This window comes from Flavobacterium keumense (genome assembly GCF_029866485.1).
GTDB lineage: Bacteria > Bacteroidota > Bacteroidia > Flavobacteriales > Flavobacteriaceae > Flavobacterium > Flavobacterium keumense.
This window is the reverse complement of record NZ_CP092332.1, coordinates 173015-230685: the sequence shown is the minus strand read 5'-3', so window position 1 is coordinate 230685 and position 57671 is coordinate 173015. Positions and strand designations below refer to the sequence as shown.

Annotated in this window: 56 protein-coding genes and 1 tRNA gene (2 of these 57 running past the window's edge); 37 read left to right on the top strand and 20 right to left on the bottom strand. The window is 34.2% G+C overall.

All coding sequences use genetic code 11. From position 1 onward, the window contains the following. Both MG292_RS00990 and MG292_RS00985 read left to right on the top strand, forming a co-directional pair. Positions 1-225 carry the 3' portion of a twin-arginine translocase TatA/TatE family subunit gene (locus MG292_RS00990; protein ID WP_264534549.1) on the top strand. 177 nt of this gene lie to the left of the window's left edge, so the window shows 225 of its 402 coding nt (coding positions 178-402); its start codon lies beyond the left edge, outside the window; it ends in the stop codon at positions 223-225. After that, positions 225-791, top strand: coding sequence for a phosphatase PAP2 family protein (locus MG292_RS00985; RefSeq protein ID WP_264534550.1), 567 nt, complete (start codon positions 225-227; stop codon positions 789-791). Before MG292_RS00990 ends, MG292_RS00985 begins: the two co-directional genes overlap by 1 nt. On the opposite strand, the gene MG292_RS00980 is transcribed toward MG292_RS00985, so the two are convergent. Beyond that, complete coding sequence (locus MG292_RS00980; protein ID WP_264534551.1) at positions 768-1409, bottom strand: O-methyltransferase; 642 nt, start codon at positions 1407-1409, stop codon at positions 768-770. The genes MG292_RS00985 and MG292_RS00980 overlap by 24 nt on opposite strands. A gap of 106 nt (positions 1410-1515) precedes the next feature. Between MG292_RS00980 and rlmN the strand changes: the two genes are divergently transcribed. From rlmN to MG292_RS00960, 4 genes are all read left to right on the top strand, one after another. Continuing rightward, complete coding sequence (rlmN, locus tag MG292_RS00975) at positions 1516-2556, top strand: dual-specificity RNA methyltransferase RlmN (protein WP_264534552.1); 1041 nt, start codon at positions 1516-1518, stop codon at positions 2554-2556. 57 nt (positions 2557-2613) lie between these two features. Beyond that, the gene (locus tag MG292_RS00970; RefSeq protein WP_264534553.1) at positions 2614-3591 is read left to right on the top strand and encodes a polyprenyl synthetase family protein; all 978 of its coding nucleotides are present in this window, start codon (positions 2614-2616) and stop codon (positions 3589-3591) included. 138 nt (positions 3592-3729) lie between these two features. After that, a complete protein-coding gene (locus MG292_RS00965; RefSeq protein WP_264532457.1) occupies positions 3730-4506 on the top strand; it encodes a response regulator transcription factor in 777 nt (258 codons plus the stop codon). Positions 4507-4675: 169 nt separating this feature from the next. Beyond that, a complete protein-coding gene (locus MG292_RS00960) occupies positions 4676-4831 on the top strand; it encodes a hypothetical protein (protein ID WP_264532458.1) in 156 nt (51 codons plus the stop codon). A gap of 297 nt (positions 4832-5128) precedes the next feature. Here MG292_RS00960 and MG292_RS00955 read toward each other — a convergent pair whose 3' ends face one another. Both MG292_RS00955 and MG292_RS00950 read right to left on the bottom strand, forming a co-directional pair. Beyond that, entirely contained in the window at positions 5129-5485 is a 357-nt protein-coding gene (locus MG292_RS00955; protein ID WP_264532459.1) for a response regulator transcription factor, read from the bottom strand. Continuing rightward, a complete protein-coding gene (locus tag MG292_RS00950; RefSeq protein WP_264532460.1) occupies positions 5482-7845 on the bottom strand; it encodes a PAS domain-containing sensor histidine kinase in 2364 nt (787 codons plus the stop codon). The genes MG292_RS00955 and MG292_RS00950 overlap by 4 nt, the downstream gene beginning before the upstream one ends. 226 nt (positions 7846-8071) lie before the next feature. On the opposite strand from MG292_RS00950, the gene dnaG reads away from it, so the two are divergent. Further along, a complete protein-coding gene (gene dnaG / locus MG292_RS00945; RefSeq protein WP_264532461.1) occupies positions 8072-10048 on the top strand; it encodes a DNA primase in 1977 nt (658 codons plus the stop codon). A 59-nt stretch (positions 10049-10107) separates the two neighbouring features. On the opposite strand, the gene MG292_RS00940 is transcribed toward dnaG, so the two are convergent. Both MG292_RS00940 and nadE read right to left on the bottom strand, forming a co-directional pair. Next, the gene (locus MG292_RS00940; RefSeq protein WP_264532462.1) at positions 10108-10737 is read right to left on the bottom strand and encodes a response regulator transcription factor; all 630 of its coding nucleotides are present in this window, start codon (positions 10735-10737) and stop codon (positions 10108-10110) included. A gap of 93 nt (positions 10738-10830) precedes the next feature. After that, positions 10831-11637 carry an NAD(+) synthase gene (gene nadE, locus MG292_RS00935; RefSeq protein ID WP_264532463.1) on the bottom strand — a complete coding sequence of 269 codons (807 nt, stop codon included), beginning with the start codon at positions 11635-11637 and terminating at the stop codon, positions 10831-10833. Positions 11638-11803: 166 nt separating this feature from the next. On the opposite strand from nadE, the gene gldB reads away from it, so the two are divergent. Beyond that, positions 11804-12760, top strand: a complete 957-nt coding sequence (gene gldB, locus MG292_RS00930) for a gliding motility lipoprotein GldB (protein ID WP_264532464.1) — start codon at positions 11804-11806, stop codon at positions 12758-12760. Continuing rightward, positions 12760-13095: a gliding motility protein GldC gene (gldC, locus tag MG292_RS00925; RefSeq protein WP_264532465.1), complete on the top strand. Its 336-nt coding sequence runs from the start codon at positions 12760-12762 to the stop codon at positions 13093-13095. The genes gldB and gldC overlap by 1 nt, the downstream gene beginning before the upstream one ends. Before the next feature lie 61 nt (positions 13096-13156). On the opposite strand, the gene yihA is transcribed toward gldC, so the two are convergent. After that, complete coding sequence (gene yihA, locus MG292_RS00920) at positions 13157-13777, bottom strand: ribosome biogenesis GTP-binding protein YihA/YsxC (protein ID WP_264532466.1); 621 nt, start codon at positions 13775-13777, stop codon at positions 13157-13159. 15 nt (positions 13778-13792) lie between these two features. Beyond that, positions 13793-14566 carry an alpha/beta fold hydrolase gene (locus MG292_RS00915; protein ID WP_264532467.1) on the bottom strand — a complete coding sequence of 258 codons (774 nt, stop codon included), beginning with the start codon at positions 14564-14566 and terminating at the stop codon, positions 13793-13795. 306 nt (positions 14567-14872) lie between these two features. Here MG292_RS00915 and MG292_RS00910 point away from each other — a divergent pair, with 306 nt between their 5' ends. The 21 genes from MG292_RS00910 to MG292_RS00810 all read left to right on the top strand — a co-directional run bounded on the left by MG292_RS00910 (position 14873) and on the right by MG292_RS00810 (position 39107). Then, complete coding sequence (locus tag MG292_RS00910) at positions 14873-15346, top strand: division/cell wall cluster transcriptional repressor MraZ (protein ID WP_264532468.1); 474 nt, start codon at positions 14873-14875, stop codon at positions 15344-15346. After that, entirely contained in the window at positions 15321-16229 is a 909-nt protein-coding gene (gene rsmH, locus MG292_RS00905; RefSeq protein ID WP_264532469.1) for a 16S rRNA (cytosine(1402)-N(4))-methyltransferase RsmH, read from the top strand. The genes MG292_RS00910 and rsmH overlap by 26 nt, the downstream gene beginning before the upstream one ends. A 1-nt stretch (position 16230) precedes the next feature. Continuing rightward, positions 16231-16578 carry an FtsL-like putative cell division protein gene (locus MG292_RS00900; RefSeq protein WP_264532470.1) on the top strand — a complete coding sequence of 116 codons (348 nt, stop codon included), beginning with the start codon at positions 16231-16233 and terminating at the stop codon, positions 16576-16578. Next, positions 16569-18572: a penicillin-binding transpeptidase domain-containing protein gene (locus MG292_RS00895; RefSeq protein WP_264532471.1), complete on the top strand. Its 2004-nt coding sequence runs from the start codon at positions 16569-16571 to the stop codon at positions 18570-18572. Before MG292_RS00900 ends, MG292_RS00895 begins: the two co-directional genes overlap by 10 nt. Further along, positions 18569-20032 carry a UDP-N-acetylmuramoyl-L-alanyl-D-glutamate--2,6-diaminopimelate ligase gene (locus tag MG292_RS00890; RefSeq protein WP_264532472.1) on the top strand — a complete coding sequence of 488 codons (1464 nt, stop codon included), beginning with the start codon at positions 18569-18571 and terminating at the stop codon, positions 20030-20032. Before MG292_RS00895 ends, MG292_RS00890 begins: the two co-directional genes overlap by 4 nt. 6 nt (positions 20033-20038) lie before the next feature. Then, positions 20039-21268 carry a phospho-N-acetylmuramoyl-pentapeptide-transferase gene (gene mraY / locus MG292_RS00885; protein WP_264532473.1) on the top strand — a complete coding sequence of 410 codons (1230 nt, stop codon included), beginning with the start codon at positions 20039-20041 and terminating at the stop codon, positions 21266-21268. Further along, entirely contained in the window at positions 21269-22603 is a 1335-nt protein-coding gene (murD, locus tag MG292_RS00880; protein ID WP_264532474.1) for a UDP-N-acetylmuramoyl-L-alanine--D-glutamate ligase, read from the top strand. It begins immediately after the preceding gene. A 39-nt stretch (positions 22604-22642) separates the two neighbouring features. Beyond that, complete coding sequence (locus MG292_RS00875; RefSeq protein WP_264532475.1) at positions 22643-23935, top strand: FtsW/RodA/SpoVE family cell cycle protein; 1293 nt, start codon at positions 22643-22645, stop codon at positions 23933-23935. A 9-nt stretch (positions 23936-23944) separates the two neighbouring features. Then, entirely contained in the window at positions 23945-25033 is a 1089-nt protein-coding gene (gene murG / locus MG292_RS00870; protein ID WP_264532476.1) for an undecaprenyldiphospho-muramoylpentapeptide beta-N-acetylglucosaminyltransferase, read from the top strand. 69 nt (positions 25034-25102) lie between these two features. Next, complete coding sequence (gene murC / locus MG292_RS00865; RefSeq protein WP_264532477.1) at positions 25103-26452, top strand: UDP-N-acetylmuramate--L-alanine ligase; 1350 nt, start codon at positions 25103-25105, stop codon at positions 26450-26452. Continuing rightward, a complete protein-coding gene (locus MG292_RS00860) occupies positions 26439-27161 on the top strand; it encodes a cell division protein FtsQ/DivIB (RefSeq protein ID WP_264532478.1) in 723 nt (240 codons plus the stop codon). The genes murC and MG292_RS00860 overlap by 14 nt, the downstream gene beginning before the upstream one ends. 6 nt (positions 27162-27167) lie before the next feature. Next, complete coding sequence (gene ftsA, locus MG292_RS00855) at positions 27168-28550, top strand: cell division protein FtsA (RefSeq protein ID WP_264532479.1); 1383 nt, start codon at positions 27168-27170, stop codon at positions 28548-28550. Between the two features lie 55 nt (positions 28551-28605). After that, the gene (gene ftsZ / locus MG292_RS00850; protein WP_264532480.1) at positions 28606-30558 is read left to right on the top strand and encodes a cell division protein FtsZ; all 1953 of its coding nucleotides are present in this window, start codon (positions 28606-28608) and stop codon (positions 30556-30558) included. A gap of 290 nt (positions 30559-30848) precedes the next feature. Beyond that, positions 30849-31298, top strand: coding sequence for a GatB/YqeY domain-containing protein (locus MG292_RS00845; protein ID WP_264532481.1), 450 nt, complete (start codon positions 30849-30851; stop codon positions 31296-31298). A 98-nt stretch (positions 31299-31396) separates the two neighbouring features. After that, positions 31397-31470: transfer RNA gene (locus MG292_RS00840), tRNA-Arg, on the top strand. 190 nt (positions 31471-31660) lie between these two features. Then, positions 31661-32359 carry a hypothetical protein gene (locus MG292_RS00835; protein WP_264532482.1) on the top strand — a complete coding sequence of 233 codons (699 nt, stop codon included), beginning with the start codon at positions 31661-31663 and terminating at the stop codon, positions 32357-32359. Between the two features lie 378 nt (positions 32360-32737). After that, entirely contained in the window at positions 32738-34051 is a 1314-nt protein-coding gene (locus MG292_RS00830) for a TolC family protein (protein WP_264532483.1), read from the top strand. Between the two features lie 107 nt (positions 34052-34158). After that, entirely contained in the window at positions 34159-35244 is a 1086-nt protein-coding gene (locus MG292_RS00825) for an efflux RND transporter periplasmic adaptor subunit (RefSeq protein WP_264532484.1), read from the top strand. Between the two features lie 80 nt (positions 35245-35324). Beyond that, positions 35325-38516, top strand: coding sequence for an efflux RND transporter permease subunit (locus MG292_RS00820; protein ID WP_264532485.1), 3192 nt, complete (start codon positions 35325-35327; stop codon positions 38514-38516). Between the two features lie 82 nt (positions 38517-38598). Further along, the gene (locus tag MG292_RS00815) at positions 38599-38904 is read left to right on the top strand and encodes a hypothetical protein (RefSeq protein WP_264532486.1); all 306 of its coding nucleotides are present in this window, start codon (positions 38599-38601) and stop codon (positions 38902-38904) included. A 17-nt stretch (positions 38905-38921) separates the two neighbouring features. Further along, a complete protein-coding gene (locus MG292_RS00810; RefSeq protein WP_264532487.1) occupies positions 38922-39107 on the top strand; it encodes a YgaP family membrane protein in 186 nt (61 codons plus the stop codon). A gap of 49 nt (positions 39108-39156) precedes the next feature. Here the strand turns inward: MG292_RS00810 and MG292_RS00805 are convergent, their stop codons facing one another. The 4 genes from MG292_RS00805 to MG292_RS00790 form a co-directional block, all read right to left on the bottom strand. After that, positions 39157-39786, bottom strand: coding sequence for a Crp/Fnr family transcriptional regulator (locus MG292_RS00805; protein WP_264532488.1), 630 nt, complete (start codon positions 39784-39786; stop codon positions 39157-39159). A gap of 94 nt (positions 39787-39880) precedes the next feature. After that, positions 39881-40543: a ribulose-phosphate 3-epimerase gene (gene rpe, locus MG292_RS00800; protein WP_264532489.1), complete on the bottom strand. Its 663-nt coding sequence runs from the start codon at positions 40541-40543 to the stop codon at positions 39881-39883. A 50-nt stretch (positions 40544-40593) separates the two neighbouring features. After that, a complete protein-coding gene (locus MG292_RS00795) occupies positions 40594-41457 on the bottom strand; it encodes a sigma-70 family RNA polymerase sigma factor (RefSeq protein ID WP_007804760.1) in 864 nt (287 codons plus the stop codon). Positions 41458-41889: 432 nt separating this feature from the next. Next, positions 41890-42660, bottom strand: coding sequence for a hypothetical protein (locus MG292_RS00790; RefSeq protein ID WP_264532490.1), 771 nt, complete (start codon positions 42658-42660; stop codon positions 41890-41892). Between the two features lie 265 nt (positions 42661-42925). On the opposite strand from MG292_RS00790, the gene MG292_RS00785 reads away from it, so the two are divergent. Beyond that, a complete protein-coding gene (locus MG292_RS00785; protein ID WP_264532491.1) occupies positions 42926-43768 on the top strand; it encodes a tyrosine-type recombinase/integrase in 843 nt (280 codons plus the stop codon). A gap of 88 nt (positions 43769-43856) precedes the next feature. On the opposite strand, the gene MG292_RS00780 is transcribed toward MG292_RS00785, so the two are convergent. The 4 genes from MG292_RS00780 to MG292_RS00765 all read right to left on the bottom strand — a co-directional run bounded on the left by MG292_RS00780 (position 43857) and on the right by MG292_RS00765 (position 47956). Continuing rightward, the gene (locus MG292_RS00780; protein ID WP_264532492.1) at positions 43857-46001 is read right to left on the bottom strand and encodes a polyribonucleotide nucleotidyltransferase; all 2145 of its coding nucleotides are present in this window, start codon (positions 45999-46001) and stop codon (positions 43857-43859) included. A gap of 144 nt (positions 46002-46145) precedes the next feature. Continuing rightward, positions 46146-46415 carry a 30S ribosomal protein S15 gene (gene rpsO / locus MG292_RS00775; protein ID WP_264532493.1) on the bottom strand — a complete coding sequence of 90 codons (270 nt, stop codon included), beginning with the start codon at positions 46413-46415 and terminating at the stop codon, positions 46146-46148. A gap of 118 nt (positions 46416-46533) precedes the next feature. Then, complete coding sequence (locus MG292_RS00770; RefSeq protein ID WP_264532494.1) at positions 46534-47481, bottom strand: energy transducer TonB; 948 nt, start codon at positions 47479-47481, stop codon at positions 46534-46536. 19 nt (positions 47482-47500) lie between these two features. Continuing rightward, positions 47501-47956, bottom strand: coding sequence for a GAF domain-containing protein (locus tag MG292_RS00765; RefSeq protein WP_264532495.1), 456 nt, complete (start codon positions 47954-47956; stop codon positions 47501-47503). 83 nt (positions 47957-48039) lie between these two features. On the opposite strand from MG292_RS00765, the gene MG292_RS00760 reads away from it, so the two are divergent. The 6 genes from MG292_RS00760 (at position 48040) to MG292_RS00735 (ending at position 53980) form a co-directional block, all read left to right on the top strand. Continuing rightward, entirely contained in the window at positions 48040-48870 is an 831-nt protein-coding gene (locus tag MG292_RS00760) for an ATP cone domain-containing protein (protein WP_264532496.1), read from the top strand. 23 nt (positions 48871-48893) lie between these two features. Continuing rightward, positions 48894-50249 carry an MBL fold metallo-hydrolase gene (locus MG292_RS00755; RefSeq protein WP_264532497.1) on the top strand — a complete coding sequence of 452 codons (1356 nt, stop codon included), beginning with the start codon at positions 48894-48896 and terminating at the stop codon, positions 50247-50249. Between the two features lie 45 nt (positions 50250-50294). Next, entirely contained in the window at positions 50295-50699 is a 405-nt protein-coding gene (locus MG292_RS00750) for an HYC_CC_PP family protein (protein WP_264532498.1), read from the top strand. Between the two features lie 72 nt (positions 50700-50771). Further along, entirely contained in the window at positions 50772-52781 is a 2010-nt protein-coding gene (locus MG292_RS00745; protein ID WP_264532499.1) for a TonB-dependent receptor plug domain-containing protein, read from the top strand. Between the two features lie 69 nt (positions 52782-52850). Then, positions 52851-53192 carry a heavy-metal-associated domain-containing protein gene (locus tag MG292_RS00740; protein WP_264532500.1) on the top strand — a complete coding sequence of 114 codons (342 nt, stop codon included), beginning with the start codon at positions 52851-52853 and terminating at the stop codon, positions 53190-53192. Between the two features lie 110 nt (positions 53193-53302). Then, complete coding sequence (locus tag MG292_RS00735; protein ID WP_264532501.1) at positions 53303-53980, top strand: DedA family protein; 678 nt, start codon at positions 53303-53305, stop codon at positions 53978-53980. A 90-nt stretch (positions 53981-54070) separates the two neighbouring features. Here the strand turns inward: MG292_RS00735 and groL are convergent, their stop codons facing one another. From groL to MG292_RS00710, 5 genes are all read right to left on the bottom strand, one after another. Beyond that, positions 54071-55696, bottom strand: a complete 1626-nt coding sequence (gene groL / locus MG292_RS00730) for a chaperonin GroEL (protein ID WP_264532502.1) — start codon at positions 55694-55696, stop codon at positions 54071-54073. 41 nt (positions 55697-55737) lie between these two features. Further along, positions 55738-56013 (bottom strand): co-chaperone GroES, encoded by a 276-nt coding sequence (locus MG292_RS00725; RefSeq protein WP_229317362.1) that lies wholly within the window; start codon positions 56011-56013, stop codon positions 55738-55740. Between the two features lie 135 nt (positions 56014-56148). Next, entirely contained in the window at positions 56149-56469 is a 321-nt protein-coding gene (gene secG, locus MG292_RS00720; RefSeq protein ID WP_264532503.1) for a preprotein translocase subunit SecG, read from the bottom strand. After that, positions 56469-57302, bottom strand: a complete 834-nt coding sequence (locus MG292_RS00715) for a tetratricopeptide repeat protein (protein WP_264532504.1) — start codon at positions 57300-57302, stop codon at positions 56469-56471. Before MG292_RS00715 ends, secG begins: the two co-directional genes overlap by 1 nt. 91 nt (positions 57303-57393) lie before the next feature. Continuing rightward, positions 57394-57671 carry the 3' portion of an LptE family protein gene (locus tag MG292_RS00710; protein WP_264532505.1) on the bottom strand. 229 nt of this gene lie beyond the right edge of the window, so 278 of the gene's 507 nt are visible here — the last part of the coding sequence; its start codon lies beyond the right edge, outside the window; it ends in the stop codon at positions 57394-57396.

Here is a 57671-nt window from a genome sequence, read left to right as displayed (position 1 = left end):
GATAAGCAATCATTGGCAGATTTAACTGGAAATATTACTGCCGAAATCGATAAGGCAAAAGAAAACTTACTAGGAAACACAAGTACTTTGACTGATTTTTCCAATACAGTGACTTCTGAACTGACTCAAGTAAAACAAGGGCTTTCAGTTGAAGAAAATAAAACAGAAGTAGCAGCTGTAGCCAAAGAAGAAGAGGTGGAAGGGCCTATTAAACGCCAAATGTAATGCTTGAAAAAGTACTAGCTTTCGACACCCAATTATTCGTCTTTTTGAATGGTTTAGGTACGGCAACGTATGACGGATTTTGGTTATTCATCACGAAACAATCTAATTGGACGCCATTTTTTTTAATGCTATTGTTTTTGGTCTATAAAAAGTTAGGAACAAAACCAACACTAACCTTACTATTGTTTGTTGCGCTATTACTTTTGGTTTCTGATCAAACCTGTAATCTTTTCAAATATACTTTTCAGCGACTACGCCCGTGCAATAATCCAGAAATAAAGTCGGTGATACGAGTTGTAAAATCAAGCGATACCTTTAGTTTTTTTTCAGGTCATGCCGCTAATTCTATGGCAACGATGACTTTTCTATTCTTGCTTTTGAAAAAGTACTATCGTTATGCTTTTTTGTTATTCTTATTTCCTCTAATTTTTGCGTATAGCCGAATTTACTTGGGCTTGCATTATCCGTTGGATATTGTAACAGGTTATTTGTTTGGTGCTAGTTTTGGGTTTATAGCGTACAAATTGTATCAAAAATACGTTTTAAAGCACTCTCGAAACAGTTAATCCATCCCGAATAGGCAATAAAACCGTTTCTACTCGAGGGTCATTTTTTAGCAATTCATTGTATTCTAAAAGTACTTTGGTACTCACATCATTTTTTTGAAGCGGTTCCAATACTTTGCCACTCCACAACACATTATCTGATAAAATAATACCGCCTTTATTCATTTTGGGAACAATCATTTCAAAATAATGAATATAATTTTCCTTGTCGGCATCAATAAAAACCAAATCAAATTGCATATCAAGAGTAGGAATAATGTCAAGGGCTTCTCCTAAATGCTGCACAATTTGGTTGCCCCAAGGCGATTTATCAAAATGTTTGCGTTGAAAATCAACTAACTCTTCTTTGATGTCAATGGTATGCAATTGTCCGTTTTCTTGCATTCCCTCACACAAACACAAAGCGGAATAACCTGTGTAGGTACCTATTTCAAGAATATTTATAGGACGAATCAATTTAGACAACATACTCAAAACACGCCCTTGAAAATGACCGCTTAACATTCGTGGCAACAAAATTTTTTGGTAGGTTTCTTTGTTTAAAGCAGCTAAATGTTGTGGTTCTTTTTCAGAATGTTGTTCGATATAATCTTCGAGTTCTTGAGAAATGAAGTGCATTGTATAATTTTTTCAATTGGGGCAAAGTTATCAAATTATAAAATCACACACGAGCATTTATACGAATTGATGAAATAAATCAACAAATACTCCTTAAATTTGCGCCATGCAAATCGAGAAAAAAGACATACGAGCCTTATCCAAAGAACAACTGCGCGATTTTTTTGTTGCCAATGGAGACAAAGCCTTTCGCGGCAACCAAGTGTACGAATGGTTGTGGAGCAAAGGAGCGCATACTTTTGACGATATGACCAATGTGGCTAAACCCACTCGTCAAATGCTAGAAGAACACTTTGTGATTAATCATATCAAAGTTGATACGATGCAACGAAGTGAAGATGGAACGGTAAAAAATGCCGTTCGTTTGCACGATGGATTGATTGTAGAATCCGTTTTAATTCCTACCGAAACTAGAACTACCGCTTGTGTTTCCAGTCAGGTGGGTTGTAGTTTGGATTGTAATTTTTGTGCCACTGCTCGATTGAAGCGAATGCGCAATTTGGAACCCGGCGAAATCTATGATCAAGTGGTTGCTATTGATAGAGAAAGTCGTTTATATTACAATCACCCCTTATCCAATATTGTTTTTATGGGAATGGGGGAGCCTTTGATGAATTACAATAATGTCATCAAAGCGATTGATATGATTACTTCGCCAGAAGGGCTGGGAATGTCTCCTAAACGAATTATGGTTTCGACTTCGGGTATTCCCAAAATGATTAAAAAGTTAGCCGATGACGGAGTGAAATTCAAACTCGCGGTTTCATTACATTCGGCCATTGATGAAATTCGTTCTCGAATTATGCCTTTTAGCGAAAATTTCCCGCTGGCTGATTTGCGTGAAGCCTTAGAATATTGGTATCGAAAAACCAAGAGTAAGATTTCGTACGAATATGTAGTTTGGAAAGGAATCAACGATGATAAAGCGTCGGTGGATGCTTTGGTAAAATTCTGTAAATATGTGCCTTGCAAGGTGAATTTAATTGAATACAATCCCATTGATGATGGCGAATTTCAACAAGCATCAGAACAAGCTATTGTGGCTTATATTAAAGGATTAGAAGCTATTGGTGTTGTGGTTAAAGTGAGAAGAAGTCGCGGAAAAGACATTGATGCGGCTTGCGGTCAATTGGCTAACAAATCCTAAATACATTTAATCAATAATTGGCTTTGAAAAAATAATCATTTTGTATCTTTGGAGTCAATGAATATCACTTCTCAAATAAAACAACCGATTTTGACCGAAATGGAACTTTTTGAAAAAAAGTTCTACGAATCGATGTCGTCCAAAGTGGCGTTGTTGAACCGAATCACCTATTATATTGTCAATCGAAAAGGGAAACAAATGCGTCCGATGTTTGTATTCTTGACTGCCAAAATGGTTTCGGAAGGGAAAGTAAACGAGCGAACGTATCGCGGTGCTTGTGTGATTGAGTTGATACATACAGCAACTTTGGTTCATGATGATGTAGTGGATGATAGTAATCGTCGTCGCGGATTTTTCTCCTTGAATGCGCTTTGGAAAAATAAAATTGCTGTTTTAGTGGGCGATTATCTCCTTTCTAAAGGGTTGTTGCTTTCTATTGACAATGGCGATTTTGATTTACTTCGAATCATATCGGTTGCCGTTCGAGAAATGAGTGAGGGTGAACTACTTCAAATCGAAAAAGCCCGAAGACTAGATATTACTGAGGAAGTGTATTATGATATTATCCGTAAAAAAACAGCGACATTAATTGCGGCTTGTTGCGCTTTAGGAGCGCAATCAGTCATAGACGATGAAGTGCAAGTAAAGAATATGCATCGTTTTGGAGAATTGATAGGAATGGCATTCCAAATTAAAGACGACTTGTTTGATTATACGGATGACGCCATTGGAAAACCAACGGGGATTGATATCAAAGAGCAAAAAATGACGTTGCCTTTAATTCATGTTTTGAATACCTGTACGGCTAAAGAAAAAAGTTGGTTAATTAACTCTATAAAAAACCACAATAAAGACAAAAAGCGTGTCAAAGAAGTAATTACTTTTGTTAAAAACAATAATGGTTTGGCTTACGCCGAACAAAAGATGCTTCAATTTCAACAAGAAGCATTGCAGCTTCTGACTCACTATCCTGATTCTCCGTTCAAAGAGGCCTTAATTTTAATGGTTAATTATGTGATTAACAGAAAGATATAGTTTTTTATTGATTTTATTTATTTTTTTAGGTATAAAAAATTGCGTCATAATTTATAATTTATGACTATTAATTTTAAAAAATACTATAATTTTAAATAAAAATAGATAATTTAAAAATATTATAGTTAAATTTGTCACATGAAAATCCAAAAGAAAAAAATTGTTTTAATTGAAGATGATGTAGCTTTAGGGAACTCCATCCTAGAGTTATTGTTATTAAGCAATTTTGATGTCGTATGGTTTGAGGAAAGTAGGGTTGCATTGCATTATTTGACTCAAAATATTCCAGATTTAGTGATTAGTGATTTGATGATGCCTGATATGAATGGGGAAGAATTATATTTGAATATTCGAAAGAATAAAAAATTTAATGTAGTCCCATTTGTTATCATTACCGCTAATGTTGATGACGAAGTCAAATTACGACAATTGGAACATGGTGTAAATGATTACATTATGAAACCATTTAAGGTAAAAGAACTTATTTTTAAAGTCAATAATGTTCTTGAATTTAGGAGAAATATCGAGAAAAATTTTGGAAATGATCCTTTCTCTAAAGTTACTATTAAATTATCTGAAAAAGACTTTTTAACTTCCTTGAACGAATTGCTTTTGAAAGATATGAAAAGCAAACCCGATTTGGATGAACTATCTAGAAAATTATTTATAAGTAAATCAACCTTAGATAAACGAATTCGAAAGCTTACGGGTAAAAATATTAGTCAATATATAAGAGAGTTTAAGATTCAGTATGCAATGAAATTAATTAACTTGGGAGAAAGAAATATACAATTCTTAGTTGATCAGACAGGGTTTAGATCTTTTTCATATTTTTCTACAAGTTTTAAATTATATCTTAATATGACACCCCGAGATTACATTAAGTCAATTCAGGCTTCTAATTTTGAATTGTAATTCTTCAATTTAATTCTTTGTTTTTTTAATTGATTTTTGGTTACTGCTATTTTTATTTAAAATAGCAGTAAAAAAGACTCATTTGTAAGATCCAAACAGTACTTTAGTACTGTGTCTGCAATATTGCTTACCATAGTCAAGAGAAGTATAATGTAAATGTCCCCTTAACATGAAACTACGACCTTCTGAAGAAGCATGGGATAGATTAGATGAACTATTAAATCAAGAAGAAAATAACAGTGAAAAAATAGGTTTTAATAGACTTATAGTAGCTCTTGGGTTTATGGTGCTAATTTATTTTGGAGTACTTCTTCTAATCGATTAAAAAATGCCTTAGGGCATTTTTTTTGTGATTTTAATATGTAGAATTATTTCAACTTTTTCGATAGCAATGTAGAAATTAAATTATTAGTATTTTATTTTAATTTATCAATTAAATTAAAATAAAATAAAAAAACATGTATTATTTTTGACTCAAGATTTGGGATCTTTCTTACCGAGCAGCTTACTCAGAAAATTTATTGGGGGCAATGAATTTATGATTACAATTTAGTTAAAGTAGGCTGCTTTAGGTAAGAATCTAATTACTTCGATTCCTCTTAAATTCCATATTTTTTATATTTTATATGTATTCCTCAACTAATTTTCTTAGTTCATGGAATGCAAACGGTTTTTTTATGTAACCTTTCGCACCGTTCTTAAAACCTATTTGTTTGTCCTTTTCTTCAGTTTTAGCAGTCAAAAGTAGTACAGGTATATGAGAGAATGCAGAGTTGGAGTGGTTTTTCAGAAAACCATACCCATCTAATTTAGGCATCATTACATCACATAGTATTAAGTCTGGAATTTCAGATTTAACTTTTTCTAACCCCTCAACACCATCTTGGGCTTCAATAATGTTATACCCAATAAACGAGAACATTTCTACAATGGTTTCTCTCAATTTAACTTCATCATCAATAATTAATATTGTTTTCATGGTTGTTTGAAACTTGATTTAGATATAGGAAATTCAAGAGTAACGGTGGTTCCTTTACCTAACGTACTTTCAACTTGAATACTACCAGAATTTCTTTCTGTAAACGTTTTTACAATATAAAGACCTAATCCAGTTCCTTGAATTCCTTCTGTATTGCTGGCTCTGAAAAAAGTATTAAATAATTTTGGAACGTCTTTTTCAGGGATCCCAATACCTTTGTCAATAATTTGAATTTGAATTTTTTGAGTGTCTGATATAATGTTTAATTTAATATGATCCGTTCCTTCAGAATATTTAAAGGCATTGTTTAACAAATTAAAAAGAGAGTATTCCATTAAGTTTTTGTCTGCAAATACAGTAAAATCATCTCCTACAAAGGAAGTTAGTACTTTACGCCCTCCAAATTGATGCGAGTAGCTAGTTTCTATCACATCCATACAGATTTGTTTCAAATCAAAATAGATTGGATTGAAATTGGTTTTTCCTGCATCGTCTTTGGAAATGGTTAATACAGCATTCATTAACTCTACTATTCGATCAATTTCTTCTGTAATGGTGTTGATTCTTTTTTGTAATTGGGCTGAATGAACAAAATTATGGCCTTCAATATACATTTCTATAAGTTCGGCACTTGTCCTTATTGTAGTCATTGGTGTTCTAAATTCATGGGAAATAGTCGAAACTAGGTTAGTTCGTAATTCATTGAGCTCCCGTTCTTGTGCTAATGCTTTTTTCATTGCATATTGCACTTCTTTTTGTTGGGTTATATTTCTTGCACTTGTTTGAAAACTAACTGGTTTTCCATTTTCTTTTACAATCGTAGCTTTAATTTCGAACCAAACATAATCTCCCTTTTTATTTCTAAAACGCGCTTCTACATAGGCATTTTCGTCTTCAGATTCGCTGATGAAACTTGTAAAACTATGTTGAATTAATTCGAGGTCTTTTGGATGAACATATTGCATAGGGAATTGTCCTATTAGTTCTTCGGGAGTATATCCCATGAGTTTCATTATGGATGGGGAAATGTACTCAAACGTGGTATCTAAGTTGTGTAAACAAACAAGATCTACAGTATTATCTGCTAGAAGGCGATACATGTTTTTAGCTTCGTTGAGTTGGATAATTTTATTTCGATTATTTTCTTCAATTAATAATCGGTTTTGTTCTTCAACATTTTTTCTTTTTGTAATGTCTTGAATTGCACCAATCATTCGAACAGCCTTCCCTTTTTTATCACGTATGATAATTGCTTTGTCGCTTACATAAGCATAGGTTCCATCAGCTTTTAAATAGCGATATTCATCAGACCATTTTAATGAGTTACTATTTAGTATTTCTTCAAATTTTTTAGTATACGATTCTTTGTCATCAGGATGAATAAAATTCTCACAGCTTAAAGCTGAAATACGATTCTCTATAAATTCATGTCCAAAAAGAGCGGTATAGGTTTCTCCTACAAAAATTTCATTAGTTATTAAATCCCAGTCCCAAAGGGCATCGGATGTTGCTTGACTTGCATAGCTAAAGCGTTCGTTACTTATTTTTAATGCATCTTCAGCGTTTTTTTGTGCCGTAATATCAACACCAAAACCAACCATCATTTCAAACGTTCCATTTTCTTTAAAAACAGGAGCATATTTACGAGTATAAAAAGAAGTTTCTCCTGTATCCTTTTTTTTAATTTCGTCAATCCATTCGATGATGGTATTTAATTTGGCTGCTTTAGAAAATCGTTCTCTTCTTTCTTTTGCAAATTGTGTATCGCGTTGTGTATGCTTTGCATATTCGAAATCGTCTTTACCGATGATGTAGTTACGAAGATCTTCATTTTGAATAGCTGCAGGATTGACATATAAATACTTGTGATTGTTATCAAAAACAGCTATCTCAGTTGGTAGAAAATCTAAAATTTTTTTATAAAGATCTTTTTCTCTTAATTCAATTTTTTGACGTTCTAAAAGGTATAGATTTTGAATTTGACATAGTAGGTTCTCTATAGTTTTTAATTGAATATCTTCTAAAATTCTTGGTTTATAGTCCCAAAGACTTAAAGTTCCATTAATTGTATCTCCTTCAAAAATAATTGGGATTCCCATTGAAAAAGTAGTATCAGAGTTTACTTGAGGTTTTTTATTGGCAATAATTGAATTATTGAGTGTCTCAAGTTTTTTTTTAGAGATTTTAGAATTGGTTTCTGTTTGTGCAATTATAAATGCGGTTGTATCGTATTCTACACAAGACAAAATAATAATTGGGATTTCACAAATTTTTGAAGTTAATGTGAGTATTGATAAGCATTCTTTTTGAAAGGAAGGAGTACTTAGAATCGTTTTTGGAGTGACAGTATTTAAGGGCATAAGTGTATTGTTTAGTTGCATTTAAAGTGCAATTAGAATTCGGGATGTTAATGCAAATAACTTTTTAATGGTATAAAAATAAATGTTTTATTAGTAAATTTCATTTTTTTAGCAGTATAAATTTAAATATTGATTTGATATTTGTTTTTGAAGTTGAAAATAAGGTTTCATCACATTACAAATCGATTTGAAACTTTGTATATTTGTTTTTTGCTACAAAATAAGCATGATATCAAAAAACACCATAGATACCGTTTATGAAACTGCCCGAGTTGAGGAGGTTATTGGAGATTTTGTTCAATTAAAACGCGCAGGAACAAATTTTAAGGGGCTTAGTCCTTTTTCAGATGAGCGCTCTCCCTCTTTTATGGTTTCTCCTGTAAAACAAATTTGGAAAGATTTTAGTTCTGGAAAAGGAGGCAATGTTGTCGCTTTTTTGATGGAACACGAGCATTTTACCTATCCAGAAGCGATACGGTATCTTGCAAAAAAATATAATATTGAAATAGAGGAAACAGAGCAAACAGATGAAGAGAAGGCCAATGCAGATATTAAAGAAAGTATGTATTTGGTTTCAGAGTTTGCAAAAAATTATTTTCACAATACATTACTGCATTCAGAAGAGGGCAAAGCTATTGGGCTTTCCTATTTTAAAGAAAGAGGATTTACTAATGAAACTATACAAAAATTTGGTTTAGGTTATTCTCCCGAAGCTTGGGATGCTTTTACAAAAGAAGCTTTAGGAAAGGGATATAAATTAGAATTTTTAGAAAGTACAGGCTTAACTATTCCCAAAGAAGACAAACCTTTTGATCGATTTAAAGGGCGTGTTATGTTTCCAATACATAGTATGTCAGGAAGAGTATTGGGTTTTGGGGGTAGGATTTTAACGAATGATAAGAAAGCAGCTAAGTATCTGAATTCTCCAGAGAGCGAGATTTACCATAAGACTAAAGTGCTGTATGGTATCTACCAAGCAAAACAAGCCATTGCAAAGTTGAATAATTGTTACTTAGTTGAAGGTTATACAGATGTAATTCAATTCCATCAAGCAGGAATAGAAAATGTTGTTGCTTCTTCAGGTACTGCCTTAACTCCTGACCAAATTAGATTAATTAATAGGTTAACAAAAAATATAACAGTACTCTTTGATGGTGATGCAGCAGGCCTTAGAGCTTCAATACGAGGGATCGATTTGATACTAGAAGAAGGCATGAATGTAAAGGTGTGTGCATTTCCTGATGGGGAAGACCCGGATAGCTTTGCTAAAAAAACATCGTATGATGATTTAATTGCCTATCTTGAAAATAATGCCAAAGATTTCATTCAGTTTAAAGCTTCGCTTTTAATAAAAGAAGCCCAGAACGATCCTATAAAAAAAGCCGATTTGATTAGAGATATGGTACAAAGTATTTCTAAAATTCCAGATCGAATTCAGCGAGAGATCTATATTCAGGAGTGTTCTCGAATAATGGATATTTCAGAACAGGTCTTGATGAGTACTTTAGCGCAATTGGTACAAAAGGATATTGCTGAAATAGGAAAGAAACAAAAACAAGAACAGAAGGCTTTTGAAATTGTTAAAAATGAAACCTCAATTCAGACTGAGAAGTTGGATATTTTGTATCAACTGGAGCGAAAAATAATTGAAATATTATTACTTTACGGTGATATGACAGAGATGTTTCAAGATGTACTTTTAAAAACAAATTCAGAAGGGAAAATCGAACAAATAGTAGAAAAAAAGGAATACAAAGTATACCAGCGCATTTATCTTAGTTTACAAGAGGATGAGGTGGAGTTAGCTAATCCTTTGTTTAGGGCATTATTTAATGATTTGATTACCTATTATTTGCAAAATGAAAATTCTGGAATTGAGAATTATCTAAAACAGTTGCCAGAAGCTTTTGCACAAGAAGTTACAGATATATTAATGGAAGATGAACGCCTTAATCTCCATAATTGGGACGGGCAGAATATTTTTGTTAAACAAAAAAAAGAAACTATAAGTCAATATACTTCTGAAATAATTATTTCAATGCGGGAGTATTTAATTAATAAATTAATTTTAGACTTAGTAAATGAATTCTCCGATAAGCTAGAAGAAGAACAAGAAGAATTGAAAGTGATGATTAATGATTACAATAAGTTAAAAGTTAACTTAACGGCAACAATAGGTAGAATTAGGTCCACTTATATTTAAACAAAAAAATGAAAATCCTTAGACTCCCATTTTTTTGTTTATTACTAATTGTTTTTTGTCTAAACAATTTCTAATGTCTTAGCTTTATTCACTAGATCGACTAAATTGGTCACGTTTAATTTAGTAAGTAATCGTAGTTTATAGGTGCTAATTGTTTTTTCATTTAATTTAAGAATGGTAGCAATCTCGTGATTTTTTTTACCATCACTTAGATACCGTAGAACCTCAACTTCTCTATTAGAAAGTTTACGATACAATCGTTCGTTTTTACTTTTTTTAGCAAGTAAGGCAAAGCTTTTTTTGATTTCTTCGTTCATTACAATTTTACCTTCATGTGCTTTAATGATGGCATCGGCTAAAGTCCCTAATTTTTCGTTTTTGTGAATAAATCCGGCAGCACCTGCTTTAATAACGTTTGGAGCGTAAATTTGTTCTGGCAGTCCACTATAAATAATAATTTTAGTGTTTGGAAAATTTTTAACGATTGATTTTATCGTAATAATGCTAGACAAGCCTTCTAGTTCTAAATCTAAAAGCAAAACATCTATTTCTTTTTCTAGAAGAATGTCATTCAGCATTGAAAAATTTCCAATATTAGCTACAATTGAAATGTCTTTGTGATCTTTGAAATAGGATTTTATTCCAAAATGAACCACAGGATAATTATCGGCGACACATACCTTAATCATAATGTTGTTTTTAAGAATTAATAATTTGTTGTTTTTGGAACCGTAAAAGTAACAAATAAATTATCTAAATAACTGCAAATCAGTTAAAATGTATTATTTTAACGATTCTGGAATAATACAAACAGGAATAGGGTTCATCTTATGTTGATTTACAGTGTTTAAGCGTTTGTAGATTTCAAAAACCGTTTGTTCTCTTCCTGAAAATGAATCTGCAGAATTTCCTTTTTCATCTTGTAACATGGCCCATTCTAATTCGTCATAACTAGCTCCTAATTGGTCCTCATCTGTTCTGTCATCACCAAATAGTCCATCAGTGGGAGAAGCTTTCAATATAGATTCTGGAACTTTTAAAAAGGCACCTAGCGCAAAAACATCAGATTTCATTAAATCGGCAATTGGACTCAAATCAACTCCTCCATCCCCATATTTTGTATAAAAACCTACTCCAAAATCTTCTACTTTATTTCCCGTTCCAGCTACTAATAAGCCATAAATCCCACCATAATAGTACAGAGTAGTCATTCTAATTCTAGCGCGAGTATTGGCTAAAGTTAAGTTGAGTTGATGTTCGTGAATATCGTTTGGGACTACTTTTTTGAAAGATTCAAAAACGGATGTTAAATTGGATTCAGCACGAGAAACATTAGGAAATCGTTGCATTAATTGGTTAATATGTTCTTTTGCACGATTAATTTGACTTTCTGCTTGATGAATTGGCATTTCAACGCATACAACTTTAAGTCCTGTTTGTGCACAAAGAGTTGATGTAACTGCTGAGTCAATTCCTCCCGAAATACCCACAACAAAACCATTTACTTTTGCGTTAGTAGCGTAGGTTTTTAGCCAATTTACAATAAATTCATTTGCCTTTTCAACTTGAAGGGTGCTTTTTTTCGACATAATAATTTAAGTATTAAAAAGTAGGGATGTATATTTGCAAAACCATTTTGAAATCATCTGTTTTCTACTACTTTGAAAACAAATTTAATTAATAAATGTGAAACTAGGCGTAACTAATTTATTTTTACAATAAAACACATCAAGTGTTGCAATTAAATTTTCTTGTATGAGGGTGTATCTGTTTTCAATTGTTTTTTGTTTTGCATTTTTTTCTTGTGATAAAAAGGCATCGGTAGAAAAAGAAGTGAAAGAAATTCCTGTTGCGATCAAAGTGGAACGATTTGACAAAGTGTTTTTTGAGTCGAAACCAGAAGATTTACAAAAAATAAAGCAACAATATCCTTTTTTCTTCCCGGTAGGAGTTCCAGATAGTGTTTGGGTTAATAAAATTCAACATCCGTTGTGGAGAGAGTTATATAAAGAGGTTCAGAAAAAATATAGCAACATTGAACCTGTTCAGTCTGATATGGTTACCTTGTTTAAGCATATTAAGCATTATTTTCCTAAAACAAGAACCCCTAAATTGATTACTGTTATTGCAGAAATGGATTATACTAATAAATCCATTTATGCAGATAGCTTGGTTATTGTGTCCCTTGAGTTGTATTTGGGTAAGAATCATAAATTTTATGAATTTCCAAAGTATATTAAACAAAATTTTGAGCAGCGACAAATTATGCCTGATGTTGTTACTAGTTTTGCAACAAGTAAAATAGGAATAAATAAAGACAAAACGCTTCTGGGTCAGATGGTATATTATGGAAAACAATTGTATTTGAAGGATTTATTATTGCCAAGTTATACTGATGCTGAAAAAATTGGCTATACTTCAAAGCAAATCATTTGGTGTCAAGAAAATGAAATGTATATTTGGAGGTATTTTTTAGAAAACAATCTTCTTTATAGTGATGACTCTAAATTGAGTTCTCGTTTCATTGCTCCGGCTCCGTTTTCTAAATTTTATTTAGAAATAGACAACGATTCTCCTGGTCAAGTTGGAGCTTGGATGGGATGGCAAATAGTCCGTTCGTTTGCAGAGAATAATACGGTTGCTTTGACTGATTTGTTAAAAATGCCAGCTAAAGAAATATTTGAAAAATCTAAATATAAACCAAAGAAATAATGTCAGAAACGATCACTTCAGAAATTAAGTTTGAGATTGAGCTAGATGCTAATCGGGTGCCTGAAAAGTTGTCTTGGACAGCTGCAGATGGAGGTGTTACTAAGGAAGAGGCAAAAGCCATAATGCTGTCTATTTGGGATAGTAAAGCAAAAGAAACGATGCGCATCGATTTATGGACTAAAGATATGCCCGTGGACGAGATGAAGATTTTCTTTCATCAAACTTTAGTTGCTATGTCAGATACCTTTAAACGCGCCACTGATGATGAAAAGATGGCCAATACAATGAAGGATTTTTGTGACTATTTTGCTGAAAAACTAGAATTGATTAAATAAACACCAAATATTCGTAAAAAAAACCAAAACAACGTTTTGGTTTTTTTGTTTTTATTAAAGATTAAAATTCATTTTGACTTTTAATAACCGCTAGATTTACTTCGTCTATATAATTTAAAAGCGTTTCTTTTCCTATGGATTCTGTTGATGAGGTAACAAAATATTGTGGCATTTCGGCCCAATTATTAGCCAACATTTTTTTCTTATAAGCCGCAATATGTGAATCTATTTTTGTTTTACTTATTTTATCAGCCTTTGTAAAAATGATGCAAAATGGAATCTCGCTTTCACCCATATAGGACATGAATTCGATATCAATAGTTTGCGCTTCGTGTCGGATATCAATTAAAACAAAAGCACAAACTAATTGTTCTCTAGTTTCAAAATAATTAGTAATAAATTGCTGAAAAATATTTTTTGTTTTTTTAGAAACTTTGGCATAACCATATCCAGGTAGATCGACTAGGAACCAATTTTTGTTAATTAAAAAATGATTGATTAATTGAGTTTTTCCTGGTTTTCCTGAAGTTTTAGCTAAATTTTTATTATTGGTTAGCATATTAATTAGAGAAGATTTCCCTACATTAGAACGACCAATAAAAGCGTATTCAGGTAAAAAATCTTTCGGACATTTATCAACCTGCGAATTGCTAATAATAAATTCAGCGCTAGTAATTTTCATGGCTATTTTTTAGATCTATGATACAGGTTTAAAAACAGTTGTGAACCATTCTTCTAAAATTCTGTTGAATTCGTCAGGATGTTCCATCATAGCAGCATGACCACATTTATCAATCCAATACAATGTTGAATTGGGTAGTAAATTATGAAATTCTTCAGCCACCTCTGGAGGTGTTACTTTGTCATTTTTACCCCAAATGATACAAGTTTGCACTTTCATTTTGGGAAGATCCTTTGCCATGTTATGTCGAATGGCACTTTTTGCAATTGTCAATGTTTTTATTAATTTAATTCTATCATTAACAGAGGCATAGACTTCGTCAACAAGTTCAGGAGTAGCTACTTTTGGATCGTAAAAGACATCTTCAGCTTTTTTCTTAATGTATTCATAATCCCCTCTTTTAGGGTAGCTATCGCCCATAGCACTTTCGTACAATCCAGAACTCCCTGTGATTACTAGTCCAGCTACTTTTTCTGGGTACATTTTAGTGTGGTACAATGCAATATGCCCGCCTAACGAATTTCCTAGTAAAATTACATTATCAAGACCTTTAAAAGTAATGAAATCCTTTACATATTTGGCAAAGGCTTTGACATTCGTTTTTAGAATATTTTGGGTGTAGATAGGTAAATCTGGAATAATTATTTTGTATCCTTTGGTCGAAAAATAGCGAGCAACTCCATCAAAATTACTTAATCCGCCCATTAGACCGTGTAAAATAACAATAGGAGTTCCTTCTCCGGCTTCAAAATAACTGTATTTACCTTCTTTTTTATAGTGTTCTTCCATTTTTTCGGATCCCAATTTTTTCAATTTTGACAAATATAGGATTTAATACATAAAAATCGATTTCTGATTAGATTTTTTCCATCTACAAGTCTTTTTTTATTGTAAAAAACTAAACAAAATTCTTTTTGTTGAACCAAGTCTTTAACAAAATTTACAAACAAGATAAATTAAACTTAAGCCTCTGATTGTATAGAAAATAAGGATTTTGGAAGAAAAATGGGGAAACTTATTAACAAAGTGGTATTTTGTGGTAAAATGTGGTAAAATATTTTATATTTTTGCTTTGTATCATTTAAAATGAATTTTTTGAACACAATAGTTGGGACATACGAATGTAAAGTGGATGCAAAAGGTAGGGTTTTGATGCCTTCTCCTTTGAAAAAACAATTGATCTCTTCGTTGCAGGAAGGGTTTGTATTGAAGCGTTCTGTTTTTCAGCCTTGTTTGGAGCTGTATCCTATGCAAGAATGGAATGTAATGATGCAAAAAATCAATAAGCTGAATCGTTTTGTTAAGAAGAACAATGATTTTATTCGTCGTTTTACGGCAGGTGTTAAGGTAGTTGAGATAGATGCTTTGGGTAGGTTATTGGTTCCTAAAGATTTGATAGGTTTTGCAAGTATCACCAAAGATGTCGTTTTTTCTTCGGCAGTTACTATTGTTGAAATCTGGGATAAGGATTTATATGAAAAATCAATAAATGGAGAAGATGTTGATTTTGCTGATTTGGCAGAGGATGTGATGGGTAATGTAAATGAAGGTGACAATGGAATATCATAATCCAGTTTTGCTGCTTGAATCAGTAGATGGCTTGAATATAAAACCTGATGGGATTTATGTAGATGTTACTTTTGGTGGCGGTGGGCATTCCAGAGAGATTTTAAGTAGGTTGGGACCAAATGGTAAATTGTTTGCTTTTGATCAAGATGAAGATGCTTTAGCAAATGCAATACAAGACGAGAGGGTTGTTCTCATTAATGAAAATTTCAGATTTATTAAACGTTTTTTGCGTTTTCATAATGTTAAAGCGGTCGATGGGATACTAGGAGATTTAGGTGTTTCATCTCATCAGTTTGATGTGGCCGAGAGAGGATTTTCAACACGATTTGATGCCGAGTTGGATATGAGAATGAGTCAAAAGAATGATTTGAATGCGTATCGCGTGGTGAATGAGTATGACGAAGAAAATTTACGTAGGGTGTTTTTGGATTATGGAGAGTTGAAGAATGCTCCGGCTATTGCTAGAGTCATTTTGGAAGCAAGAGAAAAACATCCTATTAAAAATACAGAGGAGTTAAAACAGGTTTTGAGTCGGTTTTTGCCAACTCATAAAAGTCATAAAATTTTAGCTCAAATGTACCAGGCAATACGCATAGAGGTAAATCAAGAAATGGATGTTTTAAAAGAGTTTTTGGAACAGTCATTAGAAGTTTTGAAGCCTGGGGGTAGGTTGAGTATTATCTCGTACCATTCTCTTGAGGATAGATTAGTGAAACGATTTATTAAAAATGGAATGTTTGAAGGAGAGCCAGAACGTGATTTTTTTGGCAACTTTTCTGTACCATTTCGAACCATTGGAAAGTTAATTGTACCCAATAACGAACAAATAAAAGAAAATAACAGAGCGCGAAGTGCTAAGTTAAGAATTGCAGAAAAGATATAGTATGAAACATGGTGTATATAGTATATTAAAAGCGCGGTTTCTTCTCGATGAGGATGCAATTAAAAACTGGCGATTTATCGTATTTATTATACTACTTGCTATTGCAATGATTGCCAATACACAAAGCTATGAACAAAAAGTCTTTAGAATTGCAGAGTTGACTAATGAAGTAAAGGAGTTGCGTTCAGAATTTGTGGACAGACGTTCGGAATTGATGAAATTAAAGATGGAGTCCACGATTGCTCAAAAAATGGAGGCAAAACAAATAAAACCATCAACGGTTCCTCCAGTTAAAATAAAAGTAAAAAAAGAAGAAGAAAAAGGATTTTTTAGTCAATTATGGCAGTAGAAGATAAACATATTTCAAATAGAATTTATCTAGTGGCTTTAGCTATGTTCTTGATGGCTGTGGCTATTGTTGTAAAATTGACTAATATTCAATGGGTAGAAGGGGCTCATTATAGAAAATTAGCAAAAGAAAGAACCGTTAAAAACTTTGTGATACCCGCTAATAAGGGTAATATTTATTCGGCTGATGGGAGTTTGTTAGCCACTTCAATTCCTAATTACGAGATTCGTTTTGATGCCATGGCACCTAAAACAGAATTGTTTCAAAGAGCGGTTGACTCTTTAGCCGATTCATTAGCCTATCTACTAGGCAAACCATCTCATTTTTATGAAAATGAATTGAGGAAAGCTAGGGCTAAACAGAATAGATACTTCTTAATTGCTCGTAATTTAAATTATACAAATTATGTTAAGATAAAAGGTTTTCCCCTTTTTAAAGAAGGAGCTAATAAAGGAGGTATTATTGTTGCGCAAAAAACTATTAGAGAATATCCTATTGGTAAAATAGCCGAAAGAACCATTGGTTATGAAAGGGTTAAGCCAGACCACACACATGATGGAAAAGGTATTGAATGGGCTTATAGAAATTATTTAAATGGGAAAGATGGTAAAATTCTAAAACAAAAAATAGCTAAAGGACAATGGAAACCTATTAGAGATTTGAATGAAGTAGATCCAATAGATGGGTATGATGTTATTTCTACAATTGATGTGTTTATTCAAGATATTGCACATCACGCTTTGTTAAAACAATTAGAAGAATACGAAGCAGAACATGGTTGTGTTGTAGTAATGGAAACCAAAACAGGTCGAATTAAGGCGATTTCTAATTTAGGGAGAGATGATTCTGATGGGACCTATTATGAAACTCAAAATTACGCGATCACTGAGGCTCATGACCCAGGTTCAACATTTAAGTTAGTTGATTTAATGGCAGTTCTTGAAGATAAGGTGGCTGATACAAGTACTGTTTTTGATGCTAACGGTGGAATAATCAGAATTCATGGTAAACCAGTTGAAGATTCTCATCATGGTCTAGGTAAAGTTTCCTTGGCCCATGGGTTCGAAGTGTCTTCTAATACTGTAATGGTTCAATCTGTTTATAAAAATTATAGAAACAATCCATCCAAATTCATTAAACATATTGAATCTTGGGGATTAGATAAAAAAATAGGATTAGAATTAAAAGGAGAAGCCACTCCAAAAATTCCTAAGCCAGGAGAAAAGGGCTGGTCTGCACTTTCATTGCCTTGGATGGCTTTTGGGTACGGAATTAATGTTACCCCAATGCAAACCTTAACCTATTATAATGCAGTGGCAAATAATGGGGTGATGGTAAAACCTCAGTTGGTTTCAGAGATAAAAAAATGGAATACTACAATTAAGAAAATTCAGCCACAAATTATAAATCCTAGGGTGTGTTCGCCAGAAACATTAAAGAAAATCCGAGTGGTGTTAGAAAATGTTGTTAGAAGAGGAACGGCTAAGAGTTTGTATACCAAAGAGTTTCCTATGGCTGGAAAGACTGGTACGGCGCAAATGAATTATGGCAACAAATCAGGATCTGGAATGTATTATGCGTCTTCCTTTGTGGGCTATTTTCCTGCAAATAAACCGCAATATACATGTATAGTGGTGGTTCATAGACCTAACACTGCTCATAACAATTATTATGGTGCTGATGTAGCAGGTCCTGTTTTTAAGCGAATCGCTCAAAAAATATTTACAGATGCTCCATCCACTAACGAGATTAGAAAAATTGATAGAAAAATCCCAAAACAGGAATTGGATTATGCAGCCTATTATAATCATTCTCAGAAAAAACAAAATGTGATTCCAGATGTTAAAGGAATGTCGGGAATGGACGCGGTAGCGCTTTTAGAAAATTTGGGAATTCGAGTAAAAATTAAAGGAATTGGGAAAGTGAAAAAACAATCCCTTCAAGCGGGTCAAAATATAGCTAAAAACACAACCATAGTATTAGAATTATCGTGAGTATCTTAAAAGACATATTGTATAAAGTAGCTATCGAAGCGATACAAGGTTCGACAGAAATTACTATTGGTAAAATCGATTTTGATTCCAGAAAAATGGAACAAAATGATGTTTTTGTAGCCATTCGAGGTACTATTTCTGATGGACACGATTTCATTGGAAAAGCTATTGAATTAGGAGCAAAAGCAATTGTTTGTGAAAGCATTCCAGAAAATATAGTGAAAGGAATTACCTATATTCAAGTTACAGACACTAATACAGCTTTAGCAACTCTAGCGGCTAATTATTTTGATAACCCGTCACAAAAATTACGATTGGTTGGTGTGACTGGAACCAATGGCAAGACTACTATTGCATCATTATTGTATCAATTGTATAAAAAAGCGGGATACAAAGTAGGCTTACTTTCTACCGTAAAAATTATGGTAGATGAAGTAGAATTTAAAGCTACACATACTACACCTGATTCGATTACTATTAATCATTATCTAGCAAAAATGGTAGCTGCTGGAGTGGAGTACTGTTTTATGGAGGTGAGTTCACACGGAATTCATCAAAAACGTACCGAAGCTCTGCATTTTGTTGGTGGCGTATTTACTAATTTGTCTCACGACCATTTGGATTATCATGCCACGTTTGCGGAGTATAGAGATGTAAAAAAATCATTCTTTGATCATTTACCAAAAACAGCTTTTGCTTTATCTAATCTAGACGATAAAAACGGACCTGTTTTATTACAAAATACAGTAGCTAAAAAATGTACTTATGCCCTAAAGTCGTATGCAGATTATAAAGCACAAATTTTAGAAAGTCAATTATCTGGTTTGTTGTTGAAGATTAATGGCAATGAAGTTTGGGTAAAATTAATAGGAACTTTTAATGCTTATAATTTATTAGCCATCTACGGTACGGCGATTGAATTAGGAATGGATAGCTTGGAAGCACTTCGATTATTATCGGAGTTAGAAAGTGTTTCAGGGCGTTTCCAATATATTGTTTCAGAGGGCAATATTACCGCGATTGTTGATTATGCACATACGCCAGACGCTTTGGAAAACGTGTTGAAAACGATTAACGATATCCGTACCAAAAACGAACAATTAATCACTGTTGTGGGTTGTGGAGGGAATCGCGATAAAGCAAAACGTCCCGTAATGGGAAGTATTGCATCAGACTTAAGCGATAAAGCAATTTTGACTTCGGATAATCCTAGAAATGAGGATGCCGAAGTAATCATTAGCGAAATGGAACAAGGAGTTGCACCGCAAAACTTTAAAAGAATTTTATCGATTACCGATAGAAAGCAAGCAATTAAAACTGCTTGTCAATTGGCTCAGCCTAATGATATTATTTTAATCGCCGGGAAAGGTCATGAAACCTATCAAGAAATCAATGGTGTTCGCCACGATTTTGACGATATGAAAATTGTAAAAGAACTATTAGAACAACTCCATAAATAGAACATTATGCTGTATTACTTATTTGAATATTTAGATAAAACCTTGAATATACCAGGAACTGGAGTTTTTCAATATATTACGTTTAGATCGGGCTTAGCGTTTATGTTGTCATTGCTATTGTCTACTATTTATGGTAAGAGAATTATTAATTTTTTGCGCAATCAACAAGTAGGAGAAACTGTTCGCGAACTTGGGTTAGCAGGACAAAATGAAAAAGCAGGGACACCAACTATGGGTGGTTTGATTATCATTTTTGCAACCTTGTTGCCTGTTATATTGTTTGCCAAATTGCACAATATTTATATCGTATTGCTTATTGTAACTACTTTGTGGATGGGAACAATTGGGTTTATCGATGATTATATCAAAATTTTTAAGAAAGACAAACAAGGTCTAAAAGGTATTTTTAAAGTATTTGGACAAGTTGGATTAGGAGTAATAGTTGGGTCGGTATTGTATTTTAGTCCAGCGGTTACGGTATTAAAAAATGCTGCCAATTCTCCAGTTATTAAGCAAACTACCATCAGTTCAATAGTTCAAGCTCCTGTTGAAGTTAAATCAACAGCTACTACAATTCCTTTTTTTAAAAATAACGCATTTGATTATGCAGAAATCTTGGCTTGGACTGGCGAAGGCTATCAAAATTGGGCTTGGCTAATCTTTATTCCAGTCGTAATTTTTATTATTACAGCAGTATCTAACGGTGCGAATCTTACTGACGGTATTGACGGATTGGCAGCAGGAACTTCTGCAGTATCAGTTTTGGCATTGGGAATTTTTACTTTTCTTTCTGGAAACATCATTTTTTCGAATTATTTGAACATTATGTATATCCCAAATTCAGGAGAAATGACAGTATTTATTTCTGCTTTTGTCGGGGCATTGATTGGGTTTCTTTGGTACAATTCGTATCCAGCATCGGTTTTTATGGGGGATACAGGAAGTTTAACTATTGGAGGAATTATAGCAGTATTGGCAATAGCCGTTCGTAAAGAAATGCTAATTCCTTTGTTATGTGGAATTTTCTTAGCAGAGAATCTATCAGTAGTGCTTCAAGTAGCTTATTTCAAATACACCAAGAAACGTTTTGGCGAAGGCCGAAGAATATTTTTGATGTCGCCTTTGCATCACCATTATCAGAAAAAAGGGTATCACGAAAGTAAGATTGTTACCCGATTTTGGATTGTAGCAATTATGTTGGCCATTCTGTCCATTGTGACTTTAAAACTACGATAGATGAGATTAGTTGTTTTAGGTGGTGGCGAAAGCGGAGTGGGAACAGCCATTCTGGGAAAGAAAAAAGGATATGAAGTTTTTGTGTCCGATTTTGGAAAGATAAAAGAAAATTACAAAGAAGTTCTTAATCATAATGCAATAGCTTGGGAAGAGGAAACACATACAGAATCTTTGATTTTGAATGCAGATGTGGTGATGAAAAGTCCTGGAATTCCTGATAAATCCCCCATTGTGAAAAAGCTAATCGAAAACGGAATCAAGGTAATTTCAGAAATTGAGTTTGCTGCTCCTTTTACCAAAGCGATTACAATAGGGATTACAGGGAGTAATGGTAAAACAACTACTACGATGTTGACCTATCATTTGCTCAAATCAGCAGGATTGAATGTGGGATTGGGAGGAAACATCGGAAAAAGTTTTGCTTGGCAGGTTGCCGACAATGATTTTGATTACTACGTTTTAGAGTTGAGTAGTTTTCAATTGGACGGAATTATTAATTATAAACCACATATCGCCATTATAACGAATATTAGTCCAGATCATTTGGATCGTTACGATTACAAGTATGAAAATTACATCGATTCGAAGTTTAGAATTACAATGAATCAAACTGAAGAAGATTATTTGATTTATGACGCCGAAGACGAAGCTATAGCCAATTGGTTAACAAAAAATAAAACAAAAGCAACATTAATTCCTTTCTCGTTGAGCCCAATTTTCACAGAAGGAGCCTTTATAAAAGATAATAAAATGGAAGTAAAGATGATGAATCACGAAGAATTTTCAATGGAAACAGAATCAATCGCATTAGAAGGGAAACACAACATGAAGAATGCAATGGCAGCAACTTCTGTGGCTAAATTAATGCAAATTAGAAACGCAACCATTAGAGAAAGCTTGTCTAATTTTCAAGGAGTAGAACACCGTTTAGAAAAAGTATTGAAAATTCAAAACGTACAATACATCAACGATTCTAAAGCAACTAATGTGAATGCTTCTTTCTTTGCTTTGGATAGTATGACCACTCCAACAGTTTGGATTGTTGGAGGTGTTGATAAAGGAAATGATTACAACGAATTGATGTCTTTGGTTCATGAAAAAGTAAAAGGAATTATTTGCTTGGGTGTAGACAATAAAAAAATCATTGATGCTTTTGGAAATGTGGTTGATGTAATGGTAGAAGTAGACAATATGATTGATGCAGTTCGAATGGCACAACATATGGCAGAGAAAGGAGATACGGTTTTATTGTCTCCGGCTTGTGCTAGTTTTGATTTATTCGAAAATTACGAAGACAGAGGAAGACAATTCAAGCAAGCGGTATATAATCTCTAAAAAAATACAGCTAATTATTAGACTTTAGGCGATATGAAAATGAAACAGCTATTAAGCAATCTAAAAGGAGATAAGGTAATTTGGTCATTCTTGGCTTTATTGGCTTTGTTTTCCTTTATGCCTGTTTTTAGCGCCAGTACTAATTTAGCTTTTGGTCGTGATGGAGATGGTAATACATTAGCATATTTAATAAAACATTTGGCTCATTTAGGGATGGGTTTTATGATTATTTACTTTGTTCATAAAGTGCCATATCATTATTTTAGAGTCATTTCTAGGATAGGACTTCCTTTTGTTTGGGCATTATTAGTCCTTACTCTTTTTAAAGGGACTCATATTGGAGGAGCCAATGCCAGTCGTTGGTTACAGTTGCCATTTATTGGAATTTCATTTCAAACATCCTCAATTGCTGCTATAATGCTATACATCTATGTAGCTCGTTATCTTTCAAAAACAAGAGAAACTCCTATTACGTTTAAATCTTCTTTATTCGAATTGTGGTTGCCTGTATTTGTCACGTTGGCATTGATTTTGCCTGCCAACTTTTCTACTACAGCCTTAATGTTTGCTATGGTAGTTATGGTGGCTTTCATTGGTAAGTACCAATTAAAATATATTGGTTTTATTATTGGAATGGCAATTGCAGGGCTATTACTTTTCTTTTTGTTAGCAAAGGCATTACCTAATTCTAAATTTTTTAGTAGGGTAGGTACATGGACAAGTCGAATCGAAAATTTTAGTTCAGATAAACCTGGTGAAGATGACTACCAAATTGAAAAAGCTAAAATCGCAATTGCTTCAGGAAACCTATATGGTTTAGGTCCTGGGAAAAGTGTTCAAAGGCATTTTTTACCACAATCATCTTCTGATTTTATCTTTGCAATTATTATTGAAGAATATGGTTTAGTAGGAGGATTACTTGTACTTGGATTATATCTTTTACTGCTCTTTCGATTTGTAATCGCTGCCCATAAGGCCAATACACTCTTTGGAAAATTAGTTGTTATTAGTTTAGGTTTTCCAATGATCTTTCAGGCCTTAATTAATATGGCGGTAGCTGTAGAATTATTGCCTGTAACTGGACAAACCTTACCTCTGATAAGTAGTGGAGGTAGTTCTATTTGGATGACTTGCTTTGCACTTGGAATTATTATCAATGTGACCAAGAAAGAAGAAGAAATCGAACAAGAACAAAAAGAAGCTGCCAAACGTGAAGAAGCACTTCAAAAATTAATAGACCAACAGTTAGAGGCAGACGAACATAAGATATCAGAAAATTACTCCATACAAGACAGTTCAAAAAACCCAATAGATGCAGTCATCAATAAATAGAAAATAAAAATGAGAACATACAAATTCATATTAAGCGGAGGAGGAACAGGAGGACATATTTATCCAGCAATTGCTATCGCTAATGAATTGAAATCTCGTTTTCCTGAATCAGAAATTCTTTTCGTGGGTGCACAGGACAAAATGGAAATGCAAAAAGTGCCTCAGGCCGGGTATCCCATAAAAGGACTTTGGATTGCAGGCTTGCAAAGACGACTGACTTTTGATAATGCGTTGTTTCCAGTAAAGTTATTGAGTAGTTTGTTGAAGTCAAGACAAATTATTAAACAATTCAAACCTGATGTAGTAATTGGTACAGGAGGTTTTGCGAGTGGACCTTTGTTGCAAATGGCTAATAGTGCAGGGATACCTACTGTAATTCAAGAGCAAAATTCCTATCCTGGAATTACTAATAAATTATTGAGCAAGAAAGCCAATGCGATTTGTGTTGCTTACGAAAAACTAGAGCGCTTTTTTCCTAAAGAGAAAATCGTTTTAACCGGCAATCCTGTTCGTCAAGACTTGATTGCAATTGATGGTAAAAGAGCTGAAGGACTAGCACATTTTAATTTAGATCCAAATAAAAAGACCATTCTAATTTTGGGTGGGAGCTTGGGTGCGCGTCGCATCAATCAGTTGATTGAAAAAGAGTTGGAATTTTTCGCTTCGCAAAAAGTACAATTGCTTTGGCAATGCGGAAAATTGTATTTTGAAGAGTACCAAAAATACAATTCAGATAACGTACAGGTGATGGCCTTTGTAGAACGAATGGATTTGGTTTACGCTGCGGCAGATATTGTGATTTCGAGAGCGGGAGCTTCTTCTGTTTCGGAATTGTGCATTGTGGGGAAACCGGTGATTTTTATTCCGTCTCCTAATGTAGCCGAAGACCATCAAACTAAAAATGCTCAATCAGTTGCCGATAAAAATGGCGCTATTTTGATTCGTGAAAGTGAATTAGATACCGCTTTTGAATCAACTTTTTCAGATTTGATTACCAATGAAAGTAAGCAAAACGAATTGAGTCGAAACATCAAAAACTTGGCGTTGCCAAATGCAACCAAAGCCATAGTAGAAGAGATACTAAAACTAATAAAATAACAATTTCAATTTCAAAACTCAATGATAAAAATTGAATTTTGAAATTGAATTTTGAAATTGATATTTAAAATGAATTTAAATCAAATACATAACGTCTTTTTTATAGGAATCGGAGGAATTGGAATGAGTGCTTTGGCACGTTATTTTAAAACCATCGGGAAAAATGTTTCGGGTTATGATAAAACCCCTTCGATGTTGACCGATGAATTAATAGCAAGCGGAATCGATATTCATTTTGAAGACCGTATTGATTTAATTCCTGCGGAGTATTATGTAGAGAATACTTTAGTAATTATTACACCAGCTGTTCCAGTGACACATTCGCAATGGAATTATTTTTTAGAGCGCGATTACGAAGTAAAAAAACGTGCCGAAGTTTTAGGAATCATTACTAAAGATACCTTCTGTTTTGCAGTAGCCGGAACACACGGAAAAACAACTACTTCAAGTATTTTAGGTCATATTTTGTTTGAAAGTGGAGCGGATGTCACGGCTTTTGTGGGGGGTATTGTAGAAAACTACAATTCGAATTTGATTGGAACTGGAAAAACGGTCACAGTAGTTGAAGCAGATGAATTTGATCGTTCGTTCTTGCATTTACATCCCAATATTGCTTGTGTTACTTCTATGGATGCGGATCATTTGGATATTTATGGAACAAGTGAAGAAATCGAAGCGTCGTTTGTAGCGTTTGCCAATAAAGTAGAAGATAAAAGTCAATTGTTTATTACGAATGAATTGCCAATTGAAGGAGTGACCTGTGCAGTAAATGAAGAAGCAGTGTATAAAGCCTTTAATGTGCGAGTTGGAAATGGTAGTTATGTTTTTAATGTACAAACACCAACAGAAACGATACGCGATATTGCTTTCGGTTTGCCGGGCAGACACAATTTAATGAATGCGTTGATGGCTTTGGCTATGGCCAAAACCTTTGGAACTTCGTCAGAAGCGATTGCAAAAGCGTTGGCTTCATTTAAAGGAATTAGAAGACGTTTTTCCTATCAGATAAAAACACCAAATTTGGTATATATCGATGATTATGCACATCATCCTACAGAAATAAATGCAGTGCATCAAGCCGTTCGCGAATTGTATCCTAACCAAAAAGTATTGGCTGTTTTTCAACCGCATTTATTTAGTAGAACAAAAGATTTTGCAGATGATTTTGCCAAAAGTTTGTCCAATTTTGATGAAGTGGTGTTATTGGATATTTATCCAGCACGCGAATTGCCAATGGAAGGAATTACTTCGCAATGGTTGATGAACAAAATGACAAGTGAAGATAAAAAATTGGTATCCAAAGAAGATTTGATTCCGACAATTTTAGCAACAGACGCTACAATTATTGTAACGATTGGAGCGGGAGATTTAGGAGAGATGGTGCCATCAATAAAAAATGCATTGTATGAAAAAAATTAATTGGATAACGATTCGATTAGTACTCATGTTTGGGGTAGTTATTTTCTTATTTTCGTTTACTTCCAATAGAAATGGAAATAGAAAATTAGTGGGTTCTAAAATATTTTTTGTCGAAGAAAACAACCCATTCATTAAACAAGAAACGGTTAATAAATTGTTAATAGAAAAAAACGGAGAGGCTTTAGCTATCCGAAAAGATAAATTAGATTTGAATAAATTAGAAAATGCCGTTAATGCAAACCCAATGATTGAAAAATCAGACGTATTTGTAACCATTGACGGAGTGCTAAAAGCAGTAGTAAAACAAAAAACGCCAATAGCAAGAGTTTTTGACGGTCAGCGTTCTTTTTATATTGATTACAAGGGAAGTACAATGCCGTTGTCGGCTAATTTTACAGCAAGAGTTCCGCTAGTTTTTGGGATGCTAAACCAAAAAAATAAAGAAGCTTTAGTAGGGTTATTTAGAAAAATTTATGACGATGCGTTTTTGAAAAAAAACATCATTGCCATACAAATTATGCCGAATGGTAGCTTAAAAATGCTAAATAGAAATTTTGATTTTCAAATTGATTTTGGAGGAACGATTAATGTGAATCAAAAAATTAATAATTACAAAGCATTTTTTCAAAAAGCCATTGTAGATAGTTCGTTGTATAAATATAAAAAAATAGATCTCCGTTTTACGGACCAAGTAGTTTGCACAAAATAAGAGGTAATGGAAAAAGATAATATTGCAGTAGGACTTGATATTGGGACAACTAAGATTGTCGCAATGATAGGTAAGAAAAATGAATACGGAAAGCTAGAAATTTTGGGTGTTGGAAAATCCAAAAGTTTAGGTGTGGCGAGAGGAGTTGTAAATAATATTACACAAACAATTCAGTCTATTCAACATGCTGTAAAGGAAGCAGAAAATAACTCAGGTTATAAAATTAAGGATTGTGTAGTAGGTATTGCGGGTCAGCATATTCGTAGTATTCAACATACAGATTATATCAGCAGAAGCAATCCCGAAGAAGTGATAGGGGGGAATGATATTCAAATGTTGATTGATCAAGTAAATAAATTAGCAATGCTTCCTGGTGAAGAAATTATTCACGTACTGCCTCAAGAATTTAAAATTGATGGGCAAGCCGAAATAAAAGAACCAATCGGGATGTATGGCGGACGTCTAGAATCTAGTTTCCACGTAGTTGTGGGGCAGGCTTCGTCAATCAGAAACGTGGGACGTTGTATTCACGATTCTGGAATCGAATTGTCTGGTTTAACATTAGAGCCGTTGGCTTCATCTGACGCTGTTTTGAGTCAAGAAGAAAAAGAAGCAGGAGTGGCGTTAATTGATATTGGTGGTGGAACTACCGATTTAGCAATTTTTAAAGACGGAATAATTCGCCATACGGCTGTAATTCCTTTTGGAGGTAATGTAATTACCGAAGATATTAAAGAAGGGTGCTCTATTATAGAAAAGCAAGCCGAATTATTAAAGGTAAAATTTGGTTCCGCTTGGCCGGGAGAAAATAAAGAAAACGAAATTGTTTCTATTCCTGGATTAAGAGGAAGAGAGCCTAAAGAGATTTCATTAAAGAATTTGTCTAAGATAATTCATGCGCGCGTAGTGGAGATTATTGAACAAGTTTTTGTTGAAATTAAAGCCTACGGTCATGAAGACCCAAGAAAAAAATTAATCGCAGGAATTGTTCTAACAGGTGGAGGTTCACAATTGCAACACATTAAGCAATTAGTAGAATACATCACCGGAATGGATACCAGAATTGGATATCCCAACGAGCATTTAGCAGGCAATTCAAGCGAAGAAATATCAAGTCCCTTATACGCAACAGCTGTAGGTTTGGTGATGAATAGTATTCAAAATCAAACTCAAAGTGCAGTAAAAATTACTCAGACTCCAGCCCCAGAAATTCCTGAGTATAAAGCCCCAGAAGTTGAGATAAAAGCACCTTCAGAAGCACCTAATATTGTAGCAAAACAAGAAGAGGTTGTGAAAAATGAGCCCGAATCAACCGAAACTAAAATTAGAAAATCATTCTTTGATCGCTATGTAGATAAAATCAAGGAATTTTTAGATAATGCAGAATAAAGGCTAAGCCAAGACAGTATAATAGTATAATAACAAATAGCAAAAACCAAATAAAATGATGAGCAACTCAGAATTTGGAAGTATTTCATTTGATTTACCAAAGAACCAATCAAATGTAATCAAAGTAATTGGTGTTGGAGGCGGCGGGAGCAACGCTATCAACCACATGTTTAAACAAGGAATCAAAGGGGTAGATTTCATTGTTTGTAATACAGATTCACAAGCGTTACAAAATAGTCCGGTACCTAACAAAATTCAGTTAGGAGTCAACTTAACGGAAGGATTGGGGGCTGGAGCAAATCCAGATGTAGGACAACAATCAGCCATAGAAAGTGTTTCTGATATTGAAAAAATGTTAGATCAAAATACTAAAATGGTATTTATCACTGCCGGAATGGGTGGAGGAACAGGAACAGGAGCTGCTCCAGTAATTGCTCAACTAGCCAAAGAACGTGATATTCTTACAGTTGGAATTGTAACGATTCCTTTTATGTTTGAAGGGAAAGTGCGTCAAGAGCAAGCTATTATCGGAATTGAAAAATTGCGCAAACAAGTCGATTCACTTATTGTTATTAATAACAACAAATTGAGAGAAGTGTACGGAAACTTAGGTTTCAAAGCTGGTTTCTCAAAAGCAGACGAAGTTTTGGCAACTGCCTCAAGAGGTATTGCCGAAGTAATTACACACCACTATACTCAAAATATCGATTTACGTGATGCTAAAACGGTATTGTCTAATAGTGGAACAGCTATTATGGGTTCTGCAATAGCTGAAGGTGAAACTAGAGCGAAAGATGCTATTATTTCGGCTTTGGATTCTCCATTATTGAATGACAACAAAATCACAGGTGCCAAAAACGTATTGTTGCTTATCGTTTCTGGAACTAACGAAATCACTTTGGATGAAATTGGTGAAATCAATGACCATATCCAATCAGAAGCTGGTTTCAACGCGAATATTATCATGGGAGTTGGTGAAGATGAAACTCTTGGTGACGGTATTGCAGTAACTGTTATCGCTACAGGTTTTGACCTAGATCAACAAAACGAAATCGTTAATACAGAGCCAAAAAAGATTATTCACGCTTTAGAGGATGAGCAAAAAATCACTCACAATTTATCAAACACTCCTGTGGCTACATTTGATTTGGATGTGCCAACTCCAGTAGCTGCTACAGAAGAACGTATTGTTTTTGAATTGTTAGAGGAAGAAGAGTCAGTTGCCGAAGTAGTAGCTGAGCCAGTGGTTGCTGCTTACGAACCAATTACTAATGAAAATGATTTAATCGTAATGTCTGAATTCATCAAAAATTTAGATGTGACTTTTGAAATCGTTTCACCAATTAATGACATCGATTTTACTTTTACAACGCCTGAGGCACATGCTATCGAAACAGCACAGCCAAAAGCCGTTCAAAGAGAAGAACAAGCTACGTTTTCATTCGATTTACCTTTGTTCAAATCAGAGCCAGCGGTAGAAGAAAACAAAGTAGTTTTTGAATTGACTAATAATGAAATCAACGATATCAAAGTAGTAGATCCAGTTCAATTTGTACCAGTAACCGAAGTGGCTGAAAACGGAGTAATCCGTCACTCGTTAGAAGAGTACATGGAAGTAGAGCAAGAAGTTGTAGCTACTAAAACTATTGAAAAAGTTGCCGAAGTGGTTCCAGAAGAATTGAACATCACGATGAAGAAAATAGACGAATCAACTATTGCTGCTTCAGAGTTTGAATCAATTTCTCCAATGGAAATGACTATCGAGGAAACCTTACGCGCCCGTGCTGACGAAAGAAGAAGAAAGTTGAAAGAATTCAATTATAAGTTTCACAACAACGTGTCTAAAATTGACGAGTACGAAAAAGAGCCTGCTTACAAAAGATTAGGAGTAGAGCTTTCTACGAATCAACCGAATACTACTAATTCGAGAATATCGGTAGGAACAGACAGCAACAATGACTTGCAGTTGCGTTCTAATAACTCGTATTTACACGATAATGTAGACTAACCAAACTAACCAAAACCAAGATAACCCGAAATTCAACCGATTTTCGGGTTATTTTTTTATCCTATTGTCGTTGCAATCAATCTTTTGTTAGTTCGGGTAAATTGTGTTAAATTTGCGAGCCTTAGTCCAGCTGTCGTTGCAAGCTTTTTCTCGAAAATGCTTTTTTCTAAGGAGGTAAAAGAGCTCCTAAAGTCGCTTTTTAACTCCAAGAAAAAATACATTTTCTCCTAAAAAGGCTTTTCACTACCATCTGGGGCAAAAAGAAAATCATTCACTTAAGAGTCAAAAATATGAGTTTAGCCACACAAATCATGGACGAAATCAAAAACGCCATGAAAGCCAAAGATACTGTAGCATTAGAATCATTGCGTGCAGTGAAATCGGCTTTGCTTTTAGCACAAACGGAGAGCGGTGCCAAAGAAGAAATCAGTGCCGAGGAAGAAATTAAATTGTTACAACGTTTGGTCAAACAACGTAAAGACAGTGCGAATATCTATACCCAACAAGGTCGACCTGATTTAGCAGCGCCTGAATTAGAGCAAGCAGCCGTAATTGAGAAATTCTTACCCGCTCAATTATCAGAAGCCGAAGTAGAAGCGATAGTAGCTAAAATCATTGCCGACAATGGTGCTTCAGGAATGGCAGCGATGGGAAAAGTCATGGGCTTAGCTTCTGCTGAATTAGCCGGAAAAGCGGATGGAAAAACCATCTCAACTATTGTTAAGAAATTATTATCTTAGGATACAATTGATTTCGTAATTAGTAAATCGACCCGAGGCGAAGCCGAACGGAGTGAAGCTAATATCGTAAATCGTACCTCGTATATCGTAAATAATAAGACTGCGTAGTTCAACTGGATAGAATATCAGATTTCGGCTCTGAGGGTTGGGGGTTCGAACCCCTCCGCAGTCACAAAAAAACCTACTGTTATGCAGTAGGTTTTTTTGTTTGTATTTTTCTGAAAGTTTTTTTATTATATTTGATTGAGCTCAAAGTCAGGAGACTTGATGCAGCTGGGTTGGATTGATAGGCACGAGCAAGATGCTCGCGCCAGCAGTGGGTGTATGGAGAAACAATATTTTGGAAAATTAAATAGCACAATATGAAAATAAAGTTATTATTTGTATGTATTTTTTTTACTATAAGTCAAGTAGGATATTCTCAAAAGAGTAATATTATAATAAAAAAGTGTTTTTCAAAATCGACACAGAGTTTTCCTAATAAAAATTACATCTGCCAAAAATTAATTTTTAAAGGGCAAAGTATAATTTACAAGCTTAATTACTCTTCCAATGGATGGCAAATCATTGATTCAGTTGTTTGTCAAAAAAAAGGTGGGAAGTATTGTGAAAAATTCTATCAGCCAATATATGATGTAGAAAATAGATTTATAAAAAACTATGAATTGTTAAATGTTGATTGCATTCAAATTAAAAAGTCTTCTTATGATGATTTACTCCGGATTAAAGATGAGTATAATTTGTCAAAAGAGTATATAGATAACATAGAATTCTTATTATCTAAGCATCCTATGAAAAGTATTAAAGAGTATAGTTTTAAAAATGAAATTATTCCTTCGTTATTTACTCAATATGGCATTCCTTATGATGAACTTCTAAGTGCGTTTACTTATAACATAGAAAGTAGATTACTTAAAGATGATTCATTTATTTTTAAGAATTTTGTTTTAACTAGAAATTATGTGTACAATAATGGACTGCTAAAAGAAGTCAGAATAGAGATAAGAAATAGAGAGGAAAAGATTATATCTCAGTTTAGAGAGGTCTTTGAGAGGGGGTAATGTTTACTCTGTAAAAAACAAATTTAAATTAGATTTTTTTTATAAATAAAAGTGGTAGTGTGGTCGTGTATCAAAGTTAGTGATGACCCCGCTCCCGCGCGAAATGAAATTTGACGAAGTCAATCCTTTCGCGTGGCAAGTAATAGTAATCTGAGAATTAAGAAAAAAGCAACTTCGGTTGCTTTTTTTTGTGCTGAAAAATAAACGGGTATTCTAGCCCCGATAGTAGCAAGCTACCTTGTAGCGCGGATAGCGGGACAGCACGGGTGGAGAAATTAAAAACAACTGCTCCTAAATAAGTTTTGAATCACTGTGACAATTGTTACTGACTGGCTAGGATATCCCTTCTACTTTTGCTTCATCAATTAGAAAATAATTATGAAGACAGTACAGGTACTAGCATTAGTAGGGAGTTTGATTTTTTCCGGTTTAGGATTTAGTCAAGATACCTTAGCTATTTCTAAAAAAGAAATTGGGCAAAAAGCACTGGAGAAAAACTTGCAAATCCAAATTGCCCATCAAAATTATAAATCGGCTCAGGCTGATTTTAGACAATCGAATGCGTTGTTTTTACCGAGTGTTTCAGCTTCGCACACGGCCATTTCAACTACCAATCCTTTGATGGCTTTTGGATCTAAATTGAATCAGGAAATTTTGACACCTTCTGATTTTGATCCCAATCTATTGAACAATCCCGCTACAACTAAAAATTTTGCTACCAAAATTGAGGTGTTGCAACCTTTAATTAATGTAGATGGAATATACGGCAGACAGGCCGCCAAATCTAAAATGGAAGCCTTTCAATTACAAACAGAAAGAACCCAAGACTATTTAACATTGGAAGTCAATAAAGCTTTCATGCAGTTGCAACTGGCGTACAAAGCAGTGACGGTTTTGACCAAAGCGAATCAAACAGCGGATGCTAATTTAAAACTGATTACCAACTATTTCAATCAGGGTATTTTACAAAAAACCGATTTGTTATCGGTACAAGTACGTGTGAACGAAATTAAAAACCAATTGCAATATGCCAAAACTAATGTGCAAAACGCATCGGATTATTTGTCCTTTTTATTAAATGAAGATACTACAAACAAAGTTTACAAACCTATAGAAAAGTTGGACAACAGTATTGCGATTGAAACGGTAAATACAACTCTTTCTGGCAACAGAAAAGACATTCTAGCCCTAGACAAAGCAACTCAGGCTTATGAAAAAATGGTATTGTCTAATAAAATGAGTTTCTTGCCTAGATTGAATGCTTTTGGAAGCTACGAATTGTACGATACAGCTTTGTTAGGTACCAAAGCCAAAGGATATGTAGTGGGTGCGCAATTGTCTTGGTCAGTTTTTGACGGTTTCAAAAGCATTGGAAAATTAGAAAAAGCCCAAGCCGATTTTCAAAAGTCAACTTTAGAAAGTCAACAATACAAAGCCCAAAGTCAGCTAGAACTCAACAAAACCAATCGCCAATTGAAAGATGCCGAGAATAAAGTAAACTTATTCAAATTGGCTTTTGACCAATCGCAAGAAGCGTATCGTATTCGTTCGAACCGTTTTACACAAGGATTAGAAAAAACAACCGATTTGTTGCAATCAGAAACCTTAATGGCTCAAAAAGAATTGGAGTTTTTACAAGCCGTATTCGAGTATAATTTCACGAAAGAATATTTGCAGTTTTTAACGAAATAGAAGTTCATTTTCTGCAAGGTTTGTGAACCTTGTAGGTATAAATAAAAAACCTACAAGGTCAAAAGAGACCTTGCAGGAATTACAAACAAAAATAAAACCATCAAAACATGAAAAAGACAATAGCGATCCTAACTCTTTCAACCGTCGCATTTCTATCCTGCGGAAAAGAAAAACAAGAAGTAACCAATAATGAACCAGCGATTACGGTACAGTTAAGTGCAGTTGGTGCCACAAACAACGGTCAATTTGTTACCGCAAGCGGAAAAATTGAAGCCGAAAACAGTGCTAATTTAAGCACTCGAATGATGGGGTATGTAACCAAAGTTCATGTCAAAGTGGGACAACACGTTAATGCAGGACAACTTTTGGTAAGCATCAATAGTTCGGATTTACAAGCAAAAAGAGCCCAAGTAGAAGCAGCGGTTTTGCAAGCTACGGCAGGCTATAACAATGCTAAAAAAGACTACGATCGTTTTACCAATTTGTTCAAACAACAAAGTGCATCTCAAAAAGAATTAGACGATATGACGGCACGTTACGAAATGGCGAAAGCAGGTTTAGAAGGGGCTAAACAAATGCGTAACGAAGTACAAGCGCAATTTTCATACTCGAATATAACAGCACCTTTTTCGGGAGAAGTGACGAATACGTTCGTTAAAGAAGGCGATATGGCCAATCCTGGAATGCCATTAGTAAGTGTTGAAGGCGCTTCGCGTTTGCAAGTAACGGCGATGGTGGCTGAGAGTGACATTAATAGTATTCATAAAGGAATGCCGGTTACGGTTTTGGTAAAATCAACTAACACAACATTGAATGGTGAAGTTGCCGAACTGAGCTTGTCTGCTAAAAATACAGGGGGACAGTATTTGGTAAAAATCAATTTAGCCAAAACGTCAAGTAAGATTCTTTCGGGCATGTTTGTGAATGTACAATTCCCAATCCAGAATAAAATGCAATCAACTGAAAAAACAACGGCGGTTTTGGTACCTCAATCGGCTTTAGTACACCAAGGTCAATTGACAGGGATTTATACCGTTGGGACAGGAAATGTGGCTATTCTAAGATGGTTACGCATAGGAAAAGTTATGGGTGACCAAGTAGAAGTTTTATCAGGCCTTTCGACTAACGAGCAATACATTGTTTCGGCAGAAGGGAAACTATTTAATGGCGCTAAAATTCAATGGTCTAATTAAACAATTCAACAATTTGAAAAATTTCATTGTATGTAATTCATTTTCAAATTATTCCATTTTCACATTTATAAATTAATATTATGCAAGAAGGTATATCAGGTAAAATAGCCCATTTTTTCATCAACTCAAAATTGACCATTTTGTTGATGGTGGCGTTGATGATTATTGGGGTTTACAGTTCGTTTTTAATTCCAAGGGAAGAAGAACCGCAAATTAATGTGCCAATGGCCGACATTATGGTGGGGTATCCAGGGGCTACTCCTGCCGAAGTAGAAAGCCGTGTAGCCAAGCCATTAGAAAAAATAATTTCGAATATCAAAGGAGTAGAACACGTTCACACGATGGCAATGAACGGTCAAGCAATGTTGATTGTACAGTTTTATGTAGGTCAAGATGTGGAGCGTTCGTATGTAAAATTGTACGACGAATTAGCGAAACACGAAAATATGTTTCCGCAAGGGGTGTACAAACCCATGGTAAAAACCCGTTCTATTGATGATGTGCCGATGTTGGGTATCACGCTTTGGAGTGATAAACAAGACGATTTTCAATTGCGTCAAATAGCTGAGGAGGTTACTTCAGAAATCGAAAAAGTAAAAGATGTTGCGATTACCAAAGAAATAGGCGGAAGCAATCGCGAACTAAAAGTGATTTTGGACAAAGATAAAATGGCCGAAAATGGCATGGATGCTTTGGGAATCATGCAAATGATTCAAGCTAATAATGGCAGTTCACAATCAGGAGCTTTTGTAGAAAACGACCAGGAATATTTGTTGAAAACGGGGCAATTTCTAGAAAATGCAGACGATGTTGAGAATTTGGTAGTTGGTGTCAATCGCAACATGCCAGTTTATTTGAAACAAGTGGCCAAAGTACAAGACGGAGCCGCTACGCCTCGAAGTTATGTGTCTTTTGGTTTTGGCAAAGCCAATGAAAAATTCAAAACAGCTCCTTCAGAATATCCTGCGGTAACTATTGCGGTTGGAAAAGTGAAAGGTGCTGATGCGATGAAAATTTCGGAGAAAATTATTGAAAAAATAGATCGTTTAAAACAAACGATTATTACAGATGATGTTCATGTAGAAGTAACGCGTAATTATGGCGAAACAGCCTCAGATAAAGTGGGTGAATTATTAATACACCTTGGTATTGCTATTATCGCTGTTACGGTTTTAGTAATGTTAGCGATGGGCTGGCGTGGTGGATTGGTCGTGTTTTTCTCTGTTCCATTAACGTTTGCCTTGACCTTATTTGCTTATTATTTATTGGGTTATACGCTAAACAGAATTACACTTTTTGCCTTGGTTTTTGTGGTGGGAATTGTAGTAGATGATAGTATTATCATTGCAGAGAACATGCACCGCCATTTTAAAATGAAGCGATTACCTTTCAAACAAGCGGCGATTTATGCCATTAACGAAGTGGGAAATCCAACTATTTTGGCCACTTTCACGGTAATTGCTGCGATTTTACCAATGGCTTTCGTATCTGGAATGATGGGGCCGTATATGAGTCCGATGCCCATTGGAGCTTCCATCGCAATGTTGTTATCGCTGTTTGTAGCGTTGACGGTTACACCATATTTAGGATACCATTTGTTGCAAGAAAAAGAGGAGCAAGAGCACAAAGAAGCCGCAGGGATGGATACCAGCTGGATTTATAAAATGTACAATAAATTTGAGCGTCCGTTTTTAGATAGTAGTCCAAAAAGAAGAATGCTTTTGGCTCTTACTGTGGTATTGTTGTTTGGTTCGGTTTTGATGTTTTTCACCAAATCGGTAGTAGTTAAAATGCTGCCTTTTGATAACAAAAACGAATTCCAAGTCGTAATCGATATGCCCGAAGGAACTACTTTGGAACGAACTTCGGCAGTGACTAGAGAAATTGCGCAGTATTTGGCCACCAAACCAGAAGTGGTGAATTATCAAAATTACATTGGAACTTCAGCTCCAATTACCTTCAACGGATTAGTGCGTCATTACGATTTGCGTGGAGGAAGTAATATGGCGGATATTCAGGTGAATTTATTGCATAAAGAAGAACGTGATTTACAAAGTCATGATATTGCTAAAGCAATGCGTCCTGAAATTCAGAAAATTGCTAAAAAATACGGAGCCAATGTAAAACTAATCGAAGTGCCACCTGGACCACCGGTATTGTCCACTTTGGTAGCCGAAATTTATGGGCCTAATTATCAAGAACAAATCAAAGTGGCAGACCAAGTGAAAACCATTTTGAAAAATATCTCAGACGTGGTCGACACCGATTGGATGGTAGAAGACAACCAAACCGAATACCGTTTACAAGTGGACAAAGAAAAAGCTATGTTAAACGGAATTGCTCCACAGCAAGTGGTGGGTAATCTAACGTATTTGATGAAAGAATATCCAGTCTCTAATTTGTATGACGAAAATTCGAATGATAATGTAGGAATTGTGCTTTCGCTTGATGACAAAGACAAAACCAGCTTGAAAGAGATTCAGAATTTGAAAATCAAAGGTAGTCAAGGTAATATGGTGGCGGTAAGTGATTTGGTTAAAGTGGTACAAGATACCCTACCAAAAACTATTTACAGAAAAGATCAAAAACGTGTGGTATATGTTACTGCAGATATGGCGGGAACTTTAGAAAGTCCAGTATATGCTATTTTGGGGATGAATGAAAAATTAGCCAAAATAAAAGTGCCAGCGGGTTACAAAGTAAATGAATTGTACATGGAGCAACCCACAGATGAAAGCGATTTTACCGTTAAATGGGATGGAGAATGGCAAATTACGTTAGAAGTTTTCCGTGATTTAGGAGTCGCATTTATGGTAGTGATTGTAATTATCTACATGTTGATTGTGGGCTGGTTCCAAAACTTTAAAACCCCAATGGTAATGATGTTGGCGATTCCACTTTCGTTAATCGGAATTGTGTTAGGACACTGGTTGTTGAACGCCTATTTTACGGCTACTTCATTCATTGGAATGATTGCTTTGGCAGGAGTTATGGTGCGAAATTCGGTTTTGCTGATTGATTTTATCGAAATCCGTTTGAACGATGGCGTTGCATTAAAACAAGCAATTATAGAAGCGGGAGCTGTTAGAACTACACCAATTTTATTAACGACAGGTGCAGTAGTAATTGGAGCATCGATTATTTTATTTGATCCAATTTTCCAAGGCTTAGCGATTTCGTTAGTGGCAGGAGCTATTGTTTCAACCATCTTGACATTAATTGTTGTGCCTTTGATTTACTACATCACCGAGAGAAAAAAATGGGAAAAATAAAAGGGTTGTTTCAGGTTGCTTTTTTTGAATCCTGAAGCTATTTAAACTCATAAACTTTTAACCTTTTTAAACTTATATAAAAATGAAATTATTAATAATCACCGCAGTCGCAGCTTTTGAAAAAGACATTAAAGAAATGCTTCAACAAGCTGAAGTAACTACTTTTTCCTACCGAGAAGTCAAAGGATTTCAGGATAATTCCAAAGTTGAAGCTGAAACGAATTGGTTCGGTAGTGAAATGAATGAAACAGACTCTTTTCTTTTCTATGCCTTTGTTAAGAAAGAAAATGTTGATGTAGTATTTGATTTAGTGTCTGCTTTCAATGAAAAACAAGAAACACTGTCAAAAATACATGTAGCAGTAGTCAATATTGAAAAATCAAATTAACTTAAAAATAGATCAAAATGAAAAATAGAATTATTAGAGCTATCGCTGGAAGTTTTGTACTAATCAGTTTGTTATTATCTATTTATGTAAGCCAAAATTGGCTGTGGTTTACGGCTTTTGTTGGCGCTAATTTATTGCAATCATCTATCACTAAATGGTGTTTGATGGAAGATATTTTAACCAAATTAGGCGTAAAAGACTAATTTGTCCCCACGTTAAAAACGAAAAACCAGAACAATTGTTCTGGTTTTTTTATATTAAAACTTCAACCGAAGCGCGATTCAATTTGATTCGGCCTTTGATTTCCAATGCTTTTAACAATCTCGAAATCACTTCTCTTGATGAATGCAGGTCGTAAGCGATTTCTTTGTGGGTACTAAAAATTTCACGAGAGTTATTGATTTTGCATTTTTCAAAAAGGTAATTGAGTAAACGTTCTTCCATATTCATAAATGCTAAGCTGTCAATAGCCGAAAGTATTTCCTTTAAACGGTTGTTGTAATTGTTGAAAACATAGTTTCGCCAACTTTTGTATTTACCCAACCATTCTTCCATTTTAGTTACGGGAATCATGATGATTTTACCATCGGTCTCGGCTACTGCTCTAATTTCACTTTTAGCTTCGCCTATACAACAGGCCATAGTCATGGCACAAGTATCGCCTTTTTCAATGAAATATAAAAGCATTTCGCCTTCATCAAAATCTTCTCGTAATATCTTAATTGCACCTTCAATTAGCAGAGGCATTTTTTTGATATAATCGCCAAAATCAATTAAAATATCTCCTTCTTTGAATTCGACCAAAGTCGCTACGGCAATAATTTCATCGATAAGTTGGTCTTCAAAAACAAATCCGTAACTGGCAGTAAGTAAATCTCTCATATCTTTTCGTTTGAAACAAAAATAGAACTAATATTTATAAAAATAAAAGGGCTTAAAAGTTAATTTAAGCCCTTAATCTATTTGTATTATAAAGTTAGAAAGCGGTTATTTTTTTTAAATCGGCAACGGTAGCAATTGGGTCTTGGGCGCCAAAAACATAACTGCCTGCAACTAAAACATCAGCACCTGCTTCGGCTAATTGTTTAGCATTTTTATTGGTTACCCCTCCGTCAATTTCAATTTGAGTGGCAGCACCTTTTTTGGTAATCAATGCTTTAAGTTGACGTACTTTATCATAGGTGTTTTCAATAAATGATTGTCCGCCAAAACCTGGATTTACACTCATGATGCAAACCAAATCGATATCATTAATTACATCTTCCAATAAATTGATGCTTGTATGTGGGTTCAAAGCCACACCTGCTTTCATTCCAGCAGCTTTAATAGCTTGTAGTGTTCGGTGTAGATGCGTACACGCTTCGTAGTGTACAGTCAATACATTTGCACCTAAATCAGCAAAGGTTTTGATGTAGTGATCTGGATCTACAATCATCAAATGGACGTCGATAGTTTTTTTAGCATGTTTCGAAATCGCTTCTAAAACCGGCATTCCAAAAGAAATATTGGGAACAAAAACACCGTCCATAATGTCAATATGAAACCAATCGGCTTCACTAGCATTAATCATTTCGATGTCGCGTTGTAAGTTGGCAAAATCAGCGGCTAAAACGGATGGGGCAATAAGTGTGTTTTTCATGTGTAATTGTAATTAAAAAACTCCGGAATGAAGCCGGAGTTTTGGTAGGTTTACCCTAAATAGGTTTTTAATATTTTACTTCTTGAAGTATGTTTCAATCTGCGAATCGCTTTTTCTTTAATTTGGCGCACACGCTCACGAGTTAAGTCGAAAGTTTCTCCAATTTCTTCTAACGTCATTGGGTGTTGATCGCCTAAACCAAAGTACAAACGAACTACGTCTGCTTCTCTTGGAGTTAAGGTTTCTAAAGAACGCTCAATTTCCGTACGCAACGATTCGTGAATCAATTCGCGGTCTGGGTTTGGAGACTCACCTGAACGTAATACGTCATACAAGTTAGAATCTTCTCCTTCTACCAAAGGCGCATCCATAGATAAGTGACGTCCTGAGTTTTTCATAGACTCTTTTACATCATTTACGGTCATGTCCAATTCTTTGGCAATTTCTTCTGCAGAAGGTGGACGCTCATTAGATTGCTCCAATAGAGCGTACATTTTATTGATTTTATTGATAGAACCAATTTTATTTAAAGGCAAACGAACGATACGAGATTGTTCGGCCAAAGCTTGTAAAATAGACTGACGAATCCACCAAACGGCATACGAAATGAATTTGAAACCACGCGTTTCGTCAAAACGTTGTGCCGCTTTGATCAAACCTAAATTTCCTTCATTAATCAAATCGGGAAGTGTTAATCCTTGGTTTTGGTATTGTTTAGCCACCGAAACAACGAAACGTAAATTAGCTTTGGTCAATTTCTCTAAAGCACGTTGGTCTCCGGCTTTGATTCGTTGTGCTAATTCAACTTCTTCGTCAGCAGTAATAAGGTCAACTTTTCCTATTTCTTGTAAATATTTGTCTAATGAAGCGGTTTCACGGTTGGTAACCTGCTTGGTAATTTTAAGTTGTCTCATGTCTTTGTCTTCTCAATTTTTTAAGTGTACAAAGGTTATACGTAGGGGAGGAGTTAAAAGTTACAAAAAAGAATTATTATATTTATGTATTAACAAAAAAAAATGTAGTAAACTAGAATTAATTTATTGATCAATAATTCTAAATTCAGATAAAACATATAATAAAGTTAATAGTCCAAATACTATTAACATTTTCAATATCGTCTCTTTTGTATTATTGTTATTTTTCTCTTTATCTACTTTTAAATCTTGAATTAATTTAATAAAAAAAACAGGTAGCATTATAAATATAAATATCCATGTAATTCTAGATCGATATTCTCTACCAGAAATTAAGTTGCAAAAAATATAAGTAGAAACGAAAAAATAATTTATATAATTATATTTTGAATAAATAATGTTTTTAATTTTTGAATACATCTTATTTATTTTTTAATTAATACAGTCCTCATAATCTTCCAATGCATCAGACTTACAGTCTATTAAATCCCATGCACAAATCGCTCCAACAGCTAATCCGGGCCATATGCCTCCAGCTGCTGCAATTACTGCGGTTATTGCACATTTACCGTAGTCTCTATTACAACGACTGACATCTCTGTTATAAGTACTGCCACAACCTCTTAATGTAATATTGTTGTTTTGAGTTGAAATATACTCTTCAAGAACTATATTATATTCTTTGTTAAGTAAAGAATTTCGTTTATTAACATCAAAAAGGTAAAAATCGGGATTTTGATTTCTAAAATTGTTTTCAAGTTCAATCCTGCTTTTTAATAATGTTAAAATTTCATTACTATTAATAAAACCGGCACTAGTCATTAATTGATTAAATTCCGAATCACTTTTTACATTTAACAATTCGTTTTTATAACTAATTATCCTATTTGAACTGGGTGATTTAGCAAAAGCTTCCTCTAGTTCAATTGATTTTTGTAAAAAATCTTTAGAAAATTTTTTTAAATTTTCGACAATTTGTTTTTCATTTATCACTTTTTGTGTTTCGTTGTCAATTGAACAACTAACAAAAGCAAAACAAAATAAAACAAATATAATTAGATATGCATAAATTAAATCTTTGATTGAATTTTTTTTCATAATTAATAAAAATTGTGCTTGAATCTTTGCAAGAGCTTCTGGCTCTTTAAGGCAGTCAAAGATTTTCTGCTGTTGTTTTCCACTATGGATTTTCTGCCTATGCATTACCCAATAGTAACATCCTTGCAAGGTAACGGTTCTATTTATTCGCGACTAAATGAAACGTAATGTAGATTTGGGTTTTTTGCAATATTCAAATATAATTATTGAAATAATCCAAAATTAATAACATGCGTCAATCCATTTTGCAGTACAAGATTGTTTTTTTATGCTTTCATTATTATCAATAAAATACTAAAATTCATTTTTCTAATATTGTTTTATTGACGCATTTTTTCTATTTTTATAATCCCAACCCAAATCGATTACCATGGATATTCAAGATCTCTTGCAGCGTTTTGCTGAATGTTTAAAAATTCAGAGATATAGTCCTTCCTCAATTAAAAACTATCAAAGTAATTTGGTATTATTTTTTAATTATATTTCAAAGCAATTTTCTTGTATTGAAGAAATTGAAATATCACATATTGAAAACTACATCTTTTGGAAAATAAATAATGGAAAATGTAGTGGCACACATCAAAAAATGATTTTGGTTAGTATTTCAAAATTTTATGATTTTGTATTGGGTATAAAAATCAATTTAAACCATTTATATCCTAAACGATCAGAAATTAAACAGCCCAACTTCTTAACTTTAAAAGAAGTAAAACAATTGATTGAAGTAACTGAAAATTTAAAACATAAGTGCTTAATTATGTTTTTATATTCTACTGGTATACGTCTTTGTGAAGTTATTAACTTAAAAACAACCGATATTGATTTAAAAAATAGGACTATTTTCATTCGACAAGTTAAAGACAAAAAAGAACGCAAAGTGATGTTATCTGAAAATTTAGTAGTTTATCTGATGCAATATTATTTAAGATACAAACCTGTTAATTACGTGTTTGAAGGTCAAAATAAAAGTCAGTTTTCAGGAAGAAGTGTTCAACAAATAGTGAAACAAAGCGCTATAAAATCAGGATTAAAGAAAACGGTTTCTCCATTTATTTTAAGACATAGTTTTGCAGTACACTTGATCGAATCTGGAATTGATATTTGTTGTATTCAAGAATTGTTAGGCCATAATTTTTTAAAATCAACTGAATCCTATACTTTAGTAACGAAAGCTGCCAAATCTCCAATAAAAAGTCCTTTAGATACATTGTAAGTTTTTTTCATAAAAACGAAAAATCCCGTTCCACTATTTCGGAACGGGATTTTTGCTATCAATAAACCTTTAGTAAACTAAGATTGGATTACTCTTTTTTCTCCTCACGTGGAGGTCTTGGTAAAAGTGCTTTTCTTGACACTTTTTCTTTTCTAGTTTTAGGGTCAACGCCAAGGTATTTCACTTGGAATACATCGCCCATATTCACTACATCAGAAACATTTTCAGTACGTTCCCAAGCCAATTCCGATACGTGTAATAAAACTTCGTTTCCTGGAGCTGCTGTGTATTCTACAACCGCACCAAAATCTAACATTTTGATTACTTTCACTTCGTATGCTTCGCCTACTTCTGGTTTGAAAATGATCGAATCAATTTTTGCTAATACTGTTGCGATGCCGTCTGGATCTGTACCTAAGATTTCAACTACACCTTGTTCGTCCACTTCGTTAATTACGATAGTAGTTCCAGTAGCTTTTTGTAATTCTTGAATTACTTTTCCACCTGGTCCAATTAAGGCTCCAATGAAGTTGCCAGGAATAGTTCTGGTAATGATTTTTGGAGCGTGTTTCTTAACGTCCGGTCTTGGAGTAGCAATTGTATCTGTGATTTTACCTAAGATGTGCATACGTCCGTCACGTGCTTGACCCAACGCTTGTTCCATAATGTCATAACGCAATCCTTCGATTTTGATGTCCATTTGACAAGCTGTGATACCGTCAGCAGTTCCTGTAACTTTAAAGTCCATATCACCTAAGTGATCTTCATCACCTAAAATATCAGATAGTACAGCAAATTTTTCACCGTCAGTGATTAATCCCATAGCAATTCCAGAAACTGGTTTTACCATTTGTACTCCCGCATCCATTAAGGCCATTGTTCCAGCACATACGGTTGCCATAGAAGAAGAACCGTTAGATTCTAAAACTTCTGAAACGACACGAATGGTGTAAGGACAATCAGCAGGAATCATATTTTTCAAAGCACGTTGTGCTAAGTTTCCATGACCTACTTCTCTTCTTGAAGTCCCTCTTAATGGTTTTGCTTCACCTGTCGAGAACGGAGGGAAGTTATAGTGCAGGTAGAATTTTTCTTCTCCTTGTTCTGATGGAGAGTCAATTTGGTTGGCTTCTCTAGAGGTTCCTAAAGTTACTGTTGCCAAGGCTTGCGTTTCTCCACGAGTAAATAAAGACGAACCGTGTACAGAAGGTAAATAATCTGTTTCACACCAAATTGGTCTGATTTCTGTGGTTTTTCTTCCGTCTAAACGAATTCCTTTTTCTAAAATTACATTACGAACGGCTGTTTTTTGAACTTTGTAGTTGTATTTGCTTACTAATTCAGCTAAATCTGCATTCTCTGCATATTCTTCTTCAGAATATAACGCTTTAACTTCATCTTTAACCAAAGCAAATTTTTCACTACGCTCACTTTTAGCAGATGCTTCTTGAGCAATGGCATAGTATTTATCGTAAGCGGCAGCTTTTACTTTAGCATAAACCGCTTCGTCTTCCTTTTCACCTTCATACGTTCTGTAAGCTGGAGAACCTACAGCTGCTCTTAAACGCTCTTGTACTTCAATTTGAATTTTAATTGCTTCGTGAGCAAATTTAATAGCTTCTACCATTTCGTGTTCTGAAATTTCTTTCATCTCACCTTCTACCATACAAACAGAATCTTTAGAAGCGCCAATCATCATATCGATGTCAGATTGTTCCAATTCTGCTCTACTTGGATTGATAACTAATTTTCCGTTAATACGTGCTACACGTACTTCAGAAATCAAGTTGTAAAACGGAATATCAGAAACAGCTAAAGCAGCCGAAGCAGCTAATCCTGCTAAAGCATCTGGCATTACGTTTTCGTCATGCGACATTAACTGAATCATTACTTGTGTTTCGGCATGGTAATCATCTGGGAAAAGTGGACGCAATACACGGTCTACTAAACGCATGGTCAATACCTCGCTATCACTTGGGCGCGCTTCTCTTTTGAAAAAACCTCCAGGGAAACGACCTGCAGCAGCAAATTTTTCACGGTAGTCTACCGTAAGTGGTAAAAAGTCTACGCCAGGATTGGCAGTTTTTGCAGACACGGCTGTAGCCAAAAGCATACAGTCGCCTAAACGAACTACAACAGAACCATCAGCTTGTTTGGCTAATTTTCCGGTTTCGATTGAGATGCTTCTTCCATCTCCTAAATCGATAATTTCTTTTGAAACTTGTGGAATCATAAATTTTTAAATATTGATTAAACCTTTGGAATTAGTTGTGTTGTTGTGTGTAGTTGTTGTTTAAAATCCCAATGAAAAACCAAACTTTTTTTGTTGTTGTGTAAAAATAAAAAGAGGCACTTTCGCACCTCTTTTCTATATTGATTATTTTCTAATACCCAATACTTTGATAATCTCACGATATCTGTTGATATCTTTTTTCTTCAAATAGTCTAGTAAAGCTCTTCTTTTACCTACTAATAGTACCAATGAACGTTCTGTATTAAAATCGTGACGATTTCTTTTCAAGTGCTCAGTTAAATGCCCAATTCGGTGTGTGAATAAAGCGATTTGACCTTCTGCAGAACCCGTGTTCTCAGCTTTTCCTCCGTGTTTTGCGAAGATTTCTTGTTTAATTTCTTTAGTTAAATACATTCCAATATTATTTAAATGATTATTATGTATGCTATACAGCTATTGTATAACGGGTGCAAAAGTAATATTTATTTTTATAAAAATGAATTAAAAGAAGAAAGAATGCTAAAAAAATAATTTATTTTAAAGTAATTGGGAACGTATTAGTTATTTGAATGGGAACCCCTCTATAGTAACCAGGTAGCCATTCATCAAATTTAGAGACTAATTTTAATGCATTATCACTAATTCCATAATTATCTTTATTTAGTGTTTTGACATTCAGTAGTTTTCCGTTTTTATCAATTGTAAAAGATAAATAGATAGTGCCTTTAAGTATCGTGTTTTTTTGTGCAGGGATTTTAATTTGACTTCCAAAATATTTAAGAAAAAAAACTATTCCTTTTTTAGGGGTAGCATTTATTAGAATTTGATTGTAATTACGTTGAAATTTAAGCGAGTCGGTACTTACACCGGATATCAACTTGCCTTTGTTATAGGTTTCTACAAAACTTATTTTGTATTTTGAAGAATTACCAATCCAAGTACCTTCTTTAAGATAATTTTTAATTCTCCCTTTTGAAAAAGTTTTTTTGTCTGTTTCTTTTTCTGTATATTCTCCTTCACCATCAATTACTTTCTGGGTTTTATTTTCGTCCCAATATTGAATTATTCTAGTAATTTCAGTATTGTCTTTATAATCTTGAATAACTTCGGATTCTAGTTTAACATCTCCATTTTCGTACCATTCAAATTCTTTTCCAAAGGGTTTATTTTTAATATAGTTTGCTATTTTTTTTCGATTTCCATTTTCAAAAAAATACACGCAAGACCCTTCGAGTTTTAAATTATCTTTATCGGTTGTACTACCTCTCATATTGAGTTTCCCCGATTTGTAATAAATAGCGACATCATATAACTTTTTATCAAGCTTGTATTCTTTAACTATTCTTAGATACTTGTAATTTTCTATAGTACCAATCCTTTTTAGGGAATCTAAATATACAACTTGGTCGTTTGAATTGATTTGACTGTGGCCTAAAAAAGAAATTAATAGTAAAAATAGTGTGGGAATTTGTTTTTTCATGGGGGCATTAATTTTGGAATTAAAATAATTTAGCAATTTCAGTATTTACAAATTCTAAAAAACGTTCGTCTTCTACAGTAAAAGGATCCAAAACATGACTATCAATATCAATTTGTCCAATGTTGATTCCGTTGACGAATAAAGGAACCACGATTTCAGATTTCACTGTAAAACTACAGGCAATATAATTATCTTGAGCAGCAACATCTGGGACCACAAAATTCGAGTTGGATTCGGCAACTTGTCCACAAATACCTTTGCCAAAAGGAATTACGGTGTGGTCTGTTGGCGCGCCCACATAAGGCCCTAAATGCAGTGTTTTGCTTTCGTGATTAGCAAAATAAAAACCTACCCAGTTATAATGCGCCACATTCTCGTTAAGTAATTGGCAGATGGCTTGTAATTTTTCGTCCCTTGAAAGGGGAGTAGTAGCAACGATTGCGGTTACTTTTGGTTGTAATTCTTGAAAGTTCATCAAAATTTGTTTTTCACAAATGTATTAAATAAAAACACATGATATTTATTTCGTACCTTTAAGGAGATATAAAGAGATGTGTTATGAAAATTGTAAAACATTCAGGTGATATAGTCGATTTTGATCCTGAAAAACTCCGAAGTTCCCTTTTGAAATCGGGTGCAGAACGTCAGGTGGTAGATTCTATTTTAAAGGAGATTAAAAAAGAGCTTTTTCAAGGAATGACTACTAAGCAAATTTATAAAATGGCTTTTGGACTTTTAAAAAAAACGGCTAATGCGCATGCTGCCCGATACAATTTAAGAGAGTCCATTCGATTGTTAGGACCTGCAGGTTTTTTCTTTGAAAAATATATAGCACGACTTTTTGCTTCAGAACATTTTGAAACAATGACTAATCTTACATTGCAAGGGAAATGCGTTACTCATGAAATTGATGTCTTGCTAAAAAAAAACAATTCCATTGCTATGGTGGAATGTAAATTTCATCAAGGTCGTGATGCAGCTTCAGACGTTAAGGTGCCTATGTATATTCTATCACGATTCAATGATTTGAAAGAAAGATTCCATCCTGTTTTTGATGATAGAGAACATATCACTAAATGTTGGATTGTAACGAATAATCGGTTCACTTTGGATGCAATAACATTTGCCAATTGTTCGGGTTTAAACTTAATGAGTTGGGATTATCCCAAAAATAATAATTTGAAAACTAAAAACGATGTGAATGCGCTGTATCCAGTAACCTGTTTGACCACATTATCGCTAGCTGAAAAAGATAAATTATTGATTTTGGATGTGATTTTGGTCAAAGAAATAATCAATAATTCCGATTGCTTGGAAAAAATAGGAATCAGTCCAAGCCGAATAAAAAATGTACTGAAAGAAGTCACAGACTTGTGTCGTTATATGTAAAATCCAATTTTAAAATTATAAAGATGAAAATACGATTTATAGGAGGAGCAGGAACTGTTACGGGTTCAAAAACATTGATAGAAAGTAATGGAGTCCGAATTTTAGTAGACTGTGGTTTATTTCAAGGGATTAAAGCGTTGCGAGAACTGAATTGGGAACCCTTGCCTATTCTGCCTTCGAGTATTGATTATGTGCTATTGACTCACGGACATTTAGATCATTGTGGCTGGCTACCTCGATTAGTTGCCGAAGGATTTGAAGGTAAAATTTATTGTAGTGGTCCTACTAAAGAGATTACCAAATTAATTTTGTTGGATTCGGCTAAAATTCAAGAAGAGGAAGCACGCTTAGCCAATGAAAAGAAATTCTCTAAACACGAAGTAGCCGAACCATTATATACGGTGGATCAAGCCAAAGCTGTTTTTCCTCTTTTCAGAATTGCTGCGATTGAAGAATCAATTCCTTTGGATGCTGAGATTAATGCCGTTTTTAGCAATGCGGGTCATATTTTGGGGGCTTGTAGTATCGCTTTGCACATTGAAAATCAAATTTTGGTGTTTTCGGGAGATATTGGGCGCGATAATGATATTTTGATGTTTCCACCTACCAAACCCAAACAAGCAGATTATGTTTTTCTAGAAAGTACGTATGGGAATCGAATTCATCCTACCTCAGATGCTAAATTTGAATTGGAAGCCTATGTAAACAATGCGGTTGATAGAGGAGGGACTTTAATTATTCCAAGTTTTGCAGTTGAAAGAGCGCAAACCTTGATGTACTTGCTTTGGCAATTGAAAGAAGAAGGTCGAATTCCAAATATCCCGTATATTATAGATACACCAATGGGAATTAATGCGTTAGATATCTTTTCGAATAATAAAAAATGGCATAAACTTTCGATAGAAGCATTGGAAGGAATGAATAAAATGTTTCTTTTAGTTTCCGATTACCAAGAAAGCCTATCGGTTATTTATGATCAACAACCTAAAGTGGTTATTGCGGCTAGCGGAATGGTAACAGGTGGACGTGTGTTGAGTTATTTAGAGCATTATATTGGGTTGTCAGAGACCACAATTATTATTGTAGGCTATCAAGCTGAAGGGACACGTGGTAGAAAATTATTGGAAGGGGCTAAGGAAATTAAAATACATGGAAAATACCATCCCGTTTTAGCGAATATTCTCGAAATTAAAGGCTTGTCAGCTCATGGAGATCAAAATGATTTGTTGCATTGGCTTTCGGATTTGGAGGTGAAACCTAAAAAAATATTCATCGTTCACGGAGAAAATGAACCTGCCGATGAACTTCGTATCAAGATTCAAGAAAAATACTGCTACGATTGTTCCGTTGCTATGATGGGGCAAGAATTTGAACTTTAACAGGATTTTAAATTTAAGGGATGGAATATTATGTAAATTTGCAGTATGAATTGTAAAAAATACATCGGGTTATTTTTAGCGTTGCTAATATTGTTTTCCAATGTTGGTTTGGCTTTCACTATGCATTATTGCGGAGATAAAATAGCATCTGTATCTATTCAAACTTTGGTAAATTCAACCGATTCTGAAAAAGGGTGTTGTGCTAAAAAAGCAGTCGCAAAAGACTCTTGTTGTAAAAATAAAACAGTTCATTTTCAAAAAAAATCGGATAATGCAACCTTAAAAGCGTTTTCTTTTGAATCGTATGTTGCTTATCTAGTTCCCGAAAATAAAGTAGAAATAGCTACTTTACAAGCTGCTTTTATAAATAAACCCATTGCAACCTATTATTGTGATGCCAATGCGCCTCCGCTATTTAAGTTGTATCATCGTTATATTTTCTACGCCTGATTTTTAATGTTTTATAAGTTGAGTTTTTTTATGACTTGACATTGCTTATTACAAACATTAAAATCTTTTTATATGCAAAAATCAATCTTGTTTTTTGTGCTTTTTTTACTTGTAATTCCTGTTTTTGCACAACAAAAATTGGAAGAAGTAAAAGTGGTCACAAAGCGTAAAGGACTTCAAAAGTCGTTTACAGTTACCGGTAACACCACCTTGGTAACGAGTAAGGAATTACTCAAAGCCGCCTGTTGTAATTTGGCAGAAAGCTTTGAGACTAATCCGTCTATCGATGTGAATTTTTCAGATGCGTTAACTGGAACAAAACAAATCAAAATGTTAGGTTTGACCAGTCCTTATTTATTAATTGCTGAAGAAAATATTCCGTCTGTTCGAGGCGCTTCGCAAGCCTATGGTTTGTCTTTTACCCCAGGTACTTGGGTAGAAAGTATCCAAATTACAAAAGGAGCGGGGAGTGTGGTCAATGGCTATGAAAGTATTTCGGGGCAAATTAATACCGAATTCATAAAACCGATTAATGATATTCCATTTTTTCTGAACGCTTATGGTTCAACCGACTCAAGGTTTGAATTGAATACGCATTTTAATACGCATCTTTCAGATAAATGGAGCAGTAGTTTGTTCTTACATGGCAACACCCGTACGTCCAAAATGGATAAAAATGAGGATGGATTTTTAGATAATCCATTGGCAAAACAAATCAATATCTTGAACAGGTATCAGTATTATGATGCTGAAAAAGGCTGGGTGAGTTTTATCAATTTCAGGTATATGAATGATAAAAAACAAACGGGACAAATTAAATTCAATCCAGATACCGATAGAGGGACAACTCATTTTTGGGGTTCAGAAATTAATACAGAACGTTTGGATATTACTACCAAATTGGGTTATGTATTCAAAGACTTACCGTATCAAAGTATCGGTTTTCAGCATGCTTTTACGACTCATAACCAGCAATCGTATTTTGGCTTGAGCCAATACAATATCAAGCAAAATAGTTATTATTCGAACTTAATTTTTAATTCGATTATCAATAACACTATGAATAAGTTTGCCACTGGTTTGAATTTTACGTTAGATAATTATCAGGAATTGGTTACTGCCCAAAATTGGAGTAGAACGGATAATTCTATTGGTGCTTTTTTCGAATACACCTATGATAATAGCGATAATTTTAGTTTAATTCTTGGAGGAAGAATTGATAATCATAACCGTTTGGGGACTTTTGTAACTCCCCGTTTGCATTTGAGATACAATCCTTGGGCGAAAGCCGTTGTTCGATTTTCAGCAGGAAGAGGAAAGCGAAGTGCGAATATTTTTGCAGAAAATCAATCGCTTTTTGCTAGTTCGAGAGCTTTCTCAATTTTGGATACCAATGGCAAAATTTACGGATTGAATCCCGAAATTGCTTGGAATTATGGTACGAGTTTTACTCAGTCTTTTTTGTTTTTTGGCAAAAGTGCCGATGTGACTTTCGATTGGTACCGTACTGATTTTCAGAATCAAGTAGTGGTGGATGTAATGCAAAGTCCACAACAAGCTTTGTTTTATAATTTAAGAGGGAAATCATTTGCCAATAGTTTTCAAATCGAATTCAATTATGAGATGGTGAAAAATCTTCGATTGCGTTCGGCTTACAAAATGTATGATGTGCAAACGAATTATCTTTCGGGCACTTTTCAAAAACTGTTACAAGCTAAAAACCGATTCTTTGGAAATCTAGAATACGAAACTGCAACGAGAAATAATTCACAACACTGGAGATTCGATTTTACCTACAATTGGATTGGCGAACAACAATTGCCTAATACGCAATCGAATCCAATTAGTAGTCGACTACCTGATTTTTCTCCTGCTTATTCGTTAATGAATACCCAAATTACCCGTGTGTTTTCTCCCGTATTTGAAATGTATGTTGGTGGAGAAAACATCGGGAATTATACGCAGTCCAAAGCTGTTTTAGGTACAGAAAATCCTTTTGGAGCAACTTTTGATTCTTCCATTGTGTATGCGCCCGTTTTTGGGCAGATGTATTATGCAGGGTTGCGATTTAAGATAAAATAAATGACAATGTCAAAAATCAAGATCAATAACAATAAATAAAATAACAACACTAATTAAAATATAGAAATCATGAAAAAAATAATTGCAATAGTACTTTTAGTATTTGTTGGACTTTCAGTTCAAGCACAAGTGAAAAAAAATAGAAATGCCAAATACGTTACAGAAGTAAATGGGAATTGTGAACAATGTCAGAAACGAATTCAGAAAGCCGCTTTTTCAGTTGAAGGTGTAAAATCAGCAGTTTGGAATATCCAAACGCATCAATTGAGCGTAATTTTGAATGAAGAAAAATGTTCGCTTTTGGATGTGAAAAAAGCGATTGCTAAAGTAGGACATGACACCGATGAGGTGAGGGCCAAGGACGAAGATTACGAAAGTTTACACCATTGTTGTTTGTACGAAAGAAAATGATTTTGTAGAGGCCTAAAAGCGTTAATAAAATTGTAAAAGCAAGGTATAAATTGTGGTTGCGCTAAATTATTCTTACTTTCACACCCAAGATACTAATTAAACACAATTGTATGAACCATTTTGATTGGACTCAATTACTGAACCCAGAGTTTTATATTACCTTATCTATTGGTGGGTTTCAAGTTGGGTTGTACATTGTTTTATTTATCATTTTTGCCGAAACAGGACTTTTTGCAGGATTTTTTCTTCCAGGAGATAGCTTACTTTTTTTATCAGGAATCTATAGTGGCGATTTAATAGGCAACATACTAGTAATTGAAAGTGATTTCATCAATGTAACCTTATTGGCCTTATTGATTGCTTTTTCAGGAATTTTAGGAAATACAGTTGGGTATTGGTTTGGAGCCAAAAGTGGCTATTATTTATTTAAAAAGGAAGATACCTTTTGGTTCAAGAAAAAGTACTTATTACAGTCAAAAGATTTCTTTGAAAAATATGGAGGAAAAGCAATAATTTATGCCCGCTTTTTACCTATATTCAGAACTTTTGCACCAATTGTAGCTGGAATTGTTTCTATGGACAAAAAGAAGTTTATGTTTTTTAATACATTAAGTTCGTTTTTATGGTCTTTCGTTTTGGTTTTTTCAGGTCATTATCTTTACGGAGTGTTTTTAGGATTCGGAATTGATTTGAAAGAACATATAGAAATGATTGTTATCGGAATAATTTTGATTTCCACCTTTCCTGTTTTTTTGAAATTATTGAAGAAACGACCTCAAGATAAGTAATACAAGACAAAAAAAAATCCGAAGTGAAAACTTCGGATTTTTTATTAAATATTTACTTCGTACTTCGTATATCGTACTTCGTAAATTGAATTACATCATTCCTGGCATACCTCCACCCATTGGACTTGGGGCAGATTCTTCTTTAATGTCAATTAAAGCACATTCTGTTGTCAAGATCATTCCAGAAACTGAAGCAGCGTTTTCTAAGGCCACACGAGTTACTTTTTTAGGGTCAATGATTCCTGCTTTTAACATGTCTACATAAGCATCCGTTTTTGCATTGTAACCAAAATCACCTTTTCCTTCAGCCACCTTTGCAACTACTACAGAACCTTCTAAACCAGCATTTTCAACAATAGTTCTCAAAGGAGCTTCTACAGCACGAGATACGATTTGGATTCCAGTTGCTTCGTCAGCATTATCCGCTTTAATTTTGCTTAAAACTGTTTTTGCTCTTAATAATGCAACACCACCTCCTGCTACAATTCCTTCTTCAACAGCAGCACGAGTAGCGTGAAGGGCATCATCTACACGGTCTTTTTTCTCTTTCATTTCAACTTCAGAAGCAGCGCCAACATATAATACGGCTACACCTCCAGCTAATTTAGCTAAACGCTCTTGTAGTTTTTCTTTATCATAGTCAGAAGTAGTAGTTTCCATTTGACCTTTGATTTGGTTGACACGGTTTTTGATTGTATCCGCATCACCAGCACCACTAACAATGGTAGTGTTGTCTTTGTCAATAGTTACTCTTTTTGCAGTACCCAACATATCGATTGTTGTGTTCTCCAAAGTGTATCCTCTTTCTTCAGAGATTACTGTTCCACCAGTCAAGATGGCAATATCCTCTAACATGGCTTTTCTTCTGTCTCCAAAACCAGGTGCTTTAACAGCTGCAATTTTCAAAGCTCCACGCAGTTTGTTTACTACTAAAGTAGATAAAGCTTCACCATCTACATCTTCAGCAATAATCAATAATGGTTTCCCTGATTGTGCAACTGGCTCTAATACTGGTAATAATTCTTTTAATGAAGATACTTTTTTATCGTATAATAAAATGTAAGGACTGTCTAATTCAGCTTCCATTTTTTCTGGATTGGTTACAAAATAAGGAGAAAGATACCCTCTGTCAAATTGCATACCTTCAACAACGTCAACAAATGTATCCGTTCCTTTAGCTTCCTCCACAGTAATTACACCTTCTTTACCTACTTTTCCGAAAGCACTAGCGATTAATTCACCAATTACTTCATCATTGTTAGCAGAGATAGAGGCAATTTGTTTGATTTTTTCAGAATTATTTCCAACTACTTTAGCTTGTTTAGATAAGTCTTCAACAATAGCATCAACCGCTTTGTCGATACCTCTTTTTAAATCCATTGGATTGGCTCCAGCCGCTACGTTTTTCAAACCTTCTTTTACGATGGCTTGTGCTAAAACAGTCGCAGTTGTAGTTCCGTCTCCAGCTAAATCATTAGTTTTAGAAGCTACTTCTTTCACCATTTGCGCTCCCATATTTTCTAATGGATCTTGTAATTCGATTTCTTTAGCTACAGTAACTCCATCTTTAGTTACGTTAGGTCCGCCAAAAGCTTTTCCAATAATAACATTACGTCCTTTAGGTCCTAAAGTTACTTTTACTGCATTAGCTAATGCATCTACTCCACGTTTTAATCCGTCACGTGCTTCAATATCAAATTTTATATCTTTTGCCATATTAATGTTTATTTGTTGATTAGTTTATTCGTTTATTTGATTTAGATAATTGCTAAAATATCATCTTCGCGCATAATTAAATAATCTTTACCTTCTAATTTTAATTCGGTACCAGCATACTTTCCGTACAAGACAGTGTCTCCAATTTTCACAGTCATTGTGTGGTCTTTTGTTCCATTACCTACAGCAACAACGGTTCCTTTTTGAGGTTTTTCTTTAGCAGTATCTGGAATAAAAATTCCTGAAGCAGTTTTTGTTTCTGCTGCGACTGGTTCAATAAGAACTCGGTCGGATAGTGGTTTAATGTTTAATCCCATGATTGTATGTTTTAAAGTTATTTTAAATTAATGTTGCTATGATTTCAGAAATTGTGCCATCTCATTTTAACTGACATTTTTTCCTAAAAAAAATGCCAGCTTGTCAAAGCTGGCATTTTTGTATTGTTATTTGGATTATTTATTCGCTGGAGTAGTAGGAGTAGTTGGAGTCGCTGCTGCAGGGACTTCTGATTTTTCAATAATCTTAGAATCAGTATCACTTAATGAACCTGTAAAGCTCAAGCTTGAAAGCAAAATAAGTACAATCAAAATGGTTCCTAATGTCCATGTGCTCTTGTCTAAAAAGTCTGTAGTTTTTTGAACCCCACCTAACATTTGAGTTCCCCCAATAGAAGAAGACAAACCTCCGCCTTTTGGATTTTGAACCATAATTACTACTACCAATAGAAAGCAAACTATTGTAATTAAAACTAAGAAAATTGAAAATGTACTCATTATTGATTATTGTTATTTTGTTGTAAAATCTTAATATCCGAAATACGGTCTGCAAAGAAAGTAATTTTTTCTGGATATTTCAAAATTAATATTTCATAAGCTTGAATTGCCTTTTGATATTTTTTTTGTTCCAAGTAAACTTTGGCTAATGTTTCTGTCATTAACATAGAATGATCCTCTTTGTTTAAGTCAAAATTTATGTTAGAGGCGGTTGCTGTTTTGATAGCTGGTATCTTAGGATTAGTTTCTATAAATTTATCTATTAATTCTAATTTTTTCTTTTGTGCTTCGTTCAATGGAGCCGAAGATTCTGTGCCTATTTTTTCTCTTACTATAGGTTGAATTCTTGAAAGTTGCAACCATTCTTGAAATGAATGCCTTTCATTTGCAGAAAAATCTAGAGGTTTTCCTAATTCGAGTTTGTCGGATACTGATTTAGAATTTATTTCTGCATGCTCAGTAGCAAAATGTATTGATGATTCGATCGAATCAATTTGTTTTTCGATTGGTTCAGGAGTAATAGTCTCGCTATCGATTACATTAATATCAAGGAGTTCTGCAATTTTTTTGTCGTAATAGCCTTTTTGGATTGCCGTAAAAGTATCCGAAGTGATAAAGTCAAAAAGAACCGTTCGATCTGTTGTGTGAGCAGCGGTAACTTTTAAAGCATAATTGTATTTGAAACTATTTTGATTGTACAAACCTTTTAAACGTAAGGCTCTTGCGCTTTGAAAATACGGAAACTCATCTAAAATATGACCTAAAGATTCTGTTTGCTTTTCGTTGATAGCATCAGGTTTGTTAATTAAAAATGTATAATCAGTTACGTTCATAAAGGTTATTAGTTTATTTGGGGGATTTGGTTATTTGTTTATGGTAAATTTAAATCTACGAATTTACAAATAAACAAATCTTTATTTTAGACTACCATTTGGCTAAAGATGCATTAAAAATATCTTGAGTAATCCTTTCAAATATTTCGCTTATCGCTTTATTCAATGTACTGCCGTTAAGTTGTGATGTGGCAGGATAGTCATGATAAAATTCAAATGTTTTTTCAAAATTATCTTTTTCAGTTTTTCTATTAGTGAATCGTACATTAACCCTTATTGTTAAACGGTTTTGAGACGCTTGTTGATCAGCAGTTGCAGTCATAGGGCTAATTCTGTACCCAATAATTTCTCCTTCATAAGTTAAATCGG

Coding starts and splice junctions, on each gene's coding strand:
- MG292_RS00985 (WP_264534550.1), top strand. CDS start 225: ATGCTTGAAAAAGTACTAGCTTTCGACACCCAATTATTCGTCTTTTTG.
- MG292_RS00980 (WP_264534551.1), bottom strand. CDS start 1,409: ATGCACTTCATTTCTCAAGAACTCGAAGATTATATCGAACAACATTCT.
- rlmN (WP_264534552.1), top strand. CDS start 1,516: ATGCAAATCGAGAAAAAAGACATACGAGCCTTATCCAAAGAACAACTG.
- MG292_RS00970 (WP_264534553.1), top strand. CDS start 2,614: ATGAATATCACTTCTCAAATAAAACAACCGATTTTGACCGAAATGGAA.
- MG292_RS00965 (WP_264532457.1), top strand. CDS start 3,730: ATGAAAATCCAAAAGAAAAAAATTGTTTTAATTGAAGATGATGTAGCT.
- MG292_RS00960 (WP_264532458.1), top strand. CDS start 4,676: ATGAAACTACGACCTTCTGAAGAAGCATGGGATAGATTAGATGAACTA.
- MG292_RS00955 (WP_264532459.1), bottom strand. CDS start 5,485: ATGAAAACAATATTAATTATTGATGATGAAGTTAAATTGAGAGAAACC.
- MG292_RS00950 (WP_264532460.1), bottom strand. CDS start 7,845: ATGCCCTTAAATACTGTCACTCCAAAAACGATTCTAAGTACTCCTTCC.
- dnaG (WP_264532461.1), top strand. CDS start 8,072: ATGATATCAAAAAACACCATAGATACCGTTTATGAAACTGCCCGAGTT.
- MG292_RS00940 (WP_264532462.1), bottom strand. CDS start 10,737: ATGATTAAGGTATGTGTCGCCGATAATTATCCTGTGGTTCATTTTGGA.
- nadE (WP_264532463.1), bottom strand. CDS start 11,637: ATGTCGAAAAAAAGCACCCTTCAAGTTGAAAAGGCAAATGAATTTATT.
- gldB (WP_264532464.1), top strand. CDS start 11,804: ATGAGGGTGTATCTGTTTTCAATTGTTTTTTGTTTTGCATTTTTTTCT.
- gldC (WP_264532465.1), top strand. CDS start 12,760: ATGTCAGAAACGATCACTTCAGAAATTAAGTTTGAGATTGAGCTAGAT.
- yihA (WP_264532466.1), bottom strand. CDS start 13,777: ATGAAAATTACTAGCGCTGAATTTATTATTAGCAATTCGCAGGTTGAT.
- MG292_RS00915 (WP_264532467.1), bottom strand. CDS start 14,566: ATGGAAGAACACTATAAAAAAGAAGGTAAATACAGTTATTTTGAAGCC.
- rsmH (WP_264532469.1), top strand. CDS start 15,321: ATGAAGGTGACAATGGAATATCATAATCCAGTTTTGCTGCTTGAATCA.
- MG292_RS00900 (WP_264532470.1), top strand. CDS start 16,231: ATGAAACATGGTGTATATAGTATATTAAAAGCGCGGTTTCTTCTCGAT.
- MG292_RS00895 (WP_264532471.1), top strand. CDS start 16,569: ATGGCAGTAGAAGATAAACATATTTCAAATAGAATTTATCTAGTGGCT.
- mraY (WP_264532473.1), top strand. CDS start 20,039: ATGCTGTATTACTTATTTGAATATTTAGATAAAACCTTGAATATACCA.
- murD (WP_264532474.1), top strand. CDS start 21,269: ATGAGATTAGTTGTTTTAGGTGGTGGCGAAAGCGGAGTGGGAACAGCC.
- MG292_RS00875 (WP_264532475.1), top strand. CDS start 22,643: ATGAAACAGCTATTAAGCAATCTAAAAGGAGATAAGGTAATTTGGTCA.
- murG (WP_264532476.1), top strand. CDS start 23,945: ATGAGAACATACAAATTCATATTAAGCGGAGGAGGAACAGGAGGACAT.
- murC (WP_264532477.1), top strand. CDS start 25,103: ATGAATTTAAATCAAATACATAACGTCTTTTTTATAGGAATCGGAGGA.
- MG292_RS00860 (WP_264532478.1), top strand. CDS start 26,439: ATGAAAAAAATTAATTGGATAACGATTCGATTAGTACTCATGTTTGGG.
- ftsA (WP_264532479.1), top strand. CDS start 27,168: ATGGAAAAAGATAATATTGCAGTAGGACTTGATATTGGGACAACTAAG.
- ftsZ (WP_264532480.1), top strand. CDS start 28,606: ATGATGAGCAACTCAGAATTTGGAAGTATTTCATTTGATTTACCAAAG.
- MG292_RS00845 (WP_264532481.1), top strand. CDS start 30,849: ATGAGTTTAGCCACACAAATCATGGACGAAATCAAAAACGCCATGAAA.
- MG292_RS00835 (WP_264532482.1), top strand. CDS start 31,661: ATGAAAATAAAGTTATTATTTGTATGTATTTTTTTTACTATAAGTCAA.
- MG292_RS00830 (WP_264532483.1), top strand. CDS start 32,738: ATGAAGACAGTACAGGTACTAGCATTAGTAGGGAGTTTGATTTTTTCC.
- MG292_RS00825 (WP_264532484.1), top strand. CDS start 34,159: ATGAAAAAGACAATAGCGATCCTAACTCTTTCAACCGTCGCATTTCTA.
- MG292_RS00820 (WP_264532485.1), top strand. CDS start 35,325: ATGCAAGAAGGTATATCAGGTAAAATAGCCCATTTTTTCATCAACTCA.
- MG292_RS00815 (WP_264532486.1), top strand. CDS start 38,599: ATGAAATTATTAATAATCACCGCAGTCGCAGCTTTTGAAAAAGACATT.
- MG292_RS00810 (WP_264532487.1), top strand. CDS start 38,922: ATGAAAAATAGAATTATTAGAGCTATCGCTGGAAGTTTTGTACTAATC.
- MG292_RS00805 (WP_264532488.1), bottom strand. CDS start 39,786: ATGAGAGATTTACTTACTGCCAGTTACGGATTTGTTTTTGAAGACCAA.
- rpe (WP_264532489.1), bottom strand. CDS start 40,543: ATGAAAAACACACTTATTGCCCCATCCGTTTTAGCCGCTGATTTTGCC.
- MG292_RS00795 (WP_007804760.1), bottom strand. CDS start 41,457: ATGAGACAACTTAAAATTACCAAGCAGGTTACCAACCGTGAAACCGCT.
- MG292_RS00790 (WP_264532490.1), bottom strand. CDS start 42,660: ATGCATAGGCAGAAAATCCATAGTGGAAAACAACAGCAGAAAATCTTT.
- MG292_RS00785 (WP_264532491.1), top strand. CDS start 42,926: ATGGATATTCAAGATCTCTTGCAGCGTTTTGCTGAATGTTTAAAAATT.
- MG292_RS00780 (WP_264532492.1), bottom strand. CDS start 46,001: ATGATTCCACAAGTTTCAAAAGAAATTATCGATTTAGGAGATGGAAGA.
- rpsO (WP_264532493.1), bottom strand. CDS start 46,415: ATGTATTTAACTAAAGAAATTAAACAAGAAATCTTCGCAAAACACGGA.
- MG292_RS00770 (WP_264532494.1), bottom strand. CDS start 47,481: ATGAAAAAACAAATTCCCACACTATTTTTACTATTAATTTCTTTTTTA.
- MG292_RS00765 (WP_264532495.1), bottom strand. CDS start 47,956: ATGAACTTTCAAGAATTACAACCAAAAGTAACCGCAATCGTTGCTACT.
- MG292_RS00760 (WP_264532496.1), top strand. CDS start 48,040: ATGAAAATTGTAAAACATTCAGGTGATATAGTCGATTTTGATCCTGAA.
- MG292_RS00755 (WP_264532497.1), top strand. CDS start 48,894: ATGAAAATACGATTTATAGGAGGAGCAGGAACTGTTACGGGTTCAAAA.
- MG292_RS00750 (WP_264532498.1), top strand. CDS start 50,295: ATGAATTGTAAAAAATACATCGGGTTATTTTTAGCGTTGCTAATATTG.
- MG292_RS00745 (WP_264532499.1), top strand. CDS start 50,772: ATGCAAAAATCAATCTTGTTTTTTGTGCTTTTTTTACTTGTAATTCCT.
- MG292_RS00740 (WP_264532500.1), top strand. CDS start 52,851: ATGAAAAAAATAATTGCAATAGTACTTTTAGTATTTGTTGGACTTTCA.
- MG292_RS00735 (WP_264532501.1), top strand. CDS start 53,303: ATGAACCATTTTGATTGGACTCAATTACTGAACCCAGAGTTTTATATT.
- groL (WP_264532502.1), bottom strand. CDS start 55,696: ATGGCAAAAGATATAAAATTTGATATTGAAGCACGTGACGGATTAAAA.
- MG292_RS00725 (WP_229317362.1), bottom strand. CDS start 56,013: ATGGGATTAAACATTAAACCACTATCCGACCGAGTTCTTATTGAACCA.
- secG (WP_264532503.1), bottom strand. CDS start 56,469: ATGAGTACATTTTCAATTTTCTTAGTTTTAATTACAATAGTTTGCTTT.
- MG292_RS00715 (WP_264532504.1), bottom strand. CDS start 57,302: ATGAACGTAACTGATTATACATTTTTAATTAACAAACCTGATGCTATC.